Genomic DNA, 55,683 nt, shown 5'->3' with positions numbered 1-55,683 from the left:
AACGTGTCGCGTAATACTGTGGTGCTGGTGTATGAGCAGTTGGTGCAGGATGGTTATCTGATCCCATCGGACCGGCGCGGTTTCTTTATCAACGAGAAGTACCTGCGCCAGCAGCTCAATGTCAGCCTCAAACCCGCCACGCAAAAAATCTTCGAGCGCCCCGACCATGCACCGGACTGGGAGGCGCGCCTGCAAAGCAGTTCGTCGCAGTTGCGGGCCATTGTCAAGCCGCGCAACTGGCGTGAGTATCGCTACCCGTTCGTCTATGGTCAGGTCGAGGCGGATGAGCAAACCGCTGCCCGCTGGCGCGACTGTTCGCGCATCGCCAGCACCGGCGCACATATGCGCAGTTGGGTCGATGATCAAGTGATGCTCGACGATCCGTTGTTGGTCGAACAGATCGTCCAGCGTGTGTTGCCCAAACGCGGGATCAGCGTGTCGACGCAGGAAGTGATGATCACCATCGGCACGCAGAATTCGCTGTATATGCTCGCCCGGCTGCTGGGCCGCCCGGGGCTGGTGATGGGGCTGGAGGATCCGGGCTATGTGGACGCGCGCAATATTTTCAGCCTGAGTGGCTGCGCGTTGAAACCGCTGCGCATTGATCGCCAGGGGCTGGTGGTCAATGAGCAACTGGCCGACTGCGAGATGGTGTTTTGCACGCCCAGCCATCAGTCGCCCACTGGCGTGACCATGCCGCTGTACCGACGCCTGGAGCTGATGGCCAGTGCCCGTGAAAATGACTTGTTGATCATTGAGGACGATTACGAAAACGAACAGAATTTTTTGGGCAGCAACCATCCGGCTTTGAAGAGTTTTGATGACAGCGGACGGGTGATCTATCTGGGCAGCTTGACCAAAAGCCTGCTGCCGGGGGTACGGTTGGGATTTATTGCCGCGGATGCCGAGCTGATCCATGAACTGCGGGCGCTGCGCCGTTACATCTACCGGCATCCGCCGTCGAACAACCAGCGTACGTTGGCGCTGTTTTTATCGATGGGCCATTACGATGCCCATGCCCGGCGGTTGCGCGATCGGCTGGCGCGCAAGTGGCGGGTGATCAGCCGGGCCATGGCCGAGCATTTGCCGCAACTCAATGCCAGCGGCATGGCGGGGGGCTCGTCGCTGTGGGTCAGTTGCCCGCCGGATGTGGATGCCTGGGTGTTGCAGCGGCTGGTGGCCAGGCGTGGTGTGTTGATTGAGCCGGGGGATATTCATTATTTGAGCGAGCCGCGCCCGCTCAACTGCTTTCGGCTGGGCTTCGGGGCGATTGCCGAAGATCTGATCGAGCCGGGGATTGCGGCGCTGGGTGAAGCGTGGCGCGAGCTGAAAGCCCCTCACCCCAGCCCTCTCCCAGAGGGAGAGGGCTAGGGTGAGGGACTTGCTTTAGCCTTACAAAATCTCCCGCCCCAACGTCTCTCTCAACACTTCAAACATCGCATCCAAATCCGCCCGCCCAGTCACCAGCGCCGGGGCAAAGATGATCGCATCCCCGGTCGTTTTAACATGCAGCCCGGCGTCATACAGCGCCCTCTGCACCCGCGCACCTTTGGCTCCCGGCGCATCCCCCGGCGTCAGCTGTATTCCGCTGAGCAACCCATAACCGCGCAAGTCGCTGACTTGTGGCAGGCCTTGCAACCCGCTCAGGCACTCCAGAAAATACGGCGCCAGTTGCGCGCCCTTGGCAAACAAATCCTCATCCCGGTAAATATCCAGCGAAGCTAGCGCTGCCGCACAGGCCACCGGGTGCCCGGAGTAGGTATAACCGTGGAACAGTTCCGGGCCGCCACCTTTGCTGGCATTGATCACTGTGTCGTAAACCGCCTCGTCCACCGCCACGGCACCCATCGGGATTGCGCCATTGGTCAGGGCCTTGGCCAGGGTGATGAGGTCCGGCTTCACCTCAAAGCTCTGTGCTGCAAACGCCTGGCCGGTGCGGCCAAAACCTGTGATGACTTCATCGAACACCAGCAAAATCCCATGTTTGTCACAGATGTCGCGCAGGCGCTTGAGGTAGCCCACAGGCGGCACATACACGCCGATGGAACCGGCAATCGGCTCCACAAAGCAGGCAGCAATGCTGTCGCCGCCATGCATGGCGATGATCCGCTCCAGGTCGCTGGCCAAGTCGGCGCCCTGCTGCGGTTCGCCCAACTGAAAGCGCTGGTCCTCTTGCCAGGTGTGACGCATATGGCTGACGTGGGGCAGGCCGCCGGTGGCGAAGGCCTGGCGGTTGCGCATCATCCCCGACAGGGCCACGCCGCCAAAGTTGACGCCGTGATAAGCCCACTCGCGGGACACAAACCGGGTGCGCTGGGCTTCGCCGCGGGCACGGTGATAGGCCAGGGCAATTTTCATCGCGCTGTCCACCGACTCGGAGCCGGAGTTGGTGAAAAACAGTTTGTTCAGGCCAGCAGGCAACAAGTCGCTCAAGCGTTCCGCCAGCTCGAAAGACAACGGCGAAGCCCGTTGAAAGTGCGGGGTGAAATCCAGGTTCAGCAATTGCTTGCACACCGCCTCGGCGATCTCGGTACGGCCATGGCCGGCAGCGCTGCAAAACAACCCGGAGCTGCCATCGAGCAGTTCGCGGCCCTCGGCATTCCAGTAACGAACGCCCTCGGCGCGGACGAACAACTGCGGTGCGCGGTGAAACTCACGGTTGTCGGTAAAAGGCATCCATTGGTGGTTCAGATTCGTCGCCATGCATGTCACTCCTGAGGGTCGGTCCGGTGCGGCCAGTTGCTCGCAGACTAGTCACGGCCGGGGGCAATCCTTAGATCCAGATGGGGTTTTCGATAGGGCCAGTTCTGGCCCCATCGAAAGCCCCGACTGGATCTAAGCCCCGGGGCGCGCGGCTGACTACAGTGGCGCCATTGAGCACCCTGGAGCAGCGTATGAACCCTGAAGCAAGTTGGGCCCTGAGTGCGCTGTGCGTACTGGTGGCGGCTGTGGTGCGCGGGCTCACGGGGTTTGGTTTTGCGGCCATTGCCGTGGTCGGGCTGGCGATGCTCGGGTCGCTGCAACAGGCGGTGCCGCTGGTGCTGTTTTTGGAAGTGGGGTCCAGCGTGATGCTGTTGCGCAGTGCCTGGCGCGAGGCGCATTACCCGCTGCTCAAACGCCTGCTGCTGGCGGCCGCGTGTGGAGTGCCGTGCGGTATCTGGTTGCTGACGGGTATCGACAGCGGTGGGCTGACAGTGGGGGTCTACCTGTTGGTGGGGCTACTGGCGATTCTGGGTCTGGCGCGTATTCGCCTGCCGATGGGCGAGGGTCGCGCCGGTGCCTGGCTGGTGGGGGGCAGCAGCGGGGCGTTGATCGCCGCATTCAGTATTGGCGGGCCGCTGGTAGTGGCGTGGCTCAGCCACTGCGGGTTGCGGGCCCGGGCGTTGCGAGCGACGCTGATCATGTTCTTTTTTGCCGTCGATCTTGCGGCGCTGGCCGGGCTGGCGGTGGCTTTGGCCATCCCCCCCGGCACAGGCCGGCAGGCATTGCTGATGCTGCCTGCGCTGCTGCTGGGGCTGTGGCTGGGGCAACAATTGTTCGCGCGTATCCAGGCCGAACAGGCCGCCCGTTTTACCCAATGGCTATTGCTGGTGCTGGCAGGCGTTGGTCTGCTGGGCCGGTCGTGGTCCTGATCGATCCCAAGGAGCTGTCTATGATGCCGACTGTTTTTATTACCGGTGCCACGTCCGGTTTTGGCGAAGCCTGTGCCCGTCGTTTTGCTGCCGCAGGCTGGTCGCTGGTGCTTACCGGTCGCCGGGCCGAGCGCCTGCATGCACTGGCTGACGAGCTGTGTGCGCAAGCCAGAATCTTGCCGCTGGTGGTGGACGTGCGTGACCGTGTCGCGATGGAGCAGGCCATTGAACATCTGCCTGCGGAATTCAGCAGGTTACGCGGGCTGATCAATAATGCCGGGCTGGCCTTGGGCACCGCGCCAGCCCCCGAGTGCTCGCTGGATGACTGGGAGACCATGGTCGACACCAATATCAAGGGCCTGCTGTACAGCACGCGCTTGCTGCTGCCACGGTTGATCGCTCACGGTGCCGGGGCAGGCATCGTCAATCTGGGGTCTATTGCCGGTAACTGGCCGTACCCTGGCAGTCATGTGTATGGCGCGAGCAAAGCCTTTGTGCGGCAGTTCTCATTGAACCTGCGCTGTGACCTGCAGGGTACCGGCGTGCGCGTCACCAACCTTGAACCTGGCCTGTGCGAGAGCGAGTTTTCGCTGGTGCGCTTTGCCGGGGACAAGGCCAAATATGATTCGGTCTACGCCGGCGCCCAGGCGATTCAGCCAGCGGACATAGCCGAAACGATTTTCTGGATTCTCAACCAGCCGGCGCACATCAATATCAACAGCCTTGAGTTGATGCCTGTGAGCCAGTCGTGGAACAACTTTGCGATTGAGCGGGCTTGAGCCCGGCTTTCCAGGGCGTGTACTCGACGCGATAAAACGCGCTGCTCATGCCCTGGGTGTTGGGCACAAAGCCCGGCATGGCGCTCAAGTCCAGTTGCTTGCAGCGCTGAACCAGTCCTGCAAGTAACCCATCGTCATGCCTGAACTCAGAAGGGCGCATGGCGTGCGGATCAAGGCTGGCGGCACATTCGCGCACCTGGCCGGTGCTGTCAGTCATCATCATCAGCGTGGCGACACCAATGCTGTCGATGGGCATCGGCGCGAGCAGTTGCTTGAACAAAAAGTCGTTTTGCGCCTTGTCCTGCAAGGCCGCATCGCGCCGTGCCCGGGTCTCGGGGGAAAGCCCAACCAATGGATACACCAGAATTGGCGCCACGACCCTTGCCGTCTTGCTCTTGGGGTCGATCAGTGACGAGGGCAGCTCGGGGAACACCGCTGTCCAGCAGATAGACCGCAGGTCCAGGGCCAGCTTGCGATTGTAGGGGTAAACCCTGGCATCCACTTTCTTGTTGGGTTGAGTGCCGCAGCCAATGATGCGGTTCTTGTCATCGAGGGTCAGCATCAGATTGAAACTGCCATCGCGCCCTTGGGTATTAGCCAGGTCGCCCTCACGGGCGAGCACACTGCTGATCAGTTTTTCATACACACCGCGTTGTACCGCCTGCTCCTTTTCCTGGGCTTGGGTGAGCTTGGGCGGGCTATCGGGGTCAATGGTCGCTGACTGGCAACCTGCAAGCAGCACCGCTGTCAGGGCGAGGGGGAAAGAGGGTTTGAACATGACGATCCTTGTGCGAGAGGCTAGCCGGTGGAGTCCTTGCCGTTTTTTAAACGGCGGGCAGTTTATCGCATTCAAGGTGTTTATTGCAGTTGGGTTGTATTCGCGTTAGCGTAGGGGCTGCGCTTTACCACACAGCGCAACAGCCCCCTACTTTACCCTTGCGGATGCCAGCCCAACTGACTTGAAACCTGCTGCGAGGCTTCCATCAGTTGTTTGACGTAGTCCTGTTTCAGTTCCTCACGAAAGCGAAAGCACGGGAAGGATACGCTCATGCCGCCAATCACATGGCCGAAACGGTCGCGGATGGGGGCTGATAAACAACGCATGTTGTCTTCAAATTCTTCATGGTCTTCGCCATAACCCTGCTGGCGTACCACAGCCAGTTCCTGCAGGTATTCGTCGATGCTGGTGAGGGTGTTGGCGGTACGCCGCTCGAAGCTCTCTTCGCGCAAATGTGCCAGCAACTCATCCTCTTTCAGCCAGGCCATCAGCACCTTTCCGATGCCGGTGCAGTACAGCGGCGCCCGACGGCCGATACGCGAATACATGCGCAGGTTGTATTTGGAGTCGATCTTGTGCACGTAGACGATGCTGCCTTCGTCGAGGATGCCCAGGTGCACGGTTTCCCCGGTCAGTTCGTTGATCCGGCGCATCCCCGGCTCGGCTTCGCGCACGATATCCAGATGGGGCAGGGCCTGGGCACCCAGTTCGAACAACCGCACGCTCAGGCGGTAGCGGTCTTCAGCATCCTGAACCACATAACCACGGGCCTTGAGCGACTGCAAAAAGCGATAGACCGTGCTTTTTGACATATCCAGTTTTTGCGCGATTTCGGACACGCCACTCTCTTCCGGGTGCTCGGCCAGCGCTTCAAGCACGGCCATGGTGCGGCCGACTGCAGAGACCAGTTCATTGTTCTGGGTGGTGCTGTTGTCCATGAAGGCTCCAACGCAAATGAAAAAAACAAGGATATACCGTAGGGAAACGAAACGCTGTTTCATTTTTCTTGACGGTGCGGGGATTTTGATTAAACTCGCCCTCAAGCAATGAAATGAAACGCCGTTCCGAAAATAATAATCAGCTCGATGCAAGGACACGACCCGTGCCTGTATCGACGCCAAGCGACCCATAAAAACAAGGCGCGAAGTGATGACGGTAACCCTCGGGCATTGCCCACAGGCCGATTTGCCCCACCCCCGACGAGTCGCTCTGGTGGGCGAGTGCATGATTGAGATGCGCGGTCTGCCAGGAGCGCTTTTCAGCCAGACCTTTGGCGGCGATACGCTCAATGCAGCGGTCTATCTGTCACGTCTGGGGGCTGGCAACGGTATTGTTGCCGACTATGTAACCGCCATCGGCGCAGACGCTTTCAGCGTTGCCATGCGCCAGCTCTGGCGTGATGAGGGTGTCGGCGATCAGCATGTGCGAGTGATCAAGGACGCGCTGCCCGGTTTGTATTTCATCCAGACCGATGACCAGGGTGAGCGCCGCTTTGCCTACTGGCGCGGAGAAGCCGCCGCCCGACGGGTTTTCGACGGACCAGAAGCCGATGACGTACTGCGCGCCCTGGCCGACTACGACTATGTGTACCTGAGCGGCATCAGCCTGGCGATCCTCACCGCCGGCGGCCGCGAGCGCCTGATGCAGGCCCTGGGCCAAGCGCGCCAGAGCGGCACGCGCATTGTCTTTGACAACAACTACCGCCCACACCTGTGGCCAGATGCGTCTTCTGCACGCAAGGCGTACAGCGACATGCTGCGCCTGACCGATCTGGCGCTGATCACCTGGGAAGACGATGCTGCGTTGTTCGGCTATGCCGATCCCGAAGCCCTGTTTGGCGCCTATGCCCGGTTTGGTGTGGGCGAAGTGGCTCTCAAGCGTGGCCCGGCTTCGTGCCTTATCCAGTGCCCGATCGGGCGTTTCGAGGTGCCCGCCGAACAGGTGCGGCAGATCGTCGATACCACGGCGGCAGGTGACTCTTTCAGTGCTGCGTACCTTGCCTGCCGCTTGCAAGGCGGTGAGCCGCAACAGGCTGCGCGCTGGGGGCACACGCTGGCCGCAGAAGTGGTGCAGCATCCCGGCGCGCTGATTCCCGCAGCGGCCATGCCAAGCCTGAACATGCCTGTATTTTCTTCTGTCGCCGAGGCCTGAACCGATGAAAATTGTTGAAGCACGCGTGATTGTCACCTGTCCGGGTCGCAACCTGATCACCCTGAAAATCGTCACTGACGAGGGGGTCTACGGCATTGGCGATGCGACTTTGAACGGCCGCGAAATGGCGGTTGTCGCCTACCTCGAAGAACACGTGCTGCCCGCGTTGATCGGACGTGATGCGCGACGTATCGAAGACATCTGGCAGTACCTTTACCGCGGTGCCTACTGGCGTCGTGGCCCTGTGACCATGACCGCCATTGCCGCCGTTGACGTGGCACTGTGGGACATCAAGGCCAAGGCAGCCAACATGCCCCTGTACCAGCTGCTCGGCGGCAAAAGCCGCGAGCGGGTAATGGTGTACGGGCATGCCACGGGCAAGGACATCGAAGGCTGCCTGGCCGAAGTGGCCCGTCATGTGGAACTGGGCTACAAGGCGGTACGTGTGCAATGCGGCATTCCGGGCATTGCCACCACCTATGGCGTGGCCAAGCGCAGTGGCGAACGCTATGAACCGGCCGACAGCGACCTGCCAGCAGAGCATGTCTGGGACACCGCCAAGTACCTCAATCATGTACCCAAGCTGTTTGCCGCCGTGCGCGAGCGCTTTGGCGATGACCTGCACATCCTGCATGACGTTCACCACCGCCTGACACCGATCGAAGCGGGGCGCCTGGGCAAGGCTGTGGAGCCTTTCAACCTGTTCTGGCTGGAAGACTGCACCCCGGCAGAAAACCAGGAGGCATTTCGACTTATCCGCCAGCACACCACAACCCCGCTGGCGGTGGGTGAAGTGTTCAACTCTATTCACGACTGCCGCGAGCTGATTCAGGAACAACTGATCGACTATATCCGCGCCACCCTGGTTCACGCGGGCGGTATTACCCATGTACGGCGGATCGCCGACTTTGCCGCGTTGTACCAGGTGCGCACCGGCTTTCATGGCGCCACCGACCTGTCGCCGGTGACCATGGGCGCGGCGCTGCATTTCGATACCTGGGTGCCCAACTTCGGCATTCAGGAGCACATGCCCCACGACCCGCTGACTGATGACGTCTTCCCCCATGCCTATCGCTTTGAGGACGGCCATTTCACCCCGGGTGAAACCCCGGGCCATGGCGTCGACATCAACGAAGAACTGGCTGCCAGGTACCCCTACAAGCGCGCCAGCCTGCCGGTCAACCGCCTGGAAGATGGCACGCTCTGGCACTGGTAATACCGCTTAAAGCTGATTGCTCGACTGTTTAATAACTATAAAAAACGGGGCGTCATGTCCTGGCAGGAGTTACCCGATGAAAGCGTTTCAAGTAAGAGCTCCCTTTGAATTCGGCCTGGCCCAGGTCGATGTCCCGCAACTGTCTCGCAGTGAAGTCAGGGTCGACGTCGCCTATGCCGGAATCTGCGGTTCGGACCTGCACATCATTCACGGGCAAAACGCCTTTGTGCGCTTCCCTCGGATTACCGGCCATGAGTTTTCCGGAGTGGTCAGCGAAGTGGGTGCAGACGTTGCGCAGATCAAGGTCGGCGACCGTGTGTGCATCGACCCGGTGATCAGCTGCGGTACCTGCTACCCGTGCCGCATCAATCGGCCCAATGTGTGCACCCAACTGCAAGTGATCGGTGTGCACCGTGACGGTGGTTTCAGTGAGCAAGTCTGCGTGCCTGCGAGCAATGTTTATCGCCTGCCGGACACTATGTCGCTGAGCCATGCCGCGCTGGTGGAACCGTACTCCATTGCCCTTAACGTGCTGGATCGCATGCAGCCGCACCCCGGCGACAGCCTGCTGATCTACGGCGCCGGGGTGATCGGCCTGACCCTGGTGCAAATGGCCCGGGCATTGGGGCTGACCGACATTACCGTGACTGACGTGATTGACGAGCGCCTGCAAACCGCCCGCGCCCTGGGCGCCAGCCGCACCCTCAACGGCAAGGAGGTGGATGTCGAGGCGACGATGCGCGAGTTGACCCATGGCGAAGGCGTGCCACTGATTGTCGATGCTGCCTGCATCCCGGCGCTGATGCCGCAAATGGTGCGTATTGCCTCACCGGCCGGCCGTATCGGCCTGCTGGGTTTCAGCACCACGCCCACCGATCTGGTGCAGCTGGAAATGATCAAGAAAGAACTGACCCTGGTGGGATCGCGGCTCAACAACCGCAAGTTCGCGCGGGTGATTGAACTGATTGCCAGCGGCAAGTTGCAGGTTCAGGAAATGATCAGCCACCGCATCCAGTTCGATGAAATGCCGGAAGCGATTGCCCTGATCGAAAACCACCCCGAGCAGACCCGCAAGGTGCTGGTGCAACTCAACAGCGCCCTGTAGCCGTTCAGAAGCGCAGCCGCGCTGCGCTTCCGGCGGCTACAGGTCAGGCGTTACGGCTTTCGGCGTCAAGGATTCAACCGATACACGTGCCCCCAGCGGGCACCCTCACCGAATACAAAAACAAGCGGGAGGTTCCAATGTTTGGTCAAGGTCGTACCTTAGTCATCATCATGCTGTTCCTGGCAGGCGTTATTAACTACCTGGATCGCTCGGCATTGTCTGTGGCCGCCCCCTTCATCCAGAAAGACTACGGTCTGACCACGGGTGAGATGGGCATGATTTTCAGCAGTTTTTTCGTCGGCTATGCGGCATTCAACTTTATCGGCGGCTGGGCTGCTGACCGCTACGGGGCGAAAACCACACTGCTGCTGGCCATGGTGCTGTGGTCGTTGTTCAGCGGTCTGACGGTATTGACCGTCGGCTTTATGTCGCTGGTGTTTATCCGCATCCTGTTCGGCATGGGTGAAGGCCCGTTGAGCGTGACCACCAGCAAGATGGTCAACAACTGGTACACCCCCAAGCAACGGGCACGGGCGCTGGGTTCCTCCATGTCCGGCACCCCGTTGGGTGGGGCTATTTCCGGACCGGTAGTGGGCTTTATCGCCATCAGCTACGGCTGGAAGGTGTCGTTCATCATCATCATGCTGATTGGCCTGGTGTGGGCGGCGGTCTGGTACAAATTCGTCAAGGACAAGCCCACCGGCAAGGTTGCCGAAGAGATTGCGCAAGGCGAAGGCCAGAGCGAGATGGCGGCGCAGCCGGTGCACCCGCTGCGTTACTACCTCAAGCAGCCGACCGTGCTGTTCACCTCGCTGGCGTTCTTTTCGTACAACTACACACTGTTCTTCTTTCTGACCTGGTTCCCCAGCTACCTGACGATGGCCCACGGCCTCAACGTTAAAGAGATGAGTATCGCCACGGTCATTCCATGGTTGCTGGGCTTCCTCGGTTTGGCACTGGGCGGTTTCATTTCCGACTTCGTGTTCAAGAAAACCGGGCGGATGATGTTTTCACGCAAAGTGGTACTGGTGACCTGTCTGCTGGCCTGTGCCGTGTGCATCGGCCTTGCCGGGCTCGTCACCACCCTGTACCCGGCCGTGATTCTGGTGGCCCTGGCGGTGTTCTTTCTGTACCTCACCGGTGCCATTTACTGGGCAATCATCCAGGACACGGTACCTGCTGCCCGCGTCGGCGGAGTCAGTGGCTTCATGCATTTTCTGGCCAACACCTCGGGCATTATCGGTCCGACCCTGACCGGCTTCCTGGTGCAGTTCACCGGTTCGTTCACCAGCGCCTTCCTGTTGGCCGGTGTGCTGACCATCATCGGTGCAGTATGTGTAGCGCGCTATGTCAAACCACTGCCGGTGATCGATGAAGCCGTACCACCAGCAGGCAGCGTCTTGCCGGCTGCCGCCCTGAGCCATCCTTGAGGAGCCTGTCGATGCCTGTGATTCAACCAGTACCCGCAGTGGCCGCAGCAGCTGAAATCGGGATCGTGCATCTGGGCCTGGGGGCGTTTCATCGTGCTCACCAGGCGGTCTATCTGCAACGCCATCACAACCGTCACGGTGAGGGTCCGTGGGGCTTGTGCAGCGCCAACCTGCGTTCCAACCGGACCCTGGTAGAGCAGTTGCGCGAGCAGCAATGCCGTTACTCGGTGGCCGAGTATCGTGACCGCGAGCAGGTGACGTTGCGCGAGATCACGGTATTGCGTGAGGCCCTGTACGCCGGTGATGGCGGCGCGGAACTGGAGCAGCTGTTGCAGCGCATGGCCGATCCGCAGACACGGATTGTGACCCTGACGGTTACCGAAAAAGGTTATTGCCTGAGCCCGGCCACTGGCCAGTTACGCCTGCAAGACCCGGGTGTTATCCACGATCTTGCCCACCCGCAAGCACCACGTACGGCACCGGGGATTGTGCTGGAGGCCCTGCGCCGCCGGTTCCAGGCGGGTATCCCGGCCTTTACCGTACTGTGCTGCGACAACATGCCGGACAACGGCCAGCGCACCCGTCAGGCGGTCATGGGGTTGGCGGTTAAAGGCAGTGAGCTGGCGCTTTGGATCGGGCAGCACGTGGCATTCCCCGGTTGTATGGTCGACCGCATTGTTCCGGCCATGGATGCGCAAGCGTTCAGCGACCTGCAGCAGCTTGGCTGCCAGGACCCCGCGGCAGTGGTGTGTGAAAGCTTCAGCCAGTGGGTGATCGAGGATCACTTCCCCCAGGGGCGCCCGGACTGGGAGCTGGACGGCGTGCAGATGGTCGCGGATGTACGGCCGTTCGAGACCATGAAGCTGCGCATGCTCAACGGCAGCCATTCGCTGCTGGCCTATATCGGTTTGCTGGCGGGCCACGAGACGGTATTCGAGGCCATCAGCGATCCTGATTTGCTGTTGTTTATCCAGCGCTATATGGCCCAAGAGGCCGCACCGACGCTGGATATGCCGGCGCAGATCGACGTAACGAGTTATGGCCGTGACCTGTGCGCGCGGTTTGCCAATGACAGCCTGCAACACCGGTTGCGCCAGATCGCCATGGATGGTTCGCAAAAACTGCCGCAGCGCTGGCTCCAGGGTGCACAGGCACTGCTTGAAGCGGGGCGCGACGTTGACTGTATCGCGCTGGGGGTTGCAGCCTGGATTCACTACTGCACCCGGCCTTTGCCGGGCCGTGAAGCCCATGTGGTCGATGACCCGCTAAGCGCCACGTTTGCCGATCTGGCGGGCAGCCTTGACGGGGCACAGCGCGTCGATGCCTTTCTCGATCTGGAGCAGGTATTCCCGCTCGCGCTGTCGGCGCGGCCGGCCTTTCGCGATGCGGTGCAGCGCGCTTACAGCGCCATTGAGCAGGCCGGTATGACGGCTCAGCTAAAAACTTTTGCAGCACATAACTAACAAGAAGGGAGATAGACATGGAACAGACTTGGCGCTGGTTTGGCCCCCAGGATCCGATTTCACTGGCAGATGTGCGCCAGACCGGAGCCACCGGGATTGTCACTGCCTTGCACGACATCCCCAATGGCCAGGTATGGCCGGTGGCAGCGATTGCGGCACGCAAGCAGATGATCGAAGACGCTGGCCTGACCTGGTCGGTGGTGGAAAGCATCCCGGTGCACGAAGACATCAAGCGCGGCTGTGGTCGCCGTGACGAGTACATCGCCAACTATCAGCAAAGCGTGCGCAATCTGGCGAGTTGCGGCATCGATATCGTCTGCTACAACTTTATGCCGGTGCTGGACTGGACCCGCACCGACCTGGCCTGGGAGATGGATGACGGTGGCTGGGCCCTGCGTTTTGACCAGACCGCCTTTGCCGCATTTGACCTGTTTATCCTCCAGCGCCCGGAGGCGCAGGCCGAGTACAGTGCCGAGGATATCGCGCAAGCCAGGGCCTACTTTGAAAAGCTGACCCCTGAGCAGAATACCAGCCTGGTCAACACGCTGATTGCCGGTCTGCCTGGCGCAGAAGAGCACTACAGCCTGGAAGATTTCCGCGCCTTGCTGCGCACCTACGCCGAGATCGACGAGGCGAAGTTGCGTGAGCACCTGGGGCATTTCTTGCGTGAAGTGATTCCGGTCGCAGAGGAAGTGGGTGTGCGCATGGCCATCCACCCGGACGATCCGCCGCGGGCGTTGCTGGGCCTGCCGCGTATCCTGTCGACTGCCGCAGATGCGCAATGGTTGCTGGATGCCGCGCCAAGCCCGGCCAATGGCCTGACTTTTTGCACCGGGTCTTATGGCGTGCGTGAAGACAATGATCTGGTGGCGATGGCCAAACAGTTTGCGCCCTTCATCTACTTCACCCACCTGCGCTCGACCCGCCGCGAGGCCGATCCGCGCAGCTTCCACGAAGCCCATCACCTGGGAGGTGATGTGGACATGGTCGGGGTGATCGGTGCGCTGGTGGCCGAGGATCTGCGCCGTGAACGTGAGGGCGGCCCGCGCTTGCCGCTGCGCCCGGATCACGGTCATCAGTTGCTCGATGACCAGCACCGCAAGAGCAACCCGGGTTATTCGCTGATCGGTCGCCTCAAGGGCCTGGCCGAGATTCGCGGGGTGGAAATGGCGATGCGCCAGCAACTGGCGTGACACCGTTTGCCTTGCACAGCTGACCTGTAGCCACTGCCGCTGGCTGCGCGCCCCATCGCAGCCTGTGGCAGCGGCGACAGGGTTGAATCAATAGGCAAACATCTTGCGGTGCTTTTGCACAAAGTCTTCCCAGCGCACCGGCTGGCGCCCGGTGATCTGGCTGAAGTTGTCGAAGGTTTCTTCAACCCCGGGAATTTGCCCGGCGGCCATGCGCGTGAAGTTGTCCTGTACGCAGGTCATATAAGCCATTTCTGCACCTGCCGCGCGCATGTTCTGCACAAATACGTCCGGTGACTGTGCGTCATAACGAAATGGCTGGCCCAGCAGGCGGGTCATGATCGCGGCGATATCGCCATAGGACTGTACGTCGTAGCCCAGTCGATAGGTCTGACCTGCATGCTTTTGCGGGTGCAACAAAGCTTGTGCGGCCACCCGGGCCACATCTTCGCCGTCAACCCAGCTGAACCGCGTATCACCGGTGTACTGCTCGATCACTCCGTTGATGACTGCGCGGGTGCCATCGTAGCTGAGCAGGTTTTGCATAAAGCACTCGGGACGCAAATGGGTAAACGAGAAACCGGACCACTCGATATAACGTTCTACAAACTGGTGCCAGGCCCAGTGGCCGATGGTGGTGTCGTCCCGCCCGCAGGCGCCCAGATGCACCAAATGCTGCACGCCGGATTTTTTCGCCTGGTCGATGAATGCCTTGCTCTGGCGCAGCATGTCCACGGTGTAGCCGGTGACCAGCAGGGCGCGGTCGATACCCTCCAGCGCCGGGGCCAGGGTGTGTTCCTGGTCGAAATCCATGATCACGGTGCGAATGCCCTGTGCAGTAAATGGCTGGGCCTTGGCGTGGGAGCGCACGGCCGCGACCAGGGTAATGGTCTTGTCAGCCAGCAGGTTGCGCAGGGTGTCGCCGCCGATCTGGCCGGTGGCGCCGGTGATTAAAACGGTGGGTTTGTGCGAAGTCATAAATACGCCTGATGCTTGAGTAAGTTCGTGGTGTAAAAGCTTACTGGGGAATTGCTGGCGTATTTAGGATGCCTTTTATCTAATAAGATGAACTGAATTCACTAATGAGGGGCGTGCATGTTTGCTTCCGAGCGCCTGAAAGGTATCGATGTATTTGTCTGTGTCGCCGACTCGGGCAGCTTCAGGGCTGCTGCCGAGCGTTTGAACCTGACGGCCTCGGCGATCAGCAAGGGCATCGCCCGGCTGGAAGGCAGGCTTGGGGTGCGCTTGTTCCAGCGCACCACGCGGCGCTTGGCATTGACCGATGGCGGAGCGGCTTTTTACCGGACCTGTACCGGGGTTCTGGCCGAACTGGAGGAGGCCGAGCTGGCCATGCAGGCCGACAATGCCGAGCCGCAGGGCAGGATCCGCATTGACTTGCCGGCGGCCTTCGGGCGTTTGCAGGCGTTGCCGGTGATTTTGCAGTTTGTGCAAAAACACGCACTGCTGCTGCCGCATATTTCGTTCTCCGACCGCTTTATCGACCCGGTCGAAGAGGGCGTGGATATTGTCGTGCGGGTCGGTGGGGCGGATATCTGGCCAGCGGCGCTGGAGCATCGCTTTCTGGGGCGCGAGCGGCATGTGTTCTGTGCTGCGCCGGCTTATCTGAACATTCACGGCACGCCTGTGACCGACCGCGATCTGGCGCATCACCAGTGTGTGGCCTATGGGCGGGCCGACGGCACGGTCAGCCCCTGGAACTTCGCAGGCAGCCGCCCCGGAGAGATAGAGCGCCGGGTGATGCCCGCCAGGTACATCGTAGGAGATGGTGAAGGGCAAGTGATGACGGTGCTGGCGGGATGCGGCATCGCCCAACTGCCTACCTGGCTGATCAAGCAGCATCTGGCTGATGGTTCACTGGTGCAGGTGCTGCCGCATCTGGCGAGCGAGGGGCTGGCGATCAACCTGGTGTGGCCAAAAAGCCGCAAGGCCCTGCCCAAGGTCAGTGCTTTGCTTGATGCCCTGACCGTCGGGCTGATGCCGTTGGCGGATTAATTGGCGGGTTGCACTCGTCCTGTGGGAGCGGGCTTGCTCGCGATTGGATCACTGCGGTTTTACAGTGACAGCGCATCGTCTGCATCGCAGGCAAGCCAGCCCCCACATGTTTTTATGCCGCCTCACAACGGCAGCATCCGGTCCTGAATAACCCGCTTCATTACCAGCGTGGACGTCAGGCGTTGCACGTTGGGCAGTGAGGTCAGGCGCTCATCGTAGAGCTGCTGGAAGGCCGGCAGGTCGGCGGCGACCACATGCAGCAGGTAGTCCGGGTCACCAAACAGCCTTTGTGCGTCGACGATCTGCGAGGTCTCGATCACTGCCGCTTCAAAATCGGCAATCGCCTGACGGGTCACTTCGCGCAGGGTGACAAACACCATGGCGGAAAAGTTAAGTCCCAGCTCACTCGGCGCCAGCAGGGCGCGATAACCAAGGATCACCCCCGAGTCTTCCAGCGCCCGTACGCGCCGATGGCAGGGTGAGAGACTCAAACCCACCCGTTCTGCGAGTTCGGTGAGGGAAAGTCGGCCATCAGCTTGCAGCTGCGCAAGAATATTCCTGTCAATGCGATCCATATGGAAGAACCTTTCCCGTTTATGACTGTTGCTTAGGATAAACGAAAGATAATCCTGGCGGCATTTGCTTATTCTTCTTTTGCCCGCTGAGACCTTCCCTGAGAGCAGCGGCGCGGGTCTTGTGGCCCAACTCTCATCATCAAAGTTCCAGCGTAGAAAGGAAATGTCCCGTGACACTCAGCGTCCTGGCCGCGTTTTGGGCGGTATCGTTCTTGTTTATCATCACCCCCGGCGCAGACTGGGCCTATGCGATTTCCGCGGGCATGCGCGGGCGGCTGGTGACGCCAGCGGTGGCGGGTATGCTCTCGGGGCATTTGCTGGCTACGGTGATTGTGGCGGCAGGCGTGGGCGGGCTGGTGGCGCGCAATCCGATGATCCTCAGCGTGCTGACGGTTGCGGGGGCGCTGTATTTGCTCTGGCTGGGTGTGTGCATGCTCAGGGACCCCGCAACCCCCCAGTCCGGGCAGGGGCAGGCGTCTGATTCATGGTCGCGCTGGGCGTGGAAGGGGTTGTGTGTCAGCGGCCTCAATCCCAAGGTGCTGCTGTTGTTTCTGGCGCTTTTGCCGCAGTTCACCGACCCGCTGTCGAACTGGTCGATACCGACACAGATCATTGCCCTGGGCGGGCTGCATGCAGTCAGCTGCGCGCTGGTGTATCTGGCGGTGGGTTTCAGTGCCCACGCCGTGTTGCGCACCCGGCCAGGTGCTGCAAAGAATGTCAGCCGGGTATCGGGGGCGATAATGATCCTGATTGCGGTGGTGCTGCTGGCGGAGCAGGCCTACAGTTGAGGCTTGGCCAACAACCTGAGGAATAAACTGTGGCAGCGACCGGGAAGGATCAGCAAATAACACCGCAGGCGGTAATCGAGTTCTGGAAACAGGCTGGCCCCAGGCACTGGTTTGCCAAGGATGAAGCCTTCGATACCTTGTTTCGCGACACTTTCTACAGCGCTCATTTCCTGGCGGCCAGTCGCAAGTTGGAGCACTGGCTGGCGCAACCTGAAGGCGCCCTGGCGTTGCTGTTGCTGCTGGACCAGTACCCGCGCAATGCCTTTCGTGGAACCGCACATATGTTTGCCACCGACTCGCTGGCGCGCTTTTATGCCCGGGAGATGATCAATGGCGGTATGGACAAGGCGTTCGAGGCCGACTTGCGAGTGTTCTGTTATTTGCCGTTCGAGCATTCCGAAGACAGTGCCGACCAACAGCTGTCCCTGCAACTGCACCACAGTCTTGGGCCGCAAGCCAGCGTCTGGGCTGAAGAACACGCCGTGATCATCCAGCGTTTTGGGCGTTTCCCCCATCGCAATCATGTCCTGGGGCGCGATACCACCGTGGAGGAACGTACGTTTCTGGATGAAGGCGGGTTTGCCGGGTAAGCCCTGTCTTGACCACCAGCAAGGTGTAACCGCTGGCGGGCAGGCATAATTGCCGCCTGAGCCTGAACACCCTTACCTGATGGAGTGACCGATGAAGTACCCAGCCTTGTTGATCCTTAGCCTTTGTGCCGCGCTGTTGAGTCACGGCGCGATAGCTGCAGGGGATGCCGAAGCGGGGGGCAGGCTGTTCACCAAAACCTGTGGCAGCTGCCACAGCATCGGCGAAAACGCCCGCAATGGTTTTGGTCCGCAACTCAATGGTGTGATCGGACGGCTGGCCGGCACCAGCGAGGGCTACCAGTATTCCGACGCCATGAAAAACTCAGGTGTTGTATGGACGCGGGAAAAACTGGCGGCCTATATAGAAGCACCGAAAAAAGTGGTGAGCGGCACGCGGATGATCTTTTGGGGCATCAGCGATCAAGAGAAGATCGACAATCTGCTGGCCTATATCGAGTCCGTCCAGGGGCAGTGATTACTGCACGTCCTTGAGGTAATCCTTGAGCGTCAGCAGCGCCGGGTGCATTTGCTCCGGGGTCTGCGCATTGCTGAAACCGGCGGCCAGCTTTTGCAGTTCGCGGCCCATGACCGTTTGCGCGCCGCCCAGGGCGTCCAGCGCCAGTGCGACACAGCGCTCGATTTTATCCTGGATGGCGTCGATATCGCCCTTGCGCAGGTCAAAGGCAAAGACATCGCGTTGATAGTCGCTCATGGCCGGGTCGTCGCGCAAAATCGGGCTCGAACCTTCGGACTCGTACGCCAGCTTGAGTGCATAAAGGGCGACTGATTCCAGTGGCAATTCCATCGACAAGATCCTCTACGTTGATGCCGGGCGGCGATCATCGCTTTTCTGCTGGCGAAAAAAAAGGCCAAGGGGCAGCACAAGAGGCTTTCAGCATTTAGGTTGATGCGGTGATACCCTCCGGTTTTTTCAGGGAAGGAAGATGAACATGCGCAAGACAGCGTCAGCCCTGGTAGCTGCAATGGGCTTGCTCGCAGCGGGCGGAGCCGGGGCCTGGACCATGAAGGACGGCGTTATCCAGTTCAGTAACGGCGAAGTGTCTTATTGCGACGGCTGGGCACTTGATGCGGCCTCAATCATGTTGAGTCGACAGGAGGGCAGGCCCGTAGATTATGTCTACGATGCCTACCATGAGCCTTCAGACATCACCAGGAAGATGCGCGTGCTATTTGTGCGCGATGCCCAGGCATACCCGATAGAAGATACAGAAGAAAAAAAATGGGCTGCTGCAGAAAAGTTCAGCAACAAGGTGAAGGGGCAGTGCTTCAAATCCTATATCGAGCGCGTTCCGCAATCTTGAGCGCCATAACCTGTGGGTGATGGGGGTACGGGCTGAGGGCAAGCAGGTCAGCCCGGGCGGGACAAATCGCAGGCACAAAAAAACCGGCGCGGTGGCCGGTTTCTCTGTATATCCAGGGTGCATTGAGCGGCACCTTGAATCTATGTTTGGTGCCCCGAGGGAGAATCGAACTCCCACTTCTTTCGAAAACGGATTTTGAATCCGCCGCGTCTACCAATTCCGCCATCAGGGCTCAATGGCGGCGAAGTATAGAGATGAGGTTTAGGTCGGTCAACAACTTATTGGTCTATTTTTGCCAAGTCCGTTAAACTCCCCGGCCCTGCTAGACGAAACCTATCATGCGCGTTGCTGACTTTACTTTCGAACTCCCTGATTCGCTCATCGCACGCCATCCTTTGGCGGAGCGCCGCAACAGTCGCCTGCTGACCCTGGACGGGGAGAGCGGCGTACTGGCACATCGTCAATTCACTGATTTGCTTGAACATTTGCGTCCGGGCGATTTGATGGTGTTTAACAATACCCGGGTGATTCCGGCCCGTCTGTTTGGCCAGAAGGCCTCGGGCGGCAAGCTGGAAATTCTGGTTGAGCGGGTGCTCGACAGCCACCGCGTGCTGGCCCATGTGCGTTCCAGCAAGTCGCCAAAACCCGGGTCGAAGATCCTGATTGATGGCGGTGGCGAAGCCGAGATGCTGGCGCGTCACGATGCGCTGTTCGAGCTGGGCTTTGCCGAAGAGGTATTGCCGCTGCTGGACCGTGTCGGGCATATGCCATTGCCACCCTATATCGACCGCCCGGACGAAGGTTCGGACCGCGAGCGCTATCAAACGGTCTACGCCCAGCGCCTGGGTGCCGTCGCGGCGCCAACGGCAGGGCTGCACTTTGATGAGCCGCTGATGCAGGCCATCGCCGCCAAAGGCGTCGAGACGGCATTCGTGACCTTGCACGTGGGCGCGGGTACATTCCAGCCGGTGCGGGTCGAGCGTCTTGAAGATCACCATATGCACACCGAATGGCTCGAAGTGGGCCAGGATGTGGTCGATGCCGTGGCCGCATGCCGTGCCCGTGGCGGGCGGGTGATCGCCGTGGGTACCACCAGCGTGCGTTCGCTGGAAAGTGCCGCGCGCGATGGCGTGCTCAAGCCGTTCAGTGGCGATACCGATATCTTTATCTTCCCCGGTCGACCCTTTCATGTGGTCGACGCGCTGGTGACCAATTTCCATCTGCCGGAATCCACGCTGCTGATGCTGGTTTCGGCATTCGCCGGTTATCCCGAAACCATGGCGGCCTACAAGGCTGCGGTTGAACATGGGTACCGCTTCTTTAGTTACGGTGATGCAATGTTCATCACCCGCAATCCTGCGCCGACGGCTCCAGCCCCGGCCCCAGAGGATCAAGCATGAGCAACTGTCGTATGTCCTTCGAGCTGCTGGCCACTGATGGCAAGGCTCGTCGCGGTCGTTTGACCTTCCCCCGTGGTGTGGTTGAAACCCCAGCGTTCATGCCGGTCGGTACTTACGGTACGGTCAAGGGCATGCTGCCCCGCGATATCGAAGCGATCGGCGCGCAGATGATTTTGGGCAATACCTTCCACCTGTGGCTGCGCCCAGGCACTGAAGTCATCAAAAAACACGGCGACCTGCACGATTTCATGAAGTGGCAGGGCCCGATCCTGACCGACTCCGGCGGTTTCCAGGTGTTCAGCCTGGGCGCCATGCGCAAGATCAAGGAAGAAGGCGTGACCTTCGCTTCGCCGGTAGATGGTGCCAAGGTGTTCATGGGCCCCGAAGAGTCGATGCAGGTCCAGCGCGATCTGGGCTCTGACGTGGTGATGATTTTCGACGAATGCACCCCGTACCCGGCCGATGAAGACACTGCCCGTGTCTCCATGGAGCTGTCGTTGCGCTGGGCGCAGCGCTCCAAGAATGCCCATGGCGACAACACGGCGGCACTGTTCGGTATCGTTCAGGGCGGCATGCACCAGAACCTGCGCGAGCGCTCGCTCGAAGGCCTGAACAAGATCGGCTTCGACGGCCTGGCCATCGGCGGTTTGTCGGTCGGCGAGCCCAAGCACGAAATGATCAAGGTGCTGGATTACCTGCCGGCGATGATGCCTGCTGACAAACCTCGTTACCTTATGGGGGTTGGCAAGCCGGAAGATCTCGTTGAGGGTGTGCGCCGCGGTGTGGACATGTTCGATTGCGTGATGCCAACCCGCAATGCCCGCAATGGGCATCTGTTTATCGACACGGGTGTCATCAAGATCCGCAACGCGTTCCATCGCCATGATGATTCGCCGCTGGATCCGACCTGCGATTGCTACACCTGCCAGAACTTCTCCCGCGCTTATCTGCATCACCTGGACAAGTGCGGCGAAATGCTGGGTAGCATGCTCAATACCATCCATAATTTGCGCCACTATCAGGTGCTCATGGCTGGTTTGCGCGAGGCTATTCAACAGGGTACATTGGCCACCTTTGTCGACGCCTTCTATGCCAAGCGCGGGCTGCCTGTGCCGCCCTTGGACTGAGTTCCGGACCTTTAAGAAACAACATTGCAACTGGAGTGCTTAATGAGCTTTTTCATCTCTTCCGCTTTCGCGGACGCTGCTGCACCTGCTGCTGCCCCAATGGGTGGCGGTTTTGAATGGATCTTCCTGGTCGGCTTCCTGGTCATCTTCTACCTGATGATCTGGCGTCCACAGGCCAAGCGCGCTAAAGAGCAGAAAGCCCTGTTGGGTAACCTGCAAAAAGGCGACGAAATCGTGACCACTGGCGGTATCGCCGGCAAAATCGTCAAGGTTTCCGATGCTTTTGTTGTCATCGAAGTGTCTGACGCTGTCGAGCTGAAAATTCAGAAAGGCTCGGTTGCAGCCACGTTGCCTAAAGGCACGCTGAAAGCGATCTAAGTTTCAACTTTCAACAATCGACGGGGCGCGCAAGGCGCCCCGCGTTTTAAGCGGGCGGCGTGATTGATGCTGAACAAATACCCTCTGTGGAAATACATACTGATCCTGGCAGTGCTGGCGATCGGTTTTATTTATTCCGCTCCCAATCTGTACCCTGATGATCCGGCCATTCAAGTGTCGGGTGCGAGCACGGCCCTGCAGGTCACTCAAGCTGATCTGGATCGCGCAAGCAAGGCGCTGACGGATGCAGGCATTGAAGTCAAGGGTGCTTCCCTGGCCCAGAACGGCAAAGCTGGTTTGCTGCGCCTGGTCAAGAAAGACGACCAGTTGCCAGCCAAGGATGTTGTACGCAAGGCTCTGGGTGACGATTATGTCGTAGCGCTCAACCTGGCACAGACCACGCCACAATGGTTGCGCAGTCTGGGTGCTCACCCGATGAAACTGGGTCTGGACTTGTCGGGCGGTGTGCACTTCCTGCTGGAAGTGGACATGGACAAAGCTGTCGATGCACGCATGAAAGTGTACGAGAGCGATGTCAAAAGCCTGCTGCGTAAAGAAAAAGTGCGTTATCGCAGCCTGCCGCAACTCAACGGTGCCATTCAGTTGGGCTTCACTGATGAAGCTGTCCGTGAGCAAGCGCGTAGCCTGATCCGTAAAAGCTTCAATGATTTCGACATTACCGCTGCAGACCTGAACGGTCAGCCGGTTCTGCGTCTGGCGATGACCCCGGCCAAGCTGGCGGAAATCCGTGAATATTCCATCAAGCAAAACCTGACAACCGTCCGTAACCGGGTCAACGAGTTGGGTGTTGCCGAGCCTCTGGTTCAGCGTCAGGGTGCCAACCGCATCGTGGTTGAGCTGCCGGGCGTGCAAGACACCGCCGAAGCCAAGCGTATCCTGGGCAAGACGGCCAACCTTGAGTTCCGTCTGGCGGCCGAGCCGGGCGCTTCCAAAGCGACGTCCGAAACTTTCGAGTTCCGTGAAGGTAACCGTCCTGGCGCGCAAATCGAGCGTGGTCTGATCATCACCGGTGACCAGGTAACCGATGCTCAGGCAGGCTTTGACGAGCACGGCCGGCCACAAGTGAACATCAAGCTTGATGGTCACGGTGGCGAGCTGATGAGTCGTTCGACGCGCAGCAACGTTGGTCGCAGCATGGCGGTAATCTTCATCGAGCAGAAGCCGGTGACGACTTACACCAAGCAAGTGGTTGAGGGTGTCGAGAAGGACGTACCGGTTCAGTCGTTCAAAGAAGAGAAGAAGATCATCAGCCTGGCGACCATCCAGTCGCCGCTGGGCAGTCAGTTCCGGATTACCGGTCTGAATGGCCAGGGTGAGGCTTCCGAGCTGGCGCTGCTGTTGCGTGCCGGTGGTCTGGCTGCGCCAATGTACTTCGCTGAAGAGCGCACCATTGGCCCGAGCCTGGGTGCTGACAACATTACCAAGGGTGTCGATGCATCGCTGTGGGGCATGTTGTTCGTGTCGATCTTCATCATCGCCATCTACCGTTTCTTCGGTGTGATCGCGACGGTGGCACTGGCGGGCAACATGGTCTTGCTGCTGGCGCTGATGTCGGTGCTGGGTGCAACCCTGACCCTGCCGGGCATTGCCGGTATCGTGTTGACGATGGGTATGGCGGTCGATGCCAACGTACTGATCTTCTCGCGTATACGTGAAGAGCTGGCCAATGGCATGACACCGCAGCGGGCGATCAACGAAGGTTTCAACCGTGCCTTTACCGCCATCGTTGACTCCAACCTGACAACCCTGCTGGTCGGCGGGATCCTCTTCGCCATGGGTACCGGGCCGGTTAAAGGCTTCGCGGTGACCATGTCGCTGGGTATCTTTACCTCGATGTTCACGGCCATTATGGTCACCCGCGCACTGGTCAACCTGGTGTATGGCGGTCGGGACTTCAAGAAGTTGTGGATTTAAGGGGCTGCCATGTTACGTACAATCAACTTCATGGGCGTTCGCAACGTAGCGTTCGGCGTCACTGTACTGCTTACCGTGCTGGCCTTGTTCAGCATGTTCCACAAGGGCATGAACTACGGCCTGGACTTCACCGGCGGTACGCTTATCGAGCTGACCTACGAGAAGCCGGCTGATCTGACCAAGGTGCGTAACGAACTGGTTTCGGCCGGCTTCCACGATGCCGTGGTGCAGAGCTTTGGTGCTACCACCGACTTGCTGGTGCGTATGCCCGGCGATGATCCGTTGCTGGGTAACAAGGTAGCGGCTGCGCTGGGTCAGGCAGATACCAGCAACCCGGCGGTGATCAAGCGCGTCGAGTTCGTTGGCCCACAGGTGGGTGAAGAGCTGCGCGACCAGGGCGGCCTCGGCATGCTGATGGCGCTGGGCGGCATCATGCTTTACCTGGCCTTCCGCTTTCAGTGGAAGTTCGCTGTCGGCGCGATCGTGTCCCTGGTTCACGACGTGATCGTGACCATGGGCGTGCTGTCGTGGTTCCAGATCACCTTCGACCTGACGGTATTGGCGGCGGTGCTGGCGATCATCGGTTACTCGCTCAACGACACCATTGTGGTATTTGACCGGGTGCGCGAGAACTTCCGGGTTCTGCGCAAGGCCAGCCTGATCGACAACATCAACATCTCGACCACGCAAACCTTGCTGCGCACCATGGCGACATCGATCTCCACCTTGCTGGCCATTGCCGCATTGCTGATTTTCGGTGGCGACAACCTGTGGGGCTTCTCGATTGCCCTGTTCGTGGGTGTTCTGGCGGGTACTTATTCGTCGATCTACATCGCCAACGTGGTGCTGATCTGGCTGAATCTCAGTGCAGAGGATCTGATCCCGCCTGCGGCGAGTGAGAAGGAAGTCGATGATCGTCCATAACCAATAGTTATCGACGACTGTCACCTAAAAGGCGCGAGTTATTGAACTCGCGCCTTTTTTTGTGCTCCAACTCCAGGATTGGTGTGGGACTGTTCCCACTTAAGATGGTCTGGAGGTTCACGTGAACAAGTCATTGCTGGTGGGTGCTGTACTGGGTGCTGTCGGTGTTACAGCCGGTGGTGCTTTTGCCACTTACAGCTTGGTGAAAGGCCCTGAGTCTGCGCAGGTGCTGGCCGTTGTGCCGGTCAACCAGCAGATCAAAACGCCGCGTGAGGTGTGCAAGGATGTGACTGTGACGCGTCAGGCGCCGGTCAAGGATCAGCATCAGATTGTCGGCAGCGTGATTGGTGCTGTCGCCGGCGGCTTGCTGGGTAATCAGGTGGGCGGCGGTAACGGCAAAAAGATCGCGACGGTTGCCGGTGCGGTGGGTGGCGGTTATGCCGGTAACAAGGTGCAGGAAGGCATGCAGGAGCGTGATACCTACACCACGACCCAGACGCGTTGCAACACGGTCAATGACATCAGCAGCAAGGTCGTCGGCTATGACGTGCGCTATTCGCTCAATGGCAAGGAAGGCAAGGTGCGTATGGATCACGAACCGGGCAATGAAATTGCCGTGGACAAGGAAGGCAAGCTGATCCTGAATTAAATTCTTGTGGGAGCGGGCTTGCTCGCGATGCGGGCGGCTCGGTCTGTCAGGCAAATCGCGGTGATGCTATCGCGGGCAAGCCCGCTCCCACGGGGTGGGGTAATTGCAAGGCCAAAAAAAAGCACCCCGAAGGGTGCTTTTTTTGTCTGCGGTATTCGCTTAGCGTTTCAGCGAGGTTGGCAGGTGAGGCTGGATTGCAGTCAGGACAGCTTTGAAGCACTTGGTGTTACCGGCAACGATATGACCTTTTTCAAGGAAATCGTGGCTACCGGTAAAGTCACTGACCAGGCCGCCTGCTTCTTGAATCAGCAGTGCGCCTGCAGCCATGTCCCACTCGGACAGACCCGACTCCCAGAATGCATCGAAACGACCTGCAGCCACGTAGGCCAGATCCAGGCTGGCAGCGCCTGCGCGACGGATGCCGGCAGTCTGGCCAACCAGGCTGCGGAACATGCCCAGGTAGTTGTCCAGGTTGTCCATCTGGTTGTCACGGAACGGGAACCCGGTACCCAGCAGGGCGCCTTCCAGGCTGGTACGACCGCTAACACGCAGGCGGCGACCGTTCAGTTGGGCGCCACGGCCACGGCTGGCGGTGAATTCTTCCTGGCGAACCGGGTCAAGAACCACTGCGTGCTCAAGGCGGCCGCGGTATTTGCAGGCGATGCTGACGGCGAAGTGTGGAACGCCGCGCAGGAAGTTGGTGGTGCCATCCAGTGGGTCAATGATCCACAGGTAGTCTTCACCTTCACCGCTGCCTGGGTGCATGCCGGTTTCTTCACCGAGGATGCCGTGCGTCGGGTAAGCCTTGCGCAGGGCGTCGATGATTTTCTGTTCAGCAGCACGATCGACTTCAGAGACGTAATCCTTGGCGTCTTTTTCGTCAACCTTGATGGTATCCAGGCGCTCGATGGAGCGGAAAATCAATTCACTGGCGCTGCGGGCGGCGCGCAGCGCGATATTCAGCATGGGCTGCATGGACGTTTCACCTAAGGTTGTTAAAGAAAGCCGAATATTCTATCAGAAAACTTTGGTAGATGAAGGTTTGCGTTAGCTTTCGTAGCTTATGACGTTTTGCTTAGGTAAGATTTGCTCCCTTTTGCTGGTCTGTGAGCGCTTCCTTTGCTGCCTAATATTCGTGTCGTTCTGGTCAATACCAGCCATCCCGGGAACATCGGCGGTGCTGCGCGTGCCATGAAAAACATGGGGTTGTCGCGGCTGGTTCTGGTTGAGCCGAGGGTGTTCCCGCACCATGAGGCCGACGCGCGCGCCTCGGGCGCCGGTGACATTCTGGAAAATGCACAGGTTGTCGCGACCCTTGAAGATGCCCTGGTGGGCTGCAATCTGGTGCTGGGTACCAGTGCCCGCGACCGTCGTATCCCCTGGCCGCTGCTGGATCCGCGCGAGTGCGGGCAGAAAGTGGTTGCAGAGGCGGCCCAGGGTGCGGAAATCGCGCTGGTGTTCGGTCGTGAAGACTCCGGTCTGACCAATGACGAGTTGCAGCGTTGTCACTTCCATGTGCATATCCCCTCTGATCCCGAATTCAGTTCCCTGAACCTCGGCGCGGCCGTGCAGGTGCTCAGCTACGAGATCCGCATGGCCTGGCTGGCGGCCCAGGGGCAGCCGAGCAAGATCGAGAAAGAAGAGGTGGCGTCCACCAAGAGTGGCGAGCTGGCCACCATGGATGAGCTGGAGCGCTTTTATGAGCATCTGGAGCAAACCCTGGTAGCTATCGAATTCATGGATCCGGAAAAGCCGCGCCACCTCATGGCGCGTCTGCGTCGGCTCTACGGTCGCAGTGCTGTCAGTCGTGCCGAGATGAATATTTTGCGTGGCATTCTCACCGAAACCCAAAAAGCAGCCCGTGGCGAGCTGCTCAAGCGCAAGGATTAATGATGTTCGAGCGTCTGCGTGAAGATATCCAAAGTGTGTTTCACCGTGATCCTGCAGCCCGTAATGCTTTTGAAGTGCTGACGTGCTACCCGGGGATGCATGCGATCTGGATTCACCGCTTGTCGGCGCTGTTGTGGCAGGCTGGCTGGAAGTGGCTGGCTCGTCTGGTGTCCAACTTCGGGCGCTGGCTGACCGGGATTGAAATTCACCCGGGGGCCAAGGTCGGGCGTCGTTTCTTTATTGATCACGGGATGGGTATCGTGATTGGTGAAACCGCCGAAATCGGGGATGACGTGACCCTGTATCAGGGTGTGACCCTGGGGGGGACGAGCTGGAACAAGGGCAAGCGCCACCCCACTCTGGAAAATGGTGTCGTGGTAGGGGCGGGCGCCAAGGTATTGGGGCCGTTCACTGTCGGGGCGGGGGCCAAGGTCGGTTCCAATGCGGTTGTGACCAAGGCTGTGCCGCCGGGCGCGACCGTAGTGGGTATTCCGGGGCGCATCATTATCAAGAATGACGATGAAACTGAGGCCAAGCGCAAGGCAATGGCTGAGAAAATCGGTTTTGACGCATACGGTGTCAGTGAAGATATGCCGGATCCGGTGGCGCGGGCCATTGGCCAGTTGCTGGATCATCTGCAGGCGGTCGATGGCAAGCTGGATGGTATGTGTGGCGCGCTCAAGGATTTGGGCAGTCCTTACTGTGCGAAAGAGCTGCCTGAGCTGCGCGAAGAAGACTTCGCCTGCGTCAAGGGCAAGGACGAAAGCACGGCGGTCTAGATTCTGGGTGCTGTGGGAGCGAGCCTGCTCGCGATGCTGGCGCTGCAGTCTTTGAGGCTGGTCGAGCTGCCGCCATCGCGAGCAAACCCGCTGCCACAAGATGTGTGTCATGTGCCATTACGCCGCAGACCCTGCTACAATGCGCGCGCTCTTTTGCGGGTAATCCCGACTAAAGTACTAGGTCTAATAGTTGACTTAAATAGTCGGGAATAGCATACTCGCTTCCATTCCGAATTCCGTGGTACCTGTCCATGAGACTGACTACAAAAGGCCGTTACGCCGTAACTGCAATGCTCGATTTGGCGTTGCACGCACAGCACGGGCCGGTGTCCCTGGCCGATATTTCCGAGCGCCAAGGCATCTCGCTTTCCTACCTTGAGCAACTGTTTGCCAAATTGCGCCGCAGCAGCCTGGTTTCCAGTGTGCGTGGCCCGGGTGGCGGCTATCAGCTGTCACGCGACATGCAGGGCATCCAGGTAGCTCAGGTGATCGATGCCGTGAACGAGTCCGTCGATGCCACGCGTTGCCAGGGCCTTGGCGACTGCCATGCCGGCGACACCTGCCTGACCCACCACCTGTGGTGCGACCTCAGCCTGCAAATACACGATTTTCTCAGCGGTATCAGCTTGGCTGACCTTGTCACTCGCCGTGAGGTACAAGAAGTAGCCCAGCGTCAGGATCAGCGCCGCTGTAATGGCAAAGCGCCGCACCTGGATAAGATCGAAGCGTCCGCCGTCGAGTGATTGCATAAAAACGACGGTGCGCCAGCCAGCCTGATTTAGGAGATAGTCCATGAAGTTGCCAATTTACCTCGATTACTCAGCCACTACCCCGGTTGATCCGCGTGTTGCTCAAAAAATGAGCGACTGCTTGCTGGTTGACGGGAACTTCGGTAACCCGGCTTCGCGCTCTCACGTGTTCGGCTGGAAAGCTGAAGAAGCGGTTGAGAACGGGCGTCGTCAGGTTGCTGACCTGGTTAACGCTGACCCCCGTGAAATTGTCTGGACCTCCGGTGCGACCGAGGCCAACAACCTGGCAATCAAAGGTGCAGCGCACTTCTATGCCACCAAGGGCAAGCACCTGATCACCGACAAGATCGAGCACAAGGCCGTTCTCGACACCATGCGTCAGCTTGAGCGTGAAGGCTTTGAAGTGACCTATATCGAGCCGGGCACCGATGGCCTGGTAACGCCGGCCATGGTTGAAGCCGCGATGCGCGACGACACCATCCTGGTTTCGATCATGCACGTGAACAACGAAATCGGCACCATCAACGATATCGCTGCCATTGGTGAGCTGACTCGCTCGCGCGGCGTGTTGTTCCATGTCGATGCGGCACAGTCCACCGGCAAGGTTGAAATCGACCTGGCCAAGCTGAAGGTCGACATGATGTCGTTCTCGGCGCACAAAACCTACGGCCCTAAAGGCATCGGCGCACTGTACGTAAGCCGCAAGCCTCGGGTGCGTATTGAAGCAGCCATGCACGGCGGCGGTCACGAGCGCGGCATGCGTTCGGGTACCCTGGCCACCCACCAGATCGTGGGCATGGGCGAAGCGTTCCAGATCGCCAAAGAAGAAATGGCTGCAGAGAACATCCGTATCAAGGCGTTGAGCGACCGTTTCTTCAAGCAGGTTGAACACCTTGAAGAACTGTACGTCAACGGCAGCATGGTCCACCGCGTTCCGCACAACCTGAACCTGAGCTTCAACTACGTTGAAGGCGAGTCGCTGATCATGGCGCTCAAGGATCTGGCTGTGTCGTCCGGTTCGGCCTGTACTTCTGCTTCCCTCGAGCCGTCCTACGTATTGCGCGCCCTGGGCCGCAATGACGAGCTGGCTCACAGCTCCATCCGCTTTACCTTCGGCCGTTTCACCACCGAAGAAGAAATCGATTACGCCGCGCAGAAGGTTTGCGAGGCTGTTACCAAGCTGCGCGCCCTGTCGCCGCTGTGGGACATGTACAAAGACGGCATCGACATCTCGAAAATCGAATGGGCGGCGCACTAACAATTTAAGTCGCCGTAAGTAGACGCTGTAAGCGCAGCGAACAGCAGCTTTTACAGCGTCTCAAGAGCGACTCTCTGATGAGTGAGGATTAGTACCATGGCTTACAGCGAAAAGGTCATCGACCACTACGAAAACCCGCGCAACGTCGGCAAGATGAACGCGGAAGACCCGGATGTCGGCACCGGCATGGTCGGCGCCCCTGCGTGCGGCGACGTAATGCGCCTGCAAATCAAGGTCAACGAGCAGGGCATCATTGAAGATGCCAAGTTCAAGACCTATGGTTGCGGTTCGGCAATCGCTTCCAGCTCCCTGGCGACCGAGTGGATGAAAGGCAAGACTCTGGATGAAGCAGAGACCATCAAGAACACTCAGCTGGCTGAAGAACTGGCTTTGCCGCCGGTAAAAATTCACTGCTCGGTACTCGCTGAAGACGCCATCAAGGCTGCTGTTCGCGATTACAAGCAGAAGAAAGGTTTGATCTGATCCGTACTGCTTGCGCCCGCAAGTGGCGCAGGCAAGGTGAAGAAACTGGCAAAAGGTAAGGAGTCACGATGGCTATCAGCATGACAGAAGCGGCTGCGCGACACATTCGCCGCTCCCTTGATGGGCGCGGCAAAGGTGAGGGGATTCGTCTGGGTGTTCGCACCACGGGCTGTTCCGGTCTTGCCTATGTGCTGGAGTTTGTCGATGAAGTAGGTGAAGAAGACCAGGTCTTCGAAACCCATGGCGAAAAAGTGATCATTGATCCGAAAAGCCTGACCTATCTTGACGGCACCGAACTGGATTTCGTCAAGGAAGGCCTCAATGAGGGCTTCAAGTTCAATAACCCTAACGTGCGCGGTGAATGTGGCTGCGGCGAAAGCTTCAATATCTGAGGCTGATCGTGGGTACTCCTTGTCATTTTGCTTTGTTTGAGCTGCAACCGGGTTTCAATCTGGACCTCGATCAGCTGGCTGTGCGCTATCGAGAGCTGGCGCGTGGTGTTCACCCGGATCGGTTTGCCGATGCTTCCGAGCGCGAGCAGCGCCTGGCGCTGGAGCAGTCCGCCAGCCTCAATGAGGCTTACCAGACGCTCAAAAGCCCTGCCAAGCGTGCGCGTTACCTGCTTGCGCTGAAGGGGGGCGAGTTGCCGCTGGAAGTCACGGTGCACGATCCCGAGTTCCTGATGCAGCAGATGCAGTGGCGCGAAGAACTTGAAGATTTGCATGACAGCGCCGATATGGCCGGTATTGCAGCATTCAAGCGTCGACTGAAAGTCGCTCAGGAACACCTGAACGACAGCTTCGCAGCGTGTTGGGATGATGCTGCGCAGCGTGAGCAGGCTGAACGCCTGATGCGCCGCATGCAGTTCCTCGACAAGCTAACTTACGAAGTGCGCCAGCTAGAAGAGCGCCTCGACGATTAACTCCGTGCTTCCCTGATGGCACGCCTGATTACAGATAAGTCCTGATTACGATGGCCCTACTGCAGATCGCCGAACCCGGCCAAAGTCCTCAACCGCACCAGCGACGTCTGGCTGTGGGGATCGACTTGGGCACTACCAATTCGCTGGTCGCTGCTTTACGCAGCGGCCTTTCCGAGCCTCTGGCCGACGCCAATGGCAATGTCATTTTGCCGTCTGCCGTGCGCTATCACGCTGATCGCGTCGAGGTAGGCGAGTCGGCACGTCTGGCAGCCTCCAGCGACCCGTTCAATACCGTGCTGTCGGTCAAACGCTTGATGGGACGTGGTCTGTCCGACGTCAAGCAGTTGGGCGAGCAGTTGCCTTACCGCTTTGTCGGCGGTGAGTCGCACATGCCGTTTATTGACACGGTGCAAGGCCCTAAAAGCCCGGTTGAAGTGTCTGCCGAAATCTTGAAGGTGCTGCGTGAGCGCGCCGAAAAGACCCTGGGTGGTGAATTGGTGGGGGCGGTGATTACGGTCCCGGCCTATTTCGATGACGCTCAGCGCCAGGCCACTAAAGACGCGGCCAAACTGGCTGGTCTGAATGTGCTGCGCCTGCTCAATGAGCCGACAGCGGCCGCCGTGGCCTATGGCCTGGACCAGTCGGCTGAAGGCGTGGTGGCTATCTATGATCTGGGTGGGGGGACGTTCGATATCTCGATCCTGCGCCTGACCGGCGGTGTGTTTGAAGTCTTGGCTACCGGCGGCGACAGCGCGCTGGGTGGCGATGACTTCGATCATGCGATTGCCAGCTGGATGGTCGAGCAGGCCGGATTGTCTGCCGACCTTGATCCAGGCACGCAGCGCACCTTGCTGCAGGCTGCCTGCGCTGCAAAAGAAGCGCTGACCGATGCGTCCTCGGTGACGGTTGCCTTTGGTGGCTGGCAGTCCGAGCTGACCCGTGAAGCCTTCGACGCCATGATCGAGCCAATGGTTGCGCGCAGCCTCAAGGCTTGTCGCCGTGCTGTGCGCGACGCCAATATCGAGATTGAAGACGTCCAGGCCGTCGTCATGGTGGGTGGTTCGACCCGTGTACCTCGTGTGCGTGAAGCGGTCGCTCAGATGTTTGGTCGCGAGCCCCTGACCGATATCGACCCGGATCAAGTGGTTGCCATTGGTGCTGCGATCCAGGCTGATACCCTGGCCGGCAACAAGCGCGATGGCGGCGAGCTGCTTCTGCTTGATGTGATTCCGTTGTCCCTTGGTCTGGAGACCATGGGTGGCTTGATGGAAAAGGTTATTCCGCGCAACACCACGATTCCGGTGGCGCGCGCGCAGGACTTCACCACCTATAAAGATGGTCAGACGGCCATGATGATTCATGTGCTGCAGGGTGAGCGCGAGCTGATCAGCGATTGCCGCTCCCTGGCGCGCTTTGAATTGCGTGGCATCCCGCCGATGGTGGCCGGTGCCGCAAAAATTCGCGTGACCTTCCAGGTCGATGCCGACGGTTTGCTCAGTGTGTCGGCCCGCGAGCTGGGTTCAGGTGTTGAAGCCAATATCCAGGTCAAGCCTTCCTACGGCCTGACCGACGGCGAAATCGCCAAAATGCTCAAGGATTCGTTCCAGTACGCCAGCGACGACAAGGTCGCCCGCGTATTGCGCGAGCAGCAGGTGGATGCCCAGCGTCTGATCGAGGCCGTGCAAGCAGCCCTCGAAGTCGATGGCGAGCGTTTGCTGGATGCCGAAGAGCGCATGGTGATCGAGCTGCAGATGCAGGAACTGTCCGAATTGTTGAAAGGCACCGATGGTTACGCCATCGAGCAGCAGACCAAGCGTCTGTCGCAAGTGACCGATGCCTTTGCAGCCCGTCGCATGGACTTGACCGTCAAGGCCGCTTTGTCGGGTCGCAACCTGAATGAAATCGAGGAATAACTGATGCCGCAGATCATTTTTCTGCCACACGCCGAGCACTGCCCGGACGGTATGGTTGTAGAGGCTGAGACCGGCAAGACCATTCTCGAAGTGGCCCACGACAACCACATTGAAATCGAAAGTGCCTGCGGTGGTGTTTGTGCCTGCACCACTTGTCATTGCGTGATTCGCGAGGGTTTCGACTCGTTGAACGAAGCTGACGAGCTGGAAGAGGACTATCTTGATAGAGCATGGGGTCTGGAAGCGACTTCGCGCCTGAGCTGTCAGGCCCGCGTTGGTACTGAAGACATCACCGTCGAGATTCCGAAATACTCGCTCAACCATGCTGCCGAAGCGCCGCACTGATAAGGAATTGGCATGAGCCTTAAATGGGTTGATGTACAGGAAATCGCGATCCAGCTGGCTGAAGCTCACCCGGATGTCGATCCGCTCTCGGTGAATTTCGTCACGCTGCGCAATCTGGTCATGGCGCTGCCGGAGTTCGACGATATCCCTGATCGCGGCGGAGAGAAGGTGCTCGAAGCCATTCAGGGTTTGTGGATCGAAGAAGCCGACTAAGCTTGCAACGCACGTAATTATGCAATACCCAAGAACCCGCGTATAATTCGCGGGTTTAATTTTTCGCTTAAATCACTGTTTCTGGAGTTACACCATGGCTGTTCAACGTACTTTCTCCATCATCAAGCCTGACGCCGTTGCTAAAAACGTTATCGGCAAGATCGTTACCCGTTTCGAAGACGCTGGCCTGAAGGTTGTAGCTTCCAAACTGAAGCAACTGTCCAAAGCTGAAGCTGAAGGCTTCTACGCTGAGCACAGCGAGCGCGGCTTCTTCGGCGACCTGGTTGCTTTCATGATCTCCGGTCCTGTTGTTGTTCAGGTTCTGGAAGGCGAAAACGCTATCGCTCTGAACCGCGAGCTGATGGGCGCTACCAACCCTAAAGAAGCAGCTGCCGGCACTATCCGTGCTGATTTCGCTGAATCCATCGACGCAAACGCTGTTCACGGTTCCGACTCTGAAGCCGCTGCTGCTCGTGAAATCTCGTACTTTTTCGCAGCTACTGAAGTAACCACTCGCTAAGTATTGGCTTGTGAGTGAGGGTGAAGACATGATTGCAACGACTGGCAAAACCAACCTGTTGGGTTTGACTCAACCGGAAATGGAGAAATTCTTCGACTCAATCGGGGAGAAGCGTTTCCGTGCCGGTCAGGTCATGAAGTGGATTCACCACTTTGGCGTCGATGATTTCGACGCCATGACTAACGTCAGCAAGGCCTTGCGCGACAAGCTCAAGGCCATTGCTGAGGTTCGTGGGCCTGAAGTCGTCAGCGAGGACATCTCCAGCGATGGCACCCGTAAGTGGGTGGTACGCGTAGAGTCCGGCAGCTGCGTCGAGACCGTTTATATTCCCTCGGGCAAACGTGGCACCCTGTGCGTTTCGTCCCAGGCTGGCTGTGCCCTGGACTGCAGTTTCTGCTCCACCGGCAAGCAAGGCTTCAACAGCAACCTCACCGCCGCCGAAGTGATTGGCCAGGTGTGGATTGCCAACAAATCCTTTGGCAGCGTTCCGGCAACCATCGACCGCGCCATCACCAACGTGGTGATGATGGGCATGGGCGAACCGCTGCTGAACTTCGACAATGTCATTTCTGCCATGCACCTGATGATGGATGACCTGGGCTACGGCATCTCCAAGCGCCGTGTCACCCTGTCTACCTCCGGCGTGGTGCCGATGATCGATGAGCTGGCCAAGCACATTGACGTTTCGCTGGCATTGTCGCTGCACGCACCTAACGACGAACTGCGTAGTCAATTGGTGCCGATCAACAAGAAGTACCCGCTGGCCATGCTGCTTGATTCCTGCCGTCGCTATATGGCGACCCTGGGCGAAAAGCGCGTGCTGACCGTTGAGTACACCTTGCTCAAGGATGTGAACGACCATGTCGATCACGCCCGAGAAATGATCGAGCTGCTTAAAGACACACCGTGCAAGATCAACCTGATCCCGTTCAATCCGTTCCCGCATTCTGGCTATGAGCGCCCGAGCAACAATGCCATTCGCCGTTTCCAGGAGCTGTTGCAGCAGGCTGGCTACAACGTGACCGTGCGCACCACCCGTGGTGAAGACATCGATGCGGCGTGCGGGCAGCTGGTAGGTCAGGTCAATGACCGTACCCGCCGCAGTTCGCGCCTGATCGCGGCGCGTGAGCTGAGTGCTGACGCCGATACAGCGCAAAACGCTGCCTCTGCGCCCTGAGAGAGGACATCCATGATCCTGCGCGCTGCGCTCCCGGTCGTTTTGGTCAGCTTTTTGGCTGGCTGCGTGTCATCGGGCGATTCAAGCCCGATGGCTGGCGACAAAGGGCGTAACGAGGCGCGTCAGGCTTATGTTCAGCTGGGTCTGGGCTATTTGCAGCAAGGGATGACCGAACAGGCCAAAGTCCCTTTGCGCAAGGCCCTTGAACTCGACAAGACCGACCCGGACACCAACGCCGCACTGGCCTTGGTGTTTCAGGCCGAAATGGAGTTTGCCCTGGCCGAGCAGGCATTCCGTACCGCGTTGAACGGTCGGCCAGCTGATGCCCGGATCCTCAATAATTACGGCAGTTTCCTGTTTGAGCGTCAGCGCTATCAGGAGGCCAGCGTGCAGTTTCAAAAGGCGGCAGCAGACAACCTTTATCCGGAACGCTCCCGCATCTACGAAAATCTGGGTATAACGTCACTTGAGTTGGGGCAACCTGAAGCGGGGCGCCAGCAGCTTGAAAAAGCACTGCGCCTGAACCCTCGACAACCCCGTGCGTTGCTTGAAATGGCCGAGATGGCTTATCAGGACAAACAATATGTAACGGCGCGTGACTTTTACGATCGTTTTAGCCTGCTTAGCGGGCAAAATGCACGTAGTCTATTGCTCGGTGCGCGACTGGCGAGTGTTTTCGATGACCGCACCCCAACTGCCAACCATGGCCAGCAACTAAAACGACTCTATCCCGGCACGCCGGAATATCAGCAATACCTGTCGGAGCAATGATGAAAGCGGCGCAACCCGAAGTTCTAGCAGCGACTCGTGTCAATCCCGGTGAGACTCTGCGTCAGGCCCGTGAAAACAATGGCTGGACGCTGGCTGAAGTCGCCTTGAAACTCAACCTCACGGTCAGCTCCCTGAGCAACCTTGAAACGGGCGCGTTCGACAAACTGCCTGGGCATACCTTTGCCCGGGGCTATATCCGGGCCTATGCCAAATTGCTGGGTATGGACCAGGCCGCCCTTGTGCGTGAATTTGACCTGTACACCGGCACTGATGCCAACGGCAGCAACGTGCACAGCCTGGGTCGCATAGAAGAGCCGGTGCGCGTGTCGCATACCATTTTGCGTATCGTCAGCCTGTTGCTGTTGATTGCCGTGGTCGGAGGCGGTTTTATCTGGTGGCAAGACCAGACGTCCATGCGCGCCAAGGACCTGATTGGTCTTGCTCCGGAACACGTCGAAGTCGAAGGGGCTGACGGCACAACCCGCATCCACCCGCTGGACGAACCTGAAGATCAGGCAGTAGCCGAGGCCAAGGCCGAAGGCGAAACACCTCTGGCGGCCGAATCGGCGCCGGAGCAGGGCGCGACCACGGCACTGGCATTGCCGGGTGCTCCCGCTGCCGAGCCCCAGGCACCCGTTGCCGTTCCGGTACAGCCAGTACCTGCTGCTGTTGCGCCAGTTGCGCCAGTAGTGGCACCTGTTACGTCCACCGCGCCTGCGCCCGACACTGCCGCCCCGGTTGCCGGTGCTGGCAAAGTGAGCGTGCAATACACCGCTGATTGCTGGACTCAAGTGACCGACGGCACGGGCAAAGTGCTGTTTGGTGGCTTGAAGCGCAAGGGCGAAAATCTAGAAGTGAGCGGCAAGCCACCCCTGAGCTTGCGCCTGGGCTATGCCCGCGGTGCCCAGGTCAGCTATAACGGCCAGCCTGTGGATGTCGCTCCTTTCACCAGTGGCGAGACTGCTCGTCTGAAGTTGGGTCAATAAGTCATGCACGGCGAATCACCAATCAAACGTCGCGAATCGCGCAAAATCTGGGTCGGTAATGTACCTGTAGGTGGCGATGCCCCTATTGCTGTGCAGAGCATGACCAACAGTGACACCAATGACGTCGCTGCAACCGTTGCGCAAATCAACCGCCTGGAAGCCGCGGGTGTCGATATCGTGCGGGTTTCCGTGCCGGATATGGACGCAGCCGAGGCTTTTGGCCGGATCAAGCAACTGGTCAAGGTGCCATTGGTCGCCGACATTCACTTCGATTACCGCATCGCCCTGCGCGTTGCAGAGTTGGGTGTGGACTGCCTGCGCATCAACCCGGGCAACATCGGTCGCGAAGACCGTGTGCGGGCGGTGGTTGATGCAGCCCGCGATCGCGGTATTCCGATCCGAATCGGCGTCAACGCCGGTTCCCTGGAAAAAGACCTGCAAAAAAAATACGGCGAACCGACGCCTGCCGCTCTGGTCGAATCGGCACTGCGCCACGTTGAGCACCTTGAACGCCTGAATTTCAAGGACTTCAAGGTCAGCGTAAAGGCCTCCGACGTGTTTATGGCGGTTGAAGCCTACCGTCTGCTGGCCAAGGAAATCGTCCAGCCGCTGCATCTGGGCATTACCGAAGCCGGTGGTTTGCGTTCAGGCACAGTGAAATCTGCCGTGGGCCTAGGTATGCTGCTCGCCGAAGGAATTGGCGATACCATCCGCATCTCCCTGGCAGCAGACCCGGTTGAGGAAGTAAAAGTCGGTTACGACATCCTCAAGTCCTTGCACCTGCGCTCGCGCGGCATCAACTTTATCGCGTGCCCGAGCTGCTCGCGGCAGAACTTCGACGTGGTGAAAACCATGAACGAACTTGAAGTTCGCCTCGAAGACCTGCTGGTGCCGCTGGATGTTGCCGTGATCGGTTGTGTGGTCAATGGCCCTGGCGAAGCCAAGGAAGCCCATGTGGGGCTCACCGGTGGTACACCCAACCTGATTTACATCGACGGCAAGCCGTCGCAGAAACTGACGAATGACAATCTGGTGGATGAGCTCGAAAGACTGATCCGGCAGAAGGCGGCCGAAAAGGTCGAAGCTGACGCAGCCGTTATCGCGCGCGGCTAACCAGACGAATAAAGGATTTATTGTGAGCAAGTCTTTGCAAGCCATTCGTGGCATGAACGACATCCTGCCGGAGCAGACGCCTCTGTGGCGCTACTTCGAGAGCAAGGTTTCGCGTTTGCTGGATAACTACGGTTACAAGCAGATCCGCATGCCAATCGTCGAATTCACCGAGCTGTTCAAACGCTCGATCGGTGAAGTGACCGATATCGTCGAAAAAGAGATGTACACCTTCGAGGACCGCAACGGCGATTCGCTGACGCTGCGTCCTGAGGGGACTGCGGCGTGCGTGCGTGCGGTGCTTGAGCACGGCATCACCGGCGGTGGCCAGGTGCAAAAACTCTGGTACATCGGCCCGATGTTCCGTCACGAGCGCCCGCAAAAAGGCCGTTATCGCCAGTTCCACCAGATTGGCGTCGAGGTGTTCAACCTCGATGGTCCGGACATCGATGCCGAACTGATCGTGCTGACCTGGCGCCTGTGGGGCGAGCTGGGTATCCGCGATGCGGTCAAGCTCGAACTCAACAGCCTGGGCACCAGCGAAGCCCGTGCGCGCTATCGTGCGGCCCTGGTCGAGTATTTGTCCTCGCGTCTGAGCGAACTTGACGAAGACAGCCAACGTCGCCTCAAGTCCAACCCGCTGCGTGTGCTCGACACCAAGAACGCCGATACCCAGGCGGTTCTGGTGGATGCACCGAAACTGGTGGACTACCTGGACGAAGAGTCCCGCGTGCATTTCGAGGGCCTCAAGGCTCGCCTCGATGCCGCCGGCATCCCGTACACGATAAACCCGAAGCTGGTTCGTGGCCTGGACTACTACAGCAAGACCGTATTTGAATGGGTAACCGACAAACTGGGCGCCCAGGGCACCGTGTGTGCGGGCGGTCGTTATGATGGCCTGGTCGAGCAGATGGGCGGCAAGCCTACTGCCGGTGTCGGTTTTGCCATGGGCATCGAGCGCCTGATCCTGCTGCTCGAAACCCTTGAGCAGATCCCCGAAGAAATCGCACGTCAGGTCGATGTTTACCTGTGTGCTTTCGGCGAAGCCGCCGAACTGGCAGCCCTGGCTTTGAGCGAACGCGTTCGTGATCAACTGCCAAACCTGCGCCTGCAGATCAATGCCGGTGCGGGCAGCTTCAAAAGCCAGTTCAAAAAGGCTGACAAGAGCGGTGCACTGTTTGCGCTGATCCTGGGTGACGACGAATTGGCCCAGCAAGTGGTAGGTGTAAAACCCCTGCGTGGCCAGGGCGAACAACAAACGATTGCCTGGGATGCTCTAGCCGAGCACTTGGCCACCTGCATCGTGCAGGGTTGAAGCTGCAAAACAGCCGATTTAGCGAATAAGGAGTGTTGGGGTGTCGAGTAACGAAGATGATCAGCTGGGCGAGTTGAAAGACTGGTGGCAGCGCAACGGCAAACCCCTGCTGACTGGCGGCTTGCTTGCGCTGGTAGTGGTGTCCGGCTGGCAGCTCTGGCACAAATATCAGGCGAATCAGTCGCAAGGTGCGTCGGTTCTCTACCAACAATTGCTTGAAACCACGCTCACCCCTGACGGCAAGCCGGATGTGGCCCGCGTGGCGGATCTGGCCAACAAGCTGAAAAGTGAATACGCAGGCACTGCCTATTCGCAATTTGGCGGCCTGTTTGTGGCCAAGGTGGCGGTGGATAACGGCAAGCTTGATGACGCGGCTACCGAGCTGAAAGTCATTGTCGACAAGCCGGCCAATGCCACTCTGGGCGAAGTGGCGCGTCAGCGTCTGGCTCAGGTACTGGCCGCACAGGGCATGGTTGACGATGCCCTGAAGCTGCTGGAAGGCGACTCGGACAAGGCATTCCTGGCCAGCCGTGAAGAACTCAAGGGCGACCTGCTGGTGCAGCAGGGCCGTACTGACGATGCGCGTGCAGCCTACGAGAAGGCCAAGGCCGGATTGTCGGATGAAGCAGCAGTAGGCGGCTTGCAAATCAAGCTCGATGACCTGGCCAAAGGGGATGCGTGACGTGATGCGATGGAAACATGCAGCATTGCTGGCTCTGGTCGTTTTGGCCGCGGGTTGCAGCAGCAACAGCAAAAAAGAATTGCCACCGGCGGAGCTGACCGACTTCAAAGAAGAAGTCGTGCTGCAAAAGCAGTGGAGCCGCTCGATCGGTGACGGTCAGGGCAAAACCTACAACATGCTGGTTCCGGCTGTTGAAGGCAATAATATCTACGCTGCTGACGTAACGGGCGTGGTGATGTCTCTGGACCGCATGAACGGCGACGTTGAGTGGAAAAAAGACCTCGATCTGCCTGTTTCCGGCGCAGTTGGCCTGGGCTATGGCCTGGTCATGCTTGGCACCTTGCAAGGTGACGTGATTGCCCTGGATTCCAGCACAGGCGAAGAAAAATGGCGCTCTCGCGTTAACAGCGAAGTGCTTGCACCTCCTGCGACCAACGGTGATGTGGTGGTGGTACAGACTCAGGACGATCGTCTGATCGGTCTGGATGCTGACACCGGCAATCAGCGCTGGACGTATGACAGCACGCCGGGCGTGCTGACCCTGCGTGGTACGGGGGCGCCACTGGTGACCAATCACCTGGCCATCGGCGGTTTGTCGACCGGTAAAGTGGTCGCCCTGGATACCCGCAACGGCGTGCCTGTGTGGGAGCAACGTGTTGCCATCCCGCAGGGTCGCTCCGAGCTTGAACGCATTGTCGATATCGACGGTGGCCTGCTGTTGTCTGGCGGTACACTGTACGTCGCCAGCTACCAGGGCCGCATGGCGGCACTGGAAATGGAATCGGGTCGCGTGCTCTGGCAGCGTGATGCTTCCAGCTATGCAGGTGTCGCCCAAGGTTTCGGCAGCGTCTACGTCAGCCTGGCGTCGGGCACTGTAGAAGGCGTTGACGAGCGTTCGACCACCTCGCTGTGGAGCAATGATGCTCTGGCACGCCGCCAATTGTCGGCTCCAGAGGTCTTCTCCAGCTATGTGGCAGTCGGTGACATGGAAGGCTATCTGCACCTGCTCAGCCAGGTCGATGGTCGTTTCGTGGGCCGTACCCGCGTTGACAGTGATGGCCTTCGGGCACGTCCGCTGGTGGTCGGTGACATGATTTACGTGTTTGGTAACAGCGGCAAACTGGAAGCCCTGACCATTCGCTAAGGCGTCTATGCTTGAGGCTCTAGGGCCTCGGGCAGCCTTGCTCTGGCAAGGTTTGCGGCACATTTGTGCTGTTCCGAACTCTGGCCGCTGCCTTGCAGCGGCTTTTGTATTTTCTGAAATAACGAAGTGGAGAGCCGCATGGTTCCCGTAATCGCCCTGGTGGGCCGACCAAACGTCGGCAAGTCCACCTTGTTCAACCGCCTGACCAGGACTCGTGACGCCATCGTCGGCGACTTGTCCGGTCTGACCCGTGATCGCCAATACGGTGAGGCCAAGTGGCAAGGGCGTTCCTACATTCTGGTCGACACCGGCGGTATCTCCGGTGACGAGCACGGTATGGACGAAAAAATGGCCGAGCAGTCGCTGCTGGCCATCGAAGAAGCTGACGTCGTTCTGTTCCTGGTAGATGCAAAGGCGGGTTTCACTGCCGCTGACCAGATGATCGGCGAACACCTTCGCAAACGTAACAAGCGCTCCTACGTGGTGGCCAACAAGGTCGACAACATCGACCCGGACATGGCTCGCGCCGAGTTCGCGCCGCTGGGTATGGGCGATGCAATCCCGATCGCCGGTGCCCATGGCCGTGGTATCACGCAGATGCTGGAAATTGCCCTGAGCAACTTCCCGCGTGACGAAGAAGAGCCGGAAGACGGCGAAGAAGAAGTTGTTCTCGAAGGTGAGGAAGCCAAGCGCATTCCGGGCCCTAGCGAAAAAGACGGCATCAAGATCGCAATCATCGGTCGCCCGAACGTCGGTAAATCGACCCTGGTCAACCGCATGCTTGGTGAAGACCGGGTAATCGTCTATGACCAACCGGGTACCACTCGCGACAGTATCTACATCCCGTTCGAGCGTAACGACGAGAAGTACACGCTGATCGACACCGCCGGTGTGCGCAAGCGCGGCAAGATCCACGAAGAAGTTGAAAAATTCTCCGTGGTCAAAACCCTGCAAGCGATCAAAGACGCCAACGTGGTGATCTTTGTGATGGACGCCCGTGAAGGCGTGGTTGACCACGACCTCAACCTGTTGGGCTTTGCCCTGGAGGCCGGTCGGGCTCTGGTTATCGCGATCAACAAGTGGGACGGCATGACTCCTAGCGAGCGCGAGTTCGTCAAGGTCGAGTTGACCCGTCGCCTGTTCTTCGTCGACTTCGCCGATATCCACTTTATCTCGGCGCTGCACGGCACTGGCGTGGGTAACCTGTACCAGTCGGTGCAAAACTCCTTCAAGTCGGCGGTTACCCGCTGGCCGACCAACCGCCTGACCCAGATTCTGGAAGATGCGGTTAGCGAGCACGCGCCACCGATGGTCAACAGCCGCCGGATCAAGCTGCGTTATGCCCACTTGGGTGGTGCCAACCCGCCGATTATCGTGATTCACGGTAACCAGGTTGAGAAGGTGCCGAAGTCTTACGTCCGTTATCTCGAAAACACCTACCGTCGCGTCTTGAAGCTGGTCGGTACGCCGATCCGCATCGAGTTCAAAGGTGGCGAGAACCCGTACGAAGGCAACAAGAACTCGCTGACCGACCGTCAGGTCAACAAGAAACGTCGCATGATGTCGCACCACAAGAAAGCCGAGAAAAATCGCAAAGACAAGCGCTAACCGCGCAAGCTCAAAGCGTAATGAGAAAGGGTCCGAAAGGACCCTTTTTCGTGTCAGGCGTTTGGGCTATCCTCGGTGGGTCCTGTGCCGCAGTCAGTGCCGGGAACTCAACAGGGAACGGCCATGATCACCAGCAAGTTGCCGAACGTCGGCACCACCATCTTCACGCGCATGTCGCAGCTCGCGGCAGAAACCGGCGCACTCAACCTGTCTCAGGGGTTCCCTGACTTCGATGGCCCGCAGGCGTTGCGTGATGCAGTTGGCCAGCACATTGCCAGTGGCCATAACCAGTACTCCCCAATGACCGGCCTGCCTGCGTTGCGTCAGCAAGTGGCGGCCAAGATCGCCCGTAGCTATGGCGCACAGGTGGATGCTGACACTGAAGTGACCATCACCCCTGGCGCTACCCAGGCTATTTTCTGCGCCATTCAGGCCGTGATTCATGCTGGCGATGAAGTCATTGTGTTTGATCCGTGCTACGACAGCTACGAGCCTTCGGTCGAACTGGCGGGTGGCCGTTGTGTGCATGTGCAGTTGGGGCTGGATGACTTTTCGATAGACTGGCAAAAGCTTGAAGATGCGCTGAGCCCGCGCACGCGCATGATCATTCTCAACAGCCCGCACAACCCCAGTGGTGCCTTGATCAGCCGTGCCGAGCTTGACCAGTTGGCCCGCCTGATTGCTGATCGGGATATCTACCTCATCAGCGATGAGGTGTACGAACACCTGGTGTTCGATGGCGTGCCCCATGTCAGTGTTTTGTCCCATCCTGAACTGTACGATCGTGCATTCGTGGTCAGCTCTTTCGGCAAGACGTATCACGTTACGGGCTGGAAAACCGGTTATGTCGTGGCACCGCCGGCTCTGACCGCCGAATTGCGCAAGGTTCACCAGTACGTCAGTTTTTGTGGGGTCACTCCCCTGCAATATGCATTGGCTGACTTTATGAGTGCCCACCCCGAGCACGTTGAAGAGTTGCCCGGGTTTTATCAGGCCAAACGAGACCTGTTTTGTGATTTGCTGAGCCCATCGCGTTTTACTTTCAAACCGGTGGCAGGGACGTATTTCCAGTTGGTGGATTACTCCCAAATTCGTCCGGACCTCAATGATGTCGACATGGCGGTGTGGCTGACCCGTGAGCATGGTGTAGCCACCATTCCGGTGTCGGTGTTCTACCAGGCCCCGCCCGCAGGGCAACGGCTGGTTCGACTGTGTTTTGCCAAACGCGAGGAGACGCTGCGTGAAGCAGCAGAGAAACTATGCGTGATCTAAAGGGATTACCCGATTTAAACGTAGCGCTGGTGCAAACCACGCTGGCCTGGCATGACCGTCAGGCCAACTTCGATCATTTCGAAGAGTTGCTTGAGCAGGCTGTTGGCGCTGACCTGGTGGTCTTGCCTGAGATGTTCACCACCGGCTTCAGCATGGAGTCCAGTACCCTTGCTGAGCCCGAAAGCGGCCCGACCACCGAGTGGCTGCGCAAGCAGGCACAAAGGCTCAATGCCGTGGTGACGGGCAGCGTGATTGTGCTCGCGGCGGATGGCAGCCACCGCAACCGCCTGTTGTGGGCGCGTCCGGATGGCGAAGTGCTGCATTATGACAAACGCCACTTGTTCCGAATGGCCGGTGAGCATGAGCATTTCACTCCGGGTGAGCGTCAGGTCCAGTTTGAGGTCAAGGGCTGGCGTGTTCGCCCGCTGATTTGCTATGACCTGCGCTTCCCGGTGTGGAGCTGCGACCCCCATGACACCGACCTGTTGCTGTACACCGCCAACTGGCCGGGTGCGCGGCGGTTGCACTGGAACCGCTTGCTGCCGGCGCGGGCCATCGAAAACCTGTGTTATGTCGCGGCGGTGAACCGGGTGGGCACGGACGGCAAAGGTCTGGTGTATACCGGGGACAGTCATATCCTCGATTTTCAGGGCGAGTCGCTGCTCAGTGCAGGGGAGGCGGATGGCGTATTTACCATGAGCCTGAATGCGGGCGAATTGGGTGCTTACCGCGAGCGCTTCCCGGCCAACCTGGATGCGGACAGTTTTGATCTGCGCTGATTTGTAGAAGCAGTTATCAGCTTGTGTGTACGACGTAAACCTGTGGGAGCGTGGCTTGCCCGCGATGGCATCACCGCGGTCTGCCTGCCAAATCGCGCCGCCTGAATCGCGAGCAAGCCCGCTTCCACAGGGGCTGGTGATTGCCGGTCATGATGCAATAAAAAGCCCCCAGGGTTCTCACCTTGGGGGCTTTTGCGTTTCAGGCCAACGTTTACGCGGCTTTCGCCTCGGCTTCGCTCAGGGAACGGTTCAGAGCGCTGAACAATGCCTTGAAGCTTGCCGTGGTGATGTTTTCATCAATGCCCACGCCATGCACGGCTCGGCCGCCATTGACCCGCAACTCTATATAAGCCGCAGCCTTGGCGTTGGTGCCAGCACCAATCGCATGCTCGTTGTAGTCCATTATTTCGGCATTGACCGGCAGGCCGGCTACCAGTGCTTCCAGCGCGCCGTTGCCTTTGCCGCTCCAGCGCAGATTGGTCTCGCCGTCACCTTTGGCCGAGACTTCGACTTCGACCGCACTGTGACCGTTCTCTTCCTGCAAGCGATGGCTGACCAGCGCGTAAGGAGTGTTGGCCTGCAAGTACTCGGTGCGCAGCAAGCTGTGAATCTGCTGAGCAGTCATTTCCAGGCCCAGACGGTCAGTTTCGCGTTGTACCACCTGGCTGAATTCGATCTGCATCCGACGTGGCAGGCTGATGCCATATTCCTGTTCCAGCAGGTAAGCGATCCCGCCTTTGCCCGACTGGCTGTTAACCCGAATCACGGCTTCGTAGCTGCGACCGATATCCGCCGGGTCGATCGGCAAGTACGGCACTTCCCACAGGGCGTCCGGTTTCTGCTGGGCGAAGCCTTTGCGGATGGCGTCCTGGTGCGAACCCGAGAACGCGGTGTGCACCAGGTCGCCCACATACGGGTGACGCGGGTGCACCGGGATCTGGTTGCACTCTTCGACAACCTTGCGCACGCCATCGATATCGGAGAAGTCCAGCTGCGGATCCAGGCCCTGGGTGTACATGTTCAGGGCCACGGTCACCAGGTCGACGTTACCGGTCCGTTCGCCGTTACCGAACAGGCAGCCTTCGACACGATCGGCGCCAGCCATCAGGCCCAGCTCGGTGGCGGCTACACCGGTGCCACGGTCATTGTGGGTGTGCAGGCTGATCAGCACGCTGTCACGGCGATTGATATTGCGGCCGAACCACTCGATCTGGTCGGCGTAGATATTCGGCGTCGCGCACTCAACGGTGGCAGGCAAGTTGAGGATCATCTTGTGCTCAGGCGTCGGGTTCCACACTTCGATTACCGCGTCACACACTTCCTTGGCGAACTCCAGTTCGGTGGCACTGAAGGTCTCTGGCGAGTATTCGAACGTCCAGTGGGTTTCGGGCTGCTGAGCGGCGTATTTGACGAACAGCTTCGCCGCGCTGACCGCAATTTCCTTGATGCCGTCCTTGTCCTGGTTGAACACGATGCGGCGGAAAGCAGGGCAAGTGGCGTTGTACAGGTGGACGATGGCCTTTTTCGCGCCGCGCAGCGATTCGAAGGTGCGGGCGATCAAGTCTTCGCGGCCCTGGGTCAGCACCTGGATAGTGGTGTCGTCCGGTATATGGCCGTCTTCGATCAGGGTGCGGACAAAGTCAAAGTCGGTTTGCGATGCCGCCGGGAACGATGCCTCGATTTCTTTAACGCCTACGCTGACCAGGGTTTTCCAGAATCGCAGCTTCTTTACCGCATCCATCGGCTCGATCAGCGACTGGTTGCCGTCGCGTAAATCGGAACTGCACCAGATCGGCGCCTGGGTGATGGTTTTCGACGGCCAGGTACGGTCGGGCAAGTCAATGACCGGGAAGGCGCGGTACTTGGAAGATGGATTCTTGAGCATGGTCATCAGGCTATCCTTAATATGCAGGCCTGCGATTCAGACGCGGCGAGCCGGAAAAAAACAAAGCAGAAGGCGAGGCACCGCAACTAGCTTTGCAGTCGTGCACTGACGAGGCAAAGGCTGCGATGTTGGCGAAGCAGAATGAGGACGTGAGGTGTGTTCATAGGCTCAACCCTAACCATTGGCGGGAAAGATGGCAAGCCTATAAAAAATATTGAGATAAATGCTCAATAAGACGAGAGATGCGCGTTTTTATAGCGCGTATTGATAAATGTCTTGCTCGATATTGCGTGATTTAAAGGGAGGGCTTGCCTCGCGTGCCACGAGGCATTTTCCCTTTTTGAGCGCTTCTCAGGGAGTGAAGGCACCAATGAAAATCGCCGGATCAACCCGCGCATCATTGAGGCTGACGTTCCAGTGCATATGCGGGCCCGTGGCCCGACCTGTCGCGCCAACCTTGCCCACCACATCGCCACGGGCCAGTTGCTGGCCCACGCGGGTGTCGATTTTCGACATATGGCAGAACATGCTGATAAAGCCCTGGCCGTGATCCACAAACACCGTATTGCCATTGAAGAAGTAATTGCCGATCAGGATTACCTTGCCCGCTGCCGGGGTTTTGATCGGTGTACCAGCAGGTACGGCGAAGTCGAGCCCGGCGTGAGGGTTGCGCTCTTCGCCATTGAAGAAGCGGCGCACGCCGAACTTGCTCGACAGCGGGCCATTGACCGGTTTGTCCAGCAACAGGTTGCTCGGCGTGTTGGGGCTGAAGGTGCGGTAGGCCTTGATCTGGATCGCCAGCTCGTTGTCGATGCGCTTGATATCGGCCGGGTCGGGATTGACCTGACGCTTGTTTTTCAAGGTGATGTGTTGCTCGGGGTATTTTTTGCTGCCCACCGCAAAGCTCAGGTTGCGCCCGCCGGAGGTGATCTGCTGGCTACCGGGTTTGACCGTTAACGGGATGCCGACAATCGCCCGCCAGGTGTCCTGTTCCTTGATCACCATGACCGGCTTGCCGTCATAGCTGGCCTTGGGCGCCTGGGCGCCGCTGCCCAGTTCAATCACGGCCACCCCTCCGGGCACCGGTTTGTTCAGCAGGCGGGTGATATAGCTGTCAGCCGCCTGAGCATTGAAAGTCAGGCACAGCAACAGCACGGCAGAGAAAAAACGTGGCATTGGTTAATCCAGTAAAGAAAGGGTGACAGGCGTGAGGTGATTGTCCTCAACGCGCACTTGCAGTTCGCCTTCGCCCAGCCTGGCGGTCAAGCGCTGACCGTTTTGCGTTTGCGCGGCCCGGCGAACGGCATTGCCCTTTTCATCGAGCAGGATGCTGTAGCCACGGCCCAGGGTCGCCAGCGGGCTGACCACATGCAGGGTTTGCATCTGGTTTTGCAGCTGCATGCGGCGCGCCTTGAGGCCTTCGCGCATGGCCCGGGGCAAGCGCTCGGCCAGGCTGTCCAGACGCTGGCGCAACATGGCCAGCTGACGCCCCGGATGTTGTGCGGCCAGACGGGTTTCGAGGCGGATCAGGCGTTCGCGGCGAGTATTCAGGCTGCGCTCGAAAGCCCGGCGCATGCGCATGTCCAGGTCATCCAGGCGTTGGGCTTGCTGACGCAGACGTTCGCCGGGGTGACGCAGGCGTCGCGCCAGGCCGTCGAGGCGCAAGCGGTCGCGCATCAGGCGATCACGAATGCGCATCACCAGGCGCCGATGCAGGCTGTCGATGCGCCGTTGCAGGTCGCTTGAGTCCGGTGCCAGCAGCTCGGCCGCGGCCGAAGGCGTGGGCGCGCGCACGTCTGCCACGAAGTCGGCGATCGAGACATCGGTTTCGTGACCCACGGCACTGACGACAGGGGTAACGCAGGCATCGATGGCGCGAGCCACGGCTTCTTCGTTGAAACACCACAGGTCTTCCAGCGAGCCGCCGCCGCGGGCCAGGATCAGTGCGTCAAAGCCCCGTGCATCGGCCAGCTTGAGGGCACGGACGATTTGCGCCGTGGCTTCGCGGCCTTGAACGGCGGTGGGGATCAGGGTCAGTTCGACTTGTGGCGCACGGCGGCGGAACACGCTGATGATGTCGCGAATCACCGCGCCGGTGGGCGAGCTGACAATACCGATGCGCTGCGGGTGAGCGGGCAGGGCGACCTTGCGTTCGGGGCTGAACAGGCCTTCGGCGCCGAGCTTTTCCTTGAGTGCATCGAAGGCCAGGCGCAGTGCGCCGTCGCCGGCGGGTTCTACAGTGTCGAGGATCAACTGGTAATCGCCACGGCCTTCAAACAGCGAGACCTTGCCGCGCACCTTGACCGCCAGGCCATCCTTGAGCGCCTGACGAACCCGCGCAGCGTTATTGCGAAACAGCGCACAACGCACCTGGGCGCCGCTGTCCTTGAGGGTGAAATATACGTGGCCAGAGGCCGGGCGGGCGAGGTTGGAGATTTCGCCTTCTACCCAGATATTGCTGAACACGTCTTCGAGCAGCACCCGCGCCCGGCCATTGAGCTGGCTGACGGTCAGGACTTCCCGGTCGAGATTGAGTCTTGCAAAGGGGTCTTTAATCATGCGGGTCATCATAAGGGCGGATTGTTATCACTGCACCTGTCTGATAGAAGTCTGCGCACTAAAAACAAGGAAGCAGAGCAATGGATTTGCCGTTTAGTGGTGGTGAGTGGGTGCTGCTGGAGCTGGCCATTGCCCTGGCCTATATCGTCTTTGGTGTGGCCGGGTTCGGCACGGCGCTGGTGGCCGGGCCGATCCTGATTCTGTGCCTGCCGCTGTCGAAAATCATCCCGCTGCTGGTGCTGCTGGATTTTGTGGCGGCCTTTGGTAACTGGCTGCCGTCGCGCCGGGATGTGGTGCGATCCGAGTTGCTGCGCTTGCTGCCGTGCATGGCGATCGGCTGTGTGGTGGGCGTGGTGTTTTTGCTGAACCTTAAATCCGACCTGTTGTTGCTGTTGATGGGGGTTTTTATCACCGCTTACGCCTTGTACAGTTTGGCGGTGAAGGTGAAGCCGGCACGGCTCGCTGCCGGTTGGGCCATCCCCACGGGTATCACCGGCGGGTTGTTTGGTGCGCTGTTTGGCAGTGGCGGTTTTTTGTATGCGCTTTATCTGAATGCCCGCTTGCCCAAAGACGCTGCCCGCGCCACCCAGAGTGCGTTGATCAGTTGCAGCACCGTGGTGCGTCTTACGTTGTTCGTGCTTGCCGGTGTGTATGCCGATGGCGAGCTGTTGTTGCTTGGCGCCTGCCTGTTGCCGGCGATGGCAATGGGACTGTGGGTTGGCCGCCGGCTGACGCGCAAATTGTCCCGCGAGGCGTTTGTGCGGCTGGTAACGTGGCTGGTGCTGGCCAGCGGCATTGCGCTGATTGCGCGTTACCTGAGTTAAACTGCGTGGCTGAACCCTGTAGTCGCTCTTATCCATATGTGCCGTACCCCATGAACTCGCAAAGCATCATCGTTCCAAAAATCTCCACCTTGCCGGTGCATGAGCCGCGTGCCCTGGCCATCGTGCGCTGGCTGGTGCGCAAGAACATCATCGAAGAAGAGCTCACCACCTGCGGCCGTACTGGCAATGGCATGGCCTACGCCATCGCCCCCGGTGCCCGTGAAGTGGTGCTGTACCCCGAGGCGCTGCCTTTCGGGCAGCCGGTCAATGGCCTGGAGATCATCACCAAGCGCTGCATCTACACACCGGCCAAAGGTTTTCTTGAAGAAGCCGGTTGCGCCGAGTGCCGCAAGGAAGTGGGCGAGGCACTGTTTGAAAGCCTCGAAGACTGGATGCCGGGGCGTACCGACAACTTCATCTGTCCGCTGTGCGCCCACGAAGACGACATCAACGGTTTTCTGTTTTTACAGCCGTGTGCGTTTTCCAACCTTGGGTTTATTTTCAATAACTGGGCCGAGGCTGGATTCAAGCAAAGCTTTCTCGACGAGTTCGCCGACTGGCTCGACCAGCCGGTGGCGTGGGTGAAAGTCGAACTCTGAGGTGAAAATTCCGTAGCAGCTGCCGAAGGAACGAGGCTGCGTTCGATTGCGAAGCGATCGTAAGTCCGGGGCACGCGGTTCAGCTGAAAAAACGCGTGCTATGGATTTACGACGGCTACACCGCCGGACGCAGCCTTCGGCAGCTGCTACGGTTCAATTTCTGCCTTCAAAGTCAGCTAATCATTGGCCCTTAGCGCAAAACTCTCTAAAGGTTTCCGTTGAGAGATCCAGGGGTTTTGAGTACAATGGCGCGCTTCCATTTTCCCGCTCGGGAGCCCCAGCGATGCTGCGTATCAGCCAAGAAGCACTCACATTCGATGACATCCTTCTCGTCCCCGGTTATTCCGAGGTTCTCCCGAACGAAGTCAATTTAAAGACTCGTTTGACCCGTGGCATTGAACTGAATATTCCGCTGGTTTCCGCTGCAATGGACACCGTAACTGAAGCCCGTCTGGCAATCGCCATGGCTCAGGAAGGCGGTATCGGTATCATCCACAAGAACATGACCATCGAGCAGCAAGCTCACGAAGTTCGCAAGGTCAAGCGTTTCGAAGCCGGCGTGGTTAAAGAGCCGATCACTATCGAGGCTGATGCCACGGTACGTGAGCTGCTTGAGCTGACCCGCCAGCACAATATCTCCGGCGTTCCGGTACTGCACAATGGCGACCTGGTCGGCATCGTGACATCCCGTGACGTACGCTTTGAAAACCGTCTGGAAGCTACCGTTCGTGACGTGATGACGCCTAAAGAGCGTCTGGTTACGGTCAAGGAAGGCGCCGACAAGGAAGAAGCCCGCGAGCTGTTGCACAAGCACCGTATCGAGCGCGTGCTGATCGTCGACGACAACTTTGCCCTCAAGGGCATGATGACCGTTAACGACATCGAAAAAGCCAAGGCTTACCCGTTGGCCAGCAAGGACGACCAGGGTCGTCTGCGCGTAGGCGCTGCGGTCGGTACCGGCAAGGACACCGCTGATCGCGTGGCCGCCCTCGTGGCTGCCGGCGTTGACGTGGTGGTAGTCGACACCGCTCATGGTCACTCCAAAGGCGTGATCGACCGCGTTCGCTGGGTCAAGCAGAACTTCCCTGAAGTTCAGGTCATTGGCGGCAACATCGCCACTGGCGCTGCTGCCCTGGCCCTGGCTGAAGCCGGCGCTGACGCAGTTAAAGTCGGTATCGGCCCGGGCTCGATCTGCACCACCCGTATCGTTGCCGGTGTTGGCGTTCCGCAAATCAGCGCGATTGCCAATGTGGCCGCTGCCCTTGAAGGCACTGGCGTACCTCTGATCGCCGACGGCGGCATCCGTTTTTCGGGTGACCTGTCCAAGGCCATCGTTGCCGGTGCTTCCTGCGTGATGATGGGTTCGATGTTTGCCGGTACTGAAGAAGCACCGGGCGAAATCGAGCTGTACCAGGGCCGTTCGTACAAGGCTTACCGCGGCATGGGTTCGCTGGGTGCGATGTCGCAATCCCAGGGCTCCTCTGACCGTTACTTCCAGGACTCCTCCGCGGGTGCCGAGAAGCTGGTGCCGGAAGGTATTGAAGGTCGCGTGGCGTACAAAGGCTCGCTGACGGCGATTATTCACCAACTGATGGGCGGTCTGCGTTCTTCGATGGGTTACACCGGCTGTGCCGACATCGAACAAATGCGTACCAAGCCCGAGTTCGTGCGTATCACCGGCGCTGGCATGGCTGAATCCCACGTCCACGACGTGCAGATCACCAAGGAAGCACCCAACTATCGCGTAGGTTGATAGTGGTCGCACCCGGGTTCACACCCGGGTGCGATACGAATTAAGTCACCGGGGCTGTTTGATTCAGCCCCGTGTCGTTTCTGAAATTAATCGAGATTTTGTCATGGCCCTCGACATTCACGCTCACCGCATCCTGATCCTGGACTTCGGTTCCCAGTACACCCAGCTGATCGCCCGCCGCGTGCGCGAAATCGGCGTTTACTGCGAACTGCACCCGTTCGACATGGACGACGCAGCGATCCGCGAATTCGCCCCTAAAGGCATCATCCTGGCCGGTGGCCCGGAGTCGGTACACGAAGCCGGCAGCCCGCGCGCCCCACAAGCTGTATTTGACCTGGGCGTACCGGTTTTCGGTATCTGCTACGGCATGCAGACCATGGCCGAGCAACTGGGCGGCAAGGTTGAAGGTTCCGAGCTGCGCGAGTTCGGTTATGCCCGCGTCGACGTGGTTGGCAAAAGCCGCCTGCTGGACGGCATCGAAGACCATATCGATGCCGACGGCCTGTTCGGTCTGGACGTGTGGATGAGCCACGGTGACAAGGTCACCAAAATGCCGTCCGACTTCCACATTCTGGCCAGCACTCCAAGCTGCCCGATTGCCGGCATGTTCAGCGACGAGCGCGGCTACTACGGCGTGCAGTTCCATCCGGAAGTGACCCACACCAAACAGGGTGGCCGCATCCTGTCGCGCTTTATCCTCGACATCTGCGGCTGCGAAGCCCTGTGGACGCCGTCGAAAATCGCCGAAGACGCGATTGCCAACATCCGTGCCCAGGTTGGTACCGACAACGTATTGCTGGGCTTGTCCGGCGGCGTTGACTCCTCGGTAGTAGCAGCTTTGCTGCACAAGGCCATCGGCGACCAGTTGACCTGCGTATTCGTGGACAACGGCCTGCTGCGCCTGCACGAAGGTGAGCAAGTGATGGCCATGTTCGCCGAGAACATGGGCGTCAAGGTGATCCGCGCCAACGCTGCCGACCAGTTCCTGAACAACCTGGCTGGCGAAAGCGACCCGGAGAAAAAGCGCAAGATCATCGGCCGTACCTTTATCGACGTGTTCGATGCCGAATCCTGCAAGCTGGAAAACATCAAGTACCTGGCCCAGGGCACCATCTACCCGGACGTGATCGAGTCGGCTGGCGCCAAGAGCGGCAAGGCTCACGTCATCAAGTCGCACCACAACGTGGGCGGCCTGCCGGACGAAATGAACCTCAAGCTGGTTGAACCGCTGCGTGAGCTGTTCAAGGACGAAGTCCGTCGTCTGGGTCTGGAACTGGGCCTGCCGTACGACATGGTCTACCGTCACCCGTTCCCGGGCCCGGGTCTGGGCGTGCGCATCCTGGGTGAAGTGAAAAAGGAATACGCCGACATCCTGCGTCGTGCTGACCACATCTTTATCGAAGAGCTGCGCAAGGCTGACTGGTACCACAAAGTGAGCCAGGCATTTGTAGTGTTCCAGCCGGTTAAATCGGTTGGTGTTGTAGGCGATGGCCGTCGTTACGCCTGGGTAGTTGCCCTGCGTGCCGTAGAAACCATCGACTTCATGACCGCGCGTTGGGCTCATCTGCCTTACGAACTGCTGGAAACCGTCAGCGGCCGGATCATCAACGAAATCGAAGGCATCTCCCGCGTAACTTATGACGTGTCGAGCAAGCCGCCGGCAACGATTGAGTGGGAGTGAGGTTTGTTTTCAACTATCTGATTTTATTGTAAAAAATAAGAATTGATAGTGATCTTTACTACGTCATCAATGGCGTTTTTAATGGCGCCCATCGTACGTATGTGAGAGAGCTACATCGATACCATGTCCCGGACAAGGAATGCCGGCATGGTATCGAGAGCGCTTAGCAGCGCAGATGTCAGCAATAACTGTTTGCCCATCTCCCCCTATGGTGTTGGCGTGTGTTTTGAAGAACTTTACGCGCAGCATTCAACCCGCGCAGATTTCCGGCTAGAAGTTATCAATCGCGTTGCACATCGACACCTTCCCTGCTGGCTGCGGTTGGACCATCGCCCACTGCTTGCCGCCCGCCTCCAATTCATCCAGCTGGAACGAACAGTCCGCCGACATGGTGGCCTGCACCATGTAGTCCACGCCAGGCCGAGGCACAAAGGTCATGGTCTTGGCACACTGCAGCCAACACCAATGCTGTGCCATACAGTCCGTTGCGTAGATTGTTCATTCCCTGTGTCCTTTTGGTGATGGATTAACGGCGGCCGTCGCACACCGGCGATTCGCCAATACGACCGAGCTTGCACATGTCCAAGTTATCTTTGCGTTTGTAGCCTGCGTCTTTCATGCAATAGAAGTTCAGTAACCTCACATCGATTGGCGACCTGTCTCCCGCGCCATCAACATTGGTATATCCGCACGCACGCATCGCAGCAATGATCCCGGTCTGCGATACGCCCTCCTTGTACCATTTTGTGTAATCAGGAGCCGGCGGTTGAAATCCCCTTCCCGTGCAGCCAACCAGTAACACAGCGCAAAAACTCAGCAATAGGCTCCTCGTGAACATTGCGTTCTTCCTTATGGGTTGACTCGGATAAGTGTGAGACGCCGTAGGGTGAGTTGCTCTTGAAGGGCTTGCAAGCGGTCCCGCCACCCTCATAGCGGTTATGCACTGAATCGCCCCTAGTTTCGTAGACACCTCCAAGCCTTAAAATGAGGCCCATTAGGAGGTGCCATGAGCAACCAGCGA

At 59.0% G+C, this 55,683-nt stretch carries 57 protein-coding genes and 1 tRNA gene (1 of these 58 only partly in view); 45 read left to right on the top strand and 13 right to left on the bottom strand.

The annotated features are described in order from the left end of the window. On the top strand, positions 1–1,371 hold the 3' portion of the coding sequence (locus GHN92_RS18305; protein WP_133144801.1) for a PLP-dependent aminotransferase family protein. 144 nt of this gene lie to the left of the window's left edge; only the last 1,371 of its 1,515 coding nucleotides appear in the window; the start codon falls outside the window, past its left edge; the stop codon is at positions 1,369–1,371. 21 nt (positions 1,372–1,392) lie between these two features. On the opposite strand, the gene GHN92_RS18300 is transcribed toward GHN92_RS18305, so the two are convergent. Continuing rightward, positions 1,393–2,703 carry an aminotransferase class III-fold pyridoxal phosphate-dependent enzyme gene (locus GHN92_RS18300; protein WP_095020358.1) on the bottom strand — a complete coding sequence of 437 codons (1,311 nt, stop codon included), beginning with the start codon at positions 2,701–2,703 and terminating at the stop codon, positions 1,393–1,395. 191 nt (positions 2,704–2,894) lie between these two features. Between GHN92_RS18300 and GHN92_RS18295 the strand changes: the two genes are divergently transcribed. Both GHN92_RS18295 and GHN92_RS18290 read left to right on the top strand, forming a co-directional pair. Continuing rightward, positions 2,895–3,632: a sulfite exporter TauE/SafE family protein gene (locus GHN92_RS18295; RefSeq protein WP_095018319.1), complete on the top strand. Its 738-nt coding sequence runs from the start codon at positions 2,895–2,897 to the stop codon at positions 3,630–3,632. Positions 3,633–3,652: 20 nt separating this feature from the next. Then, positions 3,653–4,411, top strand: coding sequence for an SDR family oxidoreductase (locus GHN92_RS18290; RefSeq protein WP_095024028.1), 759 nt, complete (start codon positions 3,653–3,655; stop codon positions 4,409–4,411). Here the strand turns inward: GHN92_RS18290 and GHN92_RS18285 are convergent. Both GHN92_RS18285 and kdgR read right to left on the bottom strand, forming a co-directional pair. Beyond that, positions 4,347–5,189 (bottom strand): hypothetical protein, encoded by an 843-nt coding sequence (locus tag GHN92_RS18285; RefSeq protein WP_133144802.1) that lies wholly within the window; start codon positions 5,187–5,189, stop codon positions 4,347–4,349. The two genes, GHN92_RS18290 and GHN92_RS18285, sit on opposite strands and share 65 nt — an antisense overlap. A 152-nt stretch (positions 5,190–5,341) precedes the next feature. Further along, on the bottom strand, positions 5,342–6,127 hold the full coding sequence (gene kdgR / locus GHN92_RS18280) for a DNA-binding transcriptional regulator KdgR (RefSeq protein WP_095018322.1): 786 nt from the start codon (positions 6,125–6,127) through the stop codon (positions 5,342–5,344). Positions 6,128–6,338: 211 nt separating this feature from the next. On the opposite strand from kdgR, the gene GHN92_RS18275 reads away from it, so the two are divergent. The 6 genes from GHN92_RS18275 (at position 6,339) to uxuA (ending at position 13,747) form a co-directional block, all read left to right on the top strand. Beyond that, the gene (locus GHN92_RS18275) at positions 6,339–7,340 is read left to right on the top strand and encodes a sugar kinase (protein WP_133144803.1); all 1,002 of its coding nucleotides are present in this window, start codon (positions 6,339–6,341) and stop codon (positions 7,338–7,340) included. Between the two features lie 4 nt (positions 7,341–7,344). Next, positions 7,345–8,556 (top strand): D-mannonate dehydratase ManD, encoded by a 1,212-nt coding sequence (manD, locus tag GHN92_RS18270; RefSeq protein ID WP_095001487.1) that lies wholly within the window; start codon positions 7,345–7,347, stop codon positions 8,554–8,556. A 76-nt stretch (positions 8,557–8,632) separates the two neighbouring features. Then, positions 8,633–9,661 carry a Zn-dependent oxidoreductase gene (locus tag GHN92_RS18265; RefSeq protein WP_095018323.1) on the top strand — a complete coding sequence of 343 codons (1,029 nt, stop codon included), beginning with the start codon at positions 8,633–8,635 and terminating at the stop codon, positions 9,659–9,661. A gap of 137 nt (positions 9,662–9,798) precedes the next feature. Continuing rightward, positions 9,799–11,091, top strand: coding sequence for an MFS transporter (locus GHN92_RS18260; RefSeq protein ID WP_095001485.1), 1,293 nt, complete (start codon positions 9,799–9,801; stop codon positions 11,089–11,091). A gap of 11 nt (positions 11,092–11,102) precedes the next feature. Further along, complete coding sequence (locus GHN92_RS18255) at positions 11,103–12,554, top strand: mannitol dehydrogenase family protein (protein ID WP_133144806.1); 1,452 nt, start codon at positions 11,103–11,105, stop codon at positions 12,552–12,554. A gap of 17 nt (positions 12,555–12,571) precedes the next feature. Continuing rightward, the gene (gene uxuA / locus GHN92_RS18250; protein WP_095018325.1) at positions 12,572–13,747 is read left to right on the top strand and encodes a mannonate dehydratase; all 1,176 of its coding nucleotides are present in this window, start codon (positions 12,572–12,574) and stop codon (positions 13,745–13,747) included. Between the two features lie 87 nt (positions 13,748–13,834). Here uxuA and GHN92_RS18245 read toward each other — a convergent pair whose 3' ends face one another. Continuing rightward, the gene (locus GHN92_RS18245; RefSeq protein WP_153327970.1) at positions 13,835–14,722 is read right to left on the bottom strand and encodes an SDR family oxidoreductase; all 888 of its coding nucleotides are present in this window, start codon (positions 14,720–14,722) and stop codon (positions 13,835–13,837) included. 117 nt (positions 14,723–14,839) lie between these two features. Between GHN92_RS18245 and GHN92_RS18240 the strand changes: the two genes are divergently transcribed. Further along, a complete protein-coding gene (locus tag GHN92_RS18240) occupies positions 14,840–15,757 on the top strand; it encodes a LysR family transcriptional regulator (protein ID WP_133144808.1) in 918 nt (305 codons plus the stop codon). 122 nt (positions 15,758–15,879) lie between these two features. Here the strand turns inward: GHN92_RS18240 and GHN92_RS18235 are convergent, their stop codons facing one another. After that, positions 15,880–16,332, bottom strand: coding sequence for an Lrp/AsnC family transcriptional regulator (locus GHN92_RS18235; RefSeq protein ID WP_133144809.1), 453 nt, complete (start codon positions 16,330–16,332; stop codon positions 15,880–15,882). Between the two features lie 170 nt (positions 16,333–16,502). On the opposite strand from GHN92_RS18235, the gene GHN92_RS18230 reads away from it, so the two are divergent. The 3 genes from GHN92_RS18230 to GHN92_RS18220 all read left to right on the top strand — a co-directional run bounded on the left by GHN92_RS18230 (position 16,503) and on the right by GHN92_RS18220 (position 18,185). Then, a complete protein-coding gene (locus GHN92_RS18230) occupies positions 16,503–17,120 on the top strand; it encodes a LysE family translocator (RefSeq protein ID WP_016779589.1) in 618 nt (205 codons plus the stop codon). A 29-nt stretch (positions 17,121–17,149) separates the two neighbouring features. Then, positions 17,150–17,710, top strand: a complete 561-nt coding sequence (locus tag GHN92_RS18225; RefSeq protein ID WP_095024018.1) for a DUF924 family protein — start codon at positions 17,150–17,152, stop codon at positions 17,708–17,710. Between the two features lie 91 nt (positions 17,711–17,801). After that, the gene (locus GHN92_RS18220; protein WP_153380735.1) at positions 17,802–18,185 is read left to right on the top strand and encodes a cytochrome c family protein; all 384 of its coding nucleotides are present in this window, start codon (positions 17,802–17,804) and stop codon (positions 18,183–18,185) included. Here the strand turns inward: GHN92_RS18220 and GHN92_RS18215 are convergent, their stop codons facing one another. Next, complete coding sequence (locus GHN92_RS18215; protein ID WP_095024016.1) at positions 18,186–18,515, bottom strand: hypothetical protein; 330 nt, start codon at positions 18,513–18,515, stop codon at positions 18,186–18,188. It abuts the gene before it with no gap. Between the two features lie 139 nt (positions 18,516–18,654). Here GHN92_RS18215 and GHN92_RS18210 point away from each other — a divergent pair, with 139 nt between their 5' ends. Continuing rightward, positions 18,655–19,032: a hypothetical protein gene (locus tag GHN92_RS18210; protein WP_133144810.1), complete on the top strand. Its 378-nt coding sequence runs from the start codon at positions 18,655–18,657 to the stop codon at positions 19,030–19,032. Positions 19,033–19,179: 147 nt separating this feature from the next. Here the strand turns inward: GHN92_RS18210 and GHN92_RS18205 are convergent. Next, positions 19,180–19,264 (bottom strand) — tRNA-Leu (locus GHN92_RS18205). Between the two features lie 106 nt (positions 19,265–19,370). On the opposite strand from GHN92_RS18205, the gene queA reads away from it, so the two are divergent. The 6 genes from queA to GHN92_RS18175 all read left to right on the top strand — a co-directional run bounded on the left by queA (position 19,371) and on the right by GHN92_RS18175 (position 25,445). After that, on the top strand, positions 19,371–20,432 hold the full coding sequence (gene queA, locus GHN92_RS18200; RefSeq protein WP_095025428.1) for a tRNA preQ1(34) S-adenosylmethionine ribosyltransferase-isomerase QueA: 1,062 nt from the start codon (positions 19,371–19,373) through the stop codon (positions 20,430–20,432). An 11-nt stretch (positions 20,433–20,443) separates the two neighbouring features. Beyond that, a complete protein-coding gene (tgt, locus tag GHN92_RS18195; protein ID WP_083369874.1) occupies positions 20,444–21,559 on the top strand; it encodes a tRNA guanosine(34) transglycosylase Tgt in 1,116 nt (371 codons plus the stop codon). 42 nt (positions 21,560–21,601) lie between these two features. Further along, entirely contained in the window at positions 21,602–21,937 is a 336-nt protein-coding gene (gene yajC / locus GHN92_RS18190; RefSeq protein WP_153380733.1) for a preprotein translocase subunit YajC, read from the top strand. A 66-nt stretch (positions 21,938–22,003) separates the two neighbouring features. Next, on the top strand, positions 22,004–23,872 hold the full coding sequence (gene secD / locus GHN92_RS18185) for a protein translocase subunit SecD (RefSeq protein ID WP_153380731.1): 1,869 nt from the start codon (positions 22,004–22,006) through the stop codon (positions 23,870–23,872). 9 nt (positions 23,873–23,881) lie between these two features. Then, positions 23,882–24,796 carry a protein translocase subunit SecF gene (secF, locus tag GHN92_RS18180; RefSeq protein ID WP_095001473.1) on the top strand — a complete coding sequence of 305 codons (915 nt, stop codon included), beginning with the start codon at positions 23,882–23,884 and terminating at the stop codon, positions 24,794–24,796. A 121-nt stretch (positions 24,797–24,917) separates the two neighbouring features. Next, on the top strand, positions 24,918–25,445 hold the full coding sequence (locus tag GHN92_RS18175) for a glycine zipper 2TM domain-containing protein (RefSeq protein ID WP_095001472.1): 528 nt from the start codon (positions 24,918–24,920) through the stop codon (positions 25,443–25,445). Between the two features lie 159 nt (positions 25,446–25,604). On the opposite strand, the gene suhB is transcribed toward GHN92_RS18175, so the two are convergent. After that, positions 25,605–26,420 carry an inositol-phosphate phosphatase gene (gene suhB / locus GHN92_RS18170; protein WP_016779599.1) on the bottom strand — a complete coding sequence of 272 codons (816 nt, stop codon included), beginning with the start codon at positions 26,418–26,420 and terminating at the stop codon, positions 25,605–25,607. 144 nt (positions 26,421–26,564) lie between these two features. Here suhB and trmJ point away from each other — a divergent pair, with 144 nt between their 5' ends. From trmJ to GHN92_RS18065, 21 genes are all read left to right on the top strand, one after another. Continuing rightward, complete coding sequence (gene trmJ / locus GHN92_RS18165) at positions 26,565–27,335, top strand: tRNA (cytosine(32)/uridine(32)-2'-O)-methyltransferase TrmJ (RefSeq protein WP_095018331.1); 771 nt, start codon at positions 26,565–26,567, stop codon at positions 27,333–27,335. A gap of 2 nt (positions 27,336–27,337) precedes the next feature. Next, the gene (gene cysE / locus GHN92_RS18160; RefSeq protein ID WP_095001471.1) at positions 27,338–28,114 is read left to right on the top strand and encodes a serine O-acetyltransferase; all 777 of its coding nucleotides are present in this window, start codon (positions 27,338–27,340) and stop codon (positions 28,112–28,114) included. A gap of 251 nt (positions 28,115–28,365) precedes the next feature. After that, positions 28,366–28,857 carry a Fe-S cluster assembly transcriptional regulator IscR gene (gene iscR / locus GHN92_RS18155; protein WP_003443378.1) on the top strand — a complete coding sequence of 164 codons (492 nt, stop codon included), beginning with the start codon at positions 28,366–28,368 and terminating at the stop codon, positions 28,855–28,857. 49 nt (positions 28,858–28,906) lie between these two features. After that, positions 28,907–30,121: an IscS subfamily cysteine desulfurase gene (locus GHN92_RS18150; RefSeq protein ID WP_019823684.1), complete on the top strand. Its 1,215-nt coding sequence runs from the start codon at positions 28,907–28,909 to the stop codon at positions 30,119–30,121. 96 nt (positions 30,122–30,217) lie between these two features. Then, positions 30,218–30,604 carry a Fe-S cluster assembly scaffold IscU gene (iscU, locus tag GHN92_RS18145; RefSeq protein ID WP_007929523.1) on the top strand — a complete coding sequence of 129 codons (387 nt, stop codon included), beginning with the start codon at positions 30,218–30,220 and terminating at the stop codon, positions 30,602–30,604. Positions 30,605–30,672: 68 nt separating this feature from the next. Next, the gene (gene iscA, locus GHN92_RS18140; RefSeq protein WP_016779604.1) at positions 30,673–30,996 is read left to right on the top strand and encodes an iron-sulfur cluster assembly protein IscA; all 324 of its coding nucleotides are present in this window, start codon (positions 30,673–30,675) and stop codon (positions 30,994–30,996) included. 8 nt (positions 30,997–31,004) lie between these two features. Then, positions 31,005–31,526 carry a co-chaperone HscB gene (gene hscB, locus GHN92_RS18135; RefSeq protein ID WP_095001470.1) on the top strand — a complete coding sequence of 174 codons (522 nt, stop codon included), beginning with the start codon at positions 31,005–31,007 and terminating at the stop codon, positions 31,524–31,526. Positions 31,527–31,576: 50 nt separating this feature from the next. Continuing rightward, positions 31,577–33,439, top strand: coding sequence for a Fe-S protein assembly chaperone HscA (hscA, locus tag GHN92_RS18130; protein WP_095018332.1), 1,863 nt, complete (start codon positions 31,577–31,579; stop codon positions 33,437–33,439). Between the two features lie 3 nt (positions 33,440–33,442). Beyond that, entirely contained in the window at positions 33,443–33,784 is a 342-nt protein-coding gene (fdx, locus tag GHN92_RS18125) for an ISC system 2Fe-2S type ferredoxin (protein ID WP_003443365.1), read from the top strand. 12 nt (positions 33,785–33,796) lie between these two features. After that, a complete protein-coding gene (gene iscX / locus GHN92_RS18120) occupies positions 33,797–33,997 on the top strand; it encodes a Fe-S cluster assembly protein IscX (RefSeq protein ID WP_016779607.1) in 201 nt (66 codons plus the stop codon). 94 nt (positions 33,998–34,091) lie between these two features. Beyond that, a complete protein-coding gene (ndk, locus tag GHN92_RS18115) occupies positions 34,092–34,517 on the top strand; it encodes a nucleoside-diphosphate kinase (protein ID WP_016779608.1) in 426 nt (141 codons plus the stop codon). A 28-nt stretch (positions 34,518–34,545) separates the two neighbouring features. Then, complete coding sequence (rlmN, locus tag GHN92_RS18110) at positions 34,546–35,694, top strand: 23S rRNA (adenine(2503)-C(2))-methyltransferase RlmN (RefSeq protein WP_095001468.1); 1,149 nt, start codon at positions 34,546–34,548, stop codon at positions 35,692–35,694. A 12-nt stretch (positions 35,695–35,706) separates the two neighbouring features. Then, entirely contained in the window at positions 35,707–36,465 is a 759-nt protein-coding gene (pilW, locus tag GHN92_RS18105; RefSeq protein WP_095020373.1) for a type IV pilus biogenesis/stability protein PilW, read from the top strand. Beyond that, entirely contained in the window at positions 36,465–37,451 is a 987-nt protein-coding gene (locus GHN92_RS18100) for a RodZ family helix-turn-helix domain-containing protein (RefSeq protein WP_153380729.1), read from the top strand. Before pilW ends, GHN92_RS18100 begins: the two co-directional genes overlap by 1 nt. A 3-nt stretch (positions 37,452–37,454) precedes the next feature. Continuing rightward, positions 37,455–38,564: a flavodoxin-dependent (E)-4-hydroxy-3-methylbut-2-enyl-diphosphate synthase gene (gene ispG, locus GHN92_RS18095; protein WP_086795918.1), complete on the top strand. Its 1,110-nt coding sequence runs from the start codon at positions 37,455–37,457 to the stop codon at positions 38,562–38,564. A gap of 22 nt (positions 38,565–38,586) precedes the next feature. Next, positions 38,587–39,876 (top strand): histidine--tRNA ligase, encoded by a 1,290-nt coding sequence (gene hisS, locus GHN92_RS18090; RefSeq protein ID WP_095001465.1) that lies wholly within the window; start codon positions 38,587–38,589, stop codon positions 39,874–39,876. A 40-nt stretch (positions 39,877–39,916) separates the two neighbouring features. Beyond that, entirely contained in the window at positions 39,917–40,558 is a 642-nt protein-coding gene (locus GHN92_RS18085; protein WP_178102644.1) for a tetratricopeptide repeat protein, read from the top strand. Beyond that, positions 40,551–41,702 (top strand): outer membrane protein assembly factor BamB, encoded by a 1,152-nt coding sequence (gene bamB / locus GHN92_RS18080; protein ID WP_095001463.1) that lies wholly within the window; start codon positions 40,551–40,553, stop codon positions 41,700–41,702. The genes GHN92_RS18085 and bamB overlap by 8 nt, the downstream gene beginning before the upstream one ends. Positions 41,703–41,840: 138 nt before the next feature. Further along, entirely contained in the window at positions 41,841–43,310 is a 1,470-nt protein-coding gene (der, locus tag GHN92_RS18075) for a ribosome biogenesis GTPase Der (protein ID WP_016779615.1), read from the top strand. Between the two features lie 123 nt (positions 43,311–43,433). Then, complete coding sequence (locus GHN92_RS18070) at positions 43,434–44,582, top strand: pyridoxal phosphate-dependent aminotransferase (RefSeq protein WP_153380726.1); 1,149 nt, start codon at positions 43,434–43,436, stop codon at positions 44,580–44,582. After that, positions 44,570–45,361 carry an amidohydrolase gene (locus GHN92_RS18065; protein WP_153380724.1) on the top strand — a complete coding sequence of 264 codons (792 nt, stop codon included), beginning with the start codon at positions 44,570–44,572 and terminating at the stop codon, positions 45,359–45,361. The genes GHN92_RS18070 and GHN92_RS18065 overlap by 13 nt, the downstream gene beginning before the upstream one ends. A 211-nt stretch (positions 45,362–45,572) precedes the next feature. Here GHN92_RS18065 and leuA read toward each other — a convergent pair whose 3' ends face one another. The 3 genes from leuA to xseA form a co-directional block, all read right to left on the bottom strand. Next, the gene (gene leuA, locus GHN92_RS18060; RefSeq protein ID WP_095001460.1) at positions 45,573–47,252 is read right to left on the bottom strand and encodes a 2-isopropylmalate synthase; all 1,680 of its coding nucleotides are present in this window, start codon (positions 47,250–47,252) and stop codon (positions 45,573–45,575) included. Positions 47,253–47,597: 345 nt separating this feature from the next. Further along, positions 47,598–48,422, bottom strand: a complete 825-nt coding sequence (locus tag GHN92_RS18055; protein WP_095018339.1) for a peptidoglycan DD-metalloendopeptidase family protein — start codon at positions 48,420–48,422, stop codon at positions 47,598–47,600. A gap of 3 nt (positions 48,423–48,425) precedes the next feature. Further along, a complete protein-coding gene (gene xseA / locus GHN92_RS18050) occupies positions 48,426–49,805 on the bottom strand; it encodes an exodeoxyribonuclease VII large subunit (protein WP_095001630.1) in 1,380 nt (459 codons plus the stop codon). An 80-nt stretch (positions 49,806–49,885) separates the two neighbouring features. Here xseA and GHN92_RS18045 point away from each other — a divergent pair, with 80 nt between their 5' ends. The 4 genes from GHN92_RS18045 to guaA all read left to right on the top strand — a co-directional run bounded on the left by GHN92_RS18045 (position 49,886) and on the right by guaA (position 54,662). Further along, the gene (locus GHN92_RS18045; protein ID WP_133144813.1) at positions 49,886–50,629 is read left to right on the top strand and encodes a sulfite exporter TauE/SafE family protein; all 744 of its coding nucleotides are present in this window, start codon (positions 49,886–49,888) and stop codon (positions 50,627–50,629) included. A 50-nt stretch (positions 50,630–50,679) separates the two neighbouring features. Further along, positions 50,680–51,228 (top strand): sugar ABC transporter ATPase, encoded by a 549-nt coding sequence (locus GHN92_RS18040; RefSeq protein ID WP_133144814.1) that lies wholly within the window; start codon positions 50,680–50,682, stop codon positions 51,226–51,228. Between the two features lie 283 nt (positions 51,229–51,511). Further along, a complete protein-coding gene (guaB, locus tag GHN92_RS18035; protein WP_016779630.1) occupies positions 51,512–52,981 on the top strand; it encodes an IMP dehydrogenase in 1,470 nt (489 codons plus the stop codon). Between the two features lie 103 nt (positions 52,982–53,084). Further along, positions 53,085–54,662 (top strand): glutamine-hydrolyzing GMP synthase, encoded by a 1,578-nt coding sequence (gene guaA / locus GHN92_RS18030; protein ID WP_095001455.1) that lies wholly within the window; start codon positions 53,085–53,087, stop codon positions 54,660–54,662. 270 nt (positions 54,663–54,932) lie between these two features. Here guaA and GHN92_RS18025 read toward each other — a convergent pair whose 3' ends face one another. Both GHN92_RS18025 and GHN92_RS24230 read right to left on the bottom strand, forming a co-directional pair. Then, the gene (locus GHN92_RS18025) at positions 54,933–55,139 is read right to left on the bottom strand and encodes a hypothetical protein (protein WP_010655635.1); all 207 of its coding nucleotides are present in this window, start codon (positions 55,137–55,139) and stop codon (positions 54,933–54,935) included. Between the two features lie 49 nt (positions 55,140–55,188). Further along, complete coding sequence (locus tag GHN92_RS24230; protein WP_010655636.1) at positions 55,189–55,500, bottom strand: hypothetical protein; 312 nt, start codon at positions 55,498–55,500, stop codon at positions 55,189–55,191. Positions 55,501–55,683: the final 183 nt, after the last annotated feature.

The organism is Pseudomonas sp. FSL R10-2964 (assembly GCF_009600035.1).
In the GTDB taxonomy this organism is placed as follows: domain Bacteria; phylum Pseudomonadota; class Gammaproteobacteria; order Pseudomonadales; family Pseudomonadaceae; genus Aquipseudomonas; species Aquipseudomonas bubulae.
Note: the sequence above shows the minus strand (reverse complement) of the source record. Positions and strands in the feature narration are given on the sequence as shown.

Coding starts and splice junctions, on each gene's coding strand:
- xseA (WP_095001630.1), bottom strand. CDS start 49,805: ATGATTAAAGACCCCTTTGCAAGACTCAATCTCGACCGGGAAGTCCTG.
- GHN92_RS18235 (WP_133144809.1), bottom strand. CDS start 16,332: ATGGATCGCATTGACAGGAATATTCTTGCGCAGCTGCAAGCTGATGGC.
- GHN92_RS18260 (WP_095001485.1), top strand. CDS start 9,799: ATGTTTGGTCAAGGTCGTACCTTAGTCATCATCATGCTGTTCCTGGCA.
- GHN92_RS18275 (WP_133144803.1), top strand. CDS start 6,339: ATGACGGTAACCCTCGGGCATTGCCCACAGGCCGATTTGCCCCACCCC.
- secD (WP_153380731.1), top strand. CDS start 22,004: ATGCTGAACAAATACCCTCTGTGGAAATACATACTGATCCTGGCAGTG.
- GHN92_RS18220 (WP_153380735.1), top strand. CDS start 17,802: ATGAAGTACCCAGCCTTGTTGATCCTTAGCCTTTGTGCCGCGCTGTTG.
- hscA (WP_095018332.1), top strand. CDS start 31,577: ATGGCCCTACTGCAGATCGCCGAACCCGGCCAAAGTCCTCAACCGCAC.
- GHN92_RS18040 (WP_133144814.1), top strand. CDS start 50,680: ATGAACTCGCAAAGCATCATCGTTCCAAAAATCTCCACCTTGCCGGTG.
- GHN92_RS18210 (WP_133144810.1), top strand. CDS start 18,655: ATGAACATGCGCAAGACAGCGTCAGCCCTGGTAGCTGCAATGGGCTTG.
- GHN92_RS18245 (WP_153327970.1), bottom strand. CDS start 14,722: ATGACTTCGCACAAACCCACCGTTTTAATCACCGGCGCCACCGGCCAG.
- tgt (WP_083369874.1), top strand. CDS start 20,444: ATGTCCTTCGAGCTGCTGGCCACTGATGGCAAGGCTCGTCGCGGTCGT.
- GHN92_RS18265 (WP_095018323.1), top strand. CDS start 8,633: ATGAAAGCGTTTCAAGTAAGAGCTCCCTTTGAATTCGGCCTGGCCCAG.
- cysE (WP_095001471.1), top strand. CDS start 27,338: ATGTTCGAGCGTCTGCGTGAAGATATCCAAAGTGTGTTTCACCGTGAT.
- GHN92_RS18025 (WP_010655635.1), bottom strand. CDS start 55,139: ATGGCACAGCATTGGTGTTGGCTGCAGTGTGCCAAGACCATGACCTTT.
- guaB (WP_016779630.1), top strand. CDS start 51,512: ATGCTGCGTATCAGCCAAGAAGCACTCACATTCGATGACATCCTTCTC.
- GHN92_RS18295 (WP_095018319.1), top strand. CDS start 2,895: ATGAACCCTGAAGCAAGTTGGGCCCTGAGTGCGCTGTGCGTACTGGTG.
- yajC (WP_153380733.1), top strand. CDS start 21,602: ATGAGCTTTTTCATCTCTTCCGCTTTCGCGGACGCTGCTGCACCTGCT.
- der (WP_016779615.1), top strand. CDS start 41,841: ATGGTTCCCGTAATCGCCCTGGTGGGCCGACCAAACGTCGGCAAGTCC.
- GHN92_RS18300 (WP_095020358.1), bottom strand. CDS start 2,703: ATGGCGACGAATCTGAACCACCAATGGATGCCTTTTACCGACAACCGT.
- kdgR (WP_095018322.1), bottom strand. CDS start 6,127: ATGGACAACAGCACCACCCAGAACAATGAACTGGTCTCTGCAGTCGGC.
- GHN92_RS18285 (WP_133144802.1), bottom strand. CDS start 5,189: ATGTTCAAACCCTCTTTCCCCCTCGCCCTGACAGCGGTGCTGCTTGCA.
- pilW (WP_095020373.1), top strand. CDS start 35,707: ATGATCCTGCGCGCTGCGCTCCCGGTCGTTTTGGTCAGCTTTTTGGCT.
- GHN92_RS18240 (WP_133144808.1), top strand. CDS start 14,840: ATGTTTGCTTCCGAGCGCCTGAAAGGTATCGATGTATTTGTCTGTGTC.
- GHN92_RS18070 (WP_153380726.1), top strand. CDS start 43,434: ATGATCACCAGCAAGTTGCCGAACGTCGGCACCACCATCTTCACGCGC.
- GHN92_RS18150 (WP_019823684.1), top strand. CDS start 28,907: ATGAAGTTGCCAATTTACCTCGATTACTCAGCCACTACCCCGGTTGAT.
- GHN92_RS18215 (WP_095024016.1), bottom strand. CDS start 18,515: ATGGAATTGCCACTGGAATCAGTCGCCCTTTATGCACTCAAGCTGGCG.
- iscA (WP_016779604.1), top strand. CDS start 30,673: ATGGCTATCAGCATGACAGAAGCGGCTGCGCGACACATTCGCCGCTCC.
- queA (WP_095025428.1), top strand. CDS start 19,371: ATGCGCGTTGCTGACTTTACTTTCGAACTCCCTGATTCGCTCATCGCA.
- iscR (WP_003443378.1), top strand. CDS start 28,366: ATGAGACTGACTACAAAAGGCCGTTACGCCGTAACTGCAATGCTCGAT.
- fdx (WP_003443365.1), top strand. CDS start 33,443: ATGCCGCAGATCATTTTTCTGCCACACGCCGAGCACTGCCCGGACGGT.
- manD (WP_095001487.1), top strand. CDS start 7,345: ATGAAAATTGTTGAAGCACGCGTGATTGTCACCTGTCCGGGTCGCAAC.
- uxuA (WP_095018325.1), top strand. CDS start 12,572: ATGGAACAGACTTGGCGCTGGTTTGGCCCCCAGGATCCGATTTCACTG.
- guaA (WP_095001455.1), top strand. CDS start 53,085: ATGGCCCTCGACATTCACGCTCACCGCATCCTGATCCTGGACTTCGGT.
- GHN92_RS18065 (WP_153380724.1), top strand. CDS start 44,570: ATGCGTGATCTAAAGGGATTACCCGATTTAAACGTAGCGCTGGTGCAA.
- leuA (WP_095001460.1), bottom strand. CDS start 47,252: ATGACCATGCTCAAGAATCCATCTTCCAAGTACCGCGCCTTCCCGGTC.
- GHN92_RS18100 (WP_153380729.1), top strand. CDS start 36,465: ATGAAAGCGGCGCAACCCGAAGTTCTAGCAGCGACTCGTGTCAATCCC.
- GHN92_RS24230 (WP_010655636.1), bottom strand. CDS start 55,500: ATGTTCACGAGGAGCCTATTGCTGAGTTTTTGCGCTGTGTTACTGGTT.
- ispG (WP_086795918.1), top strand. CDS start 37,455: ATGCACGGCGAATCACCAATCAAACGTCGCGAATCGCGCAAAATCTGG.
- rlmN (WP_095001468.1), top strand. CDS start 34,546: ATGATTGCAACGACTGGCAAAACCAACCTGTTGGGTTTGACTCAACCG.
- secF (WP_095001473.1), top strand. CDS start 23,882: ATGTTACGTACAATCAACTTCATGGGCGTTCGCAACGTAGCGTTCGGC.
- iscU (WP_007929523.1), top strand. CDS start 30,218: ATGGCTTACAGCGAAAAGGTCATCGACCACTACGAAAACCCGCGCAAC.
- iscX (WP_016779607.1), top strand. CDS start 33,797: ATGAGCCTTAAATGGGTTGATGTACAGGAAATCGCGATCCAGCTGGCT.
- GHN92_RS18055 (WP_095018339.1), bottom strand. CDS start 48,422: ATGCCACGTTTTTTCTCTGCCGTGCTGTTGCTGTGCCTGACTTTCAAT.
- GHN92_RS18255 (WP_133144806.1), top strand. CDS start 11,103: ATGCCTGTGATTCAACCAGTACCCGCAGTGGCCGCAGCAGCTGAAATC.
- GHN92_RS18290 (WP_095024028.1), top strand. CDS start 3,653: ATGATGCCGACTGTTTTTATTACCGGTGCCACGTCCGGTTTTGGCGAA.
- suhB (WP_016779599.1), bottom strand. CDS start 26,420: ATGCAGCCCATGCTGAATATCGCGCTGCGCGCCGCCCGCAGCGCCAGT.
- bamB (WP_095001463.1), top strand. CDS start 40,551: ATGCGTGACGTGATGCGATGGAAACATGCAGCATTGCTGGCTCTGGTC.
- ndk (WP_016779608.1), top strand. CDS start 34,092: ATGGCTGTTCAACGTACTTTCTCCATCATCAAGCCTGACGCCGTTGCT.
- GHN92_RS18045 (WP_133144813.1), top strand. CDS start 49,886: ATGGATTTGCCGTTTAGTGGTGGTGAGTGGGTGCTGCTGGAGCTGGCC.